Below are 56536 nucleotides of genomic sequence, written 5' to 3'. Positions count from 1 at the left end.
CGCTGGCGATCGTCGATATGGCAAGGACGGCGCCCCCAGGCTTCTTCGACGGCGCCGAAATCGTCTTCATTCCCGGGGCCGACGGCAAGCACGTTGCCGCTCTTGAGGCACTGAAGTCCGCGCAATTTCATGTCGCGCCAACCTTCGCCAGCCTGCTGCCCCGGCTGAAGCAGACGCTTGCCAACGCGCATATGGGCCTGCGCCTCTATCTCGCCGGCACCGAAGGGCTGATCGGCCAGGCCATGCAGGTGGCGCTCGAAGCCGGCATCGATCATACCTCCATGCAGACCGAGCATCGCGGCTCATTGGCGCGGCGCATGCAGTGCGTGCATTGCAAAGGCATCACCGAAAATGTGACGACGCAGCCGGCCACCTGCGCGCATTGCGGCCTGCTGCTTCTGGTGCGCGATCATTATTCGCGACGGCTGGCAGCATTCCAGGGCGTCTGCATAAATGCCGAGGATCGCTCGGAGATCCCTCCCATAGAGGAGGTCTTCCCATGAGCACCGGCACCACCAAGCTCGATGTCGTCGTCAGCGACGTCGTCCCGGTCAACGAACTGGTGACGCGCTTCCATTTCCGCCGCCGTGACGGTGAGCTTTTGCCGACCTTTTCCGGCGGCGCCCATGTCGTGGTCGAGATGCGCGATGGCGACCGCACAAGGCTCAATCCCTATTCGCTGATGGGATCGCCGCTCGACACCCGCGAATACACCATCTCGGTGCGCCGCGACGATGTCGGCCGCGGCGGCTCGTTGTTCATGCACCGGAGCGTCAAGCCTGGCCTGGAGATGGTGGTCAGCTACCCCGTCAATCTGTTCTCGCTCGACCTCAGGGCAAAGAAGCATCTGATGCTTGCCGGCGGCATCGGGATAACGCCGTTCATGGCGCAGACCGCGCAGCTCGCCGGGTCCGGCGGCAATTTCGAGCTGCACTACACCTGCCGCACCGCCTCGCTCGGCACCTATGCCGATGTGCTGCAGGAGCGCTATGGCCGTCGCGTCCGGCTCTATCACGACGACCGCGACGAGCGCATCGAACTCGACCGTCTCTTGTCCTCGCAGCCGCTCGGCACCCATCTCTATGTCTGCGGCCCGGCCGGCATGATCAACTGGGTGCGCGAGCGCGCTGCGGCTCTCGGCTGGCCGGCGGAGACCGTGCACTACGAGCATTTCGCGGCACCCCAGCCCGGCCTGCCGTTCGACGTCACACTTGCCGTCAGCGGCAACACCATCCGCGTCGGCGAGCAGCAGAGCCTGCTCGAAGCGATCGAGGCCGCCGGCGTCGATCCGCCCTATCTCTGCCGCGGCGGTGTCTGCGGCCAGTGCGAGACCAACGTCGTCTCGTATGACGGCAAGTTCATCCACAACGACCACTGGCTCAGCGAGGAAGACCATCGTTCCGGCTGCAAGATCATGCCGTGCGTGTCGCGCTTCGAAGGCAAGTCGCTGGTCCTGGAAAGATAGGAGGCCAGCTTGGGCATCACCTTTCGCAAGGAAACGTTTCGCGACGATTTCACCTTCAGGAACAGCCCGGAACACATCAGGCGGTTTCCGTTCCCGTTCCACGAAGACGCCTACATGTATGCGGTCAACATCGAGCCGCATGTGGTTGGCCCCAAGGGCAGCGTTCTGGAAAACCTGATCGACGTCGACGAGCACTATGTCGCCGAGATGCAGGACCGTGCACTGGTGCTGGCCGACGATCCGCTGCGCTGCCAGTCGCTGCCGCATATGACGCTGGCCGGCTGGGACCTGCTCGAACTTTTGATGGAGCAACAGGCACTTGGCTATCCCGAGCATTTCACCCTGACCCGCGACGGCGACCGCTGGCGCTGGATCAACCGGCCGCTCGGCATCGACGACACCTTCACCTTCGGCGACACCTCGACACTGCCTTACGGGCCGATGGAGTACATCACCCGCCAGAGCCAGGGTGATTTCTGCATTCTCGATCAGCGCGACGGCAATCTTTGGATGGACGCCGGCATGGTCACCACTCAGGCCGACTGGTCGCTCGATTTCGACATCGGCATGAATTTCTTCGAATGGCACGCGCCGGTGCCGCTGGCGCATGAGAAGGGGATTTTCGTCAGGGCGCTGAAGTTCCTCACCAACATCCAGCAGGGCAAGCCGGCGCGGCGTCTCAACTGGACGATGACCATCAACCCGCGCCTCGACACCAGTCCGGAGAATTACCACAAATGGGGCCCGGACCGCGCGACGGTGACGCCCGAAAATGTCGGCGACAAGGTGCATCTGCGCGTCGAACTGCAAAGCTTCTGGCGCCTGCCGCGCTCGAACGGCATCGTCTTCCCGATCCGCTGCTATCTGATCAAGATGGACGAACTGGTGACACAGCCGAAATGGGCAAGGCGACTGCACCGGGTGATCCGGGATTTGCCGGAAGAGCTGGCCACCTACAAGGGCCTGACGCGGTATCGGCCGACATTGGTGGAATGGCTGTCGAAGCTGGATGATGGCAGTGCGACGTCACCGGGGTTCGGGCCGGACTAAAGGCCCCCTCATCCGGCCGCTGCGCGGCCACCTTCTCCCCGAGCGGAGAAGAGATCGCCAGCGCCGACGCCAGACTCCTCTCCCCCCGGGGAGAGGTCGGATTGCCCCGAATTGCTCTTGCAATTCGGCCTTGGCAATCCGGGTGAGGGGGCTGCGGCGGTCCGACTACCCAGCGCTATTCTGCGGATAGCAAATAATCGACAAATACCGCATCGGCAGCTGCGTCAGTTGCTCCGGCCCGTGCGGCGCGTCGGCGTCGAAGAACAGGCTGTCGCCCGGCTTCATCGGATAGAGGTTGCTGCCGTGCCGGTACACCACCTCGCCCTCCAGCATATAGAGGAATTCCATGCCCTCATGCTGGAAGGTCGGGAACACATCCGAATCCTCGGTCAGCGTAATCAGATAGGGCTCGACGACGACGCCGCTGGTGTTGGAGCCGATATGGCCGAGCAGATTGTATTGATGGCCGGCGCGGGTGCCGCGGCGTTCGACATCTAGCCCTTCGCCGGCCTTGACGAAGACGGCGCTGCGCTCTTCCTCGAATCGGCGGAAGAAGGCGGTGACGGGAACGCCGAGCGCCCTCGACAGCGCCTGCAGTGTGGTCAGCGACGGCGAGGTGATGCCGTTCTCGATCTTCGACAGCATGCCCAGCGAAATATCGGTGGCGACGGCGAGATCGGCGACGGTGATGCCGAGCTTCTTGCGGAAGGCGCGCACCTCGCGCCCGATCGCCACCTCCAGCACTTTTTCGCGCGTGTCGCGAATGGCGTGCGGATTCTGCGTCAGCGGCGCGCGGATGGTTTTTCCGTCCACGGAGGCCTTTGCCGGTGGCTTTGCCCTTGTCGAAGCAGTCTTGGAATCGGAACTTGTCTTCGCCATCTCGCCTCCGAATCCCCATGATTATTTCACTCCAGGTGAACATATTCGGTGCCGATACAGAAACGCAACCGCGCAGCAAGCCCCTTAAGTCGAATGGTGTCCGAACAGGATTTACGCCGTCATCCGTTTCCGGAAATCCGCTGGGGCGAAACGCGGTTTCTCCACAAGGCCTGTTGACAGCATCCAAGAGGCAATTACTGTCCTGTGAGTGAAATTTGTTTCGTAAGAGCAATTCCAAAAATCGAATGACACCGGGAGGCCTGCCATGAAAACGCGCGTTGCCGTCATTGGAGCGGGGCCATCCGGTCTGGCCCAGCTCAGGGCCTTCAAGTCGGCTGCCGACAAGGGCGCCGAGATCCCCGAAATCGTCTGCTTCGAAAAGCAGTCGGACTGGGGCGGCCTGTGGAACTACACCTGGCGCACCGGCCTCGACGAGCATGGCGACCCCGTCCACGGCTCGATGTACCGCTACCTCTGGTCGAACGGACCGAAGGAATGCCTGGAATTCGCCGACTATACGTTCGAGGAGCATTTCGGCCGCCCGATCGGATCCTACCCGCCGCGCGCCGTTTTGTGGGATTACATCAAGGGTCGCGTCGAGAAATCAGGCCTGCGCAAATGGGTGCGCTTCAACAGCCCGGTGCGCATGGTCACCTTCTCGGACGAGAGCAGGAAATTCACTGTCACCGCGCATGACCGCACCAACGACGTCACCTACTCCGAAGAGTTCGACAATGTCGTCGTCGCTTCCGGGCATTTCTCGGTTCCCAACGTTCCCTATTTCGAAGGCTTTTCGACCTTCAACGGCCGTATCCTGCACAGCCATGATTTTCGCGACGCCATGGAGTTCAAGGGCAAGGACATACTGATCATCGGCCGCTCCTATTCTGCCGAGGACATCGGCTCGCAATGCTACAAATACGGCGCCAGATCGATCACCTCCAGCTACCGCTCCAAGCCGATGGGGTTCAAATGGCCGGAGAACTGGAAGGAAGTGCCGCTGCTGCAGAAGGTCGTCGGCAAGACGGCGCACTTCAAGGACGGCACCACAAAAGATGTCGACGCCATCATCCTGTGCACCGGCTATCTGCATTCCTTCCCGTTCCTCACGGAAGAGCTGAAGCTGAAGACCGCCAACCGCATGTGGCCGGACGGGCTCTATGAGGGCGTCGTGTGGGAGAAGAACCCGAAACTGTCCTATATCGGCATGCAGGACCAGTTCTACACTTTCAACATGTTCGACGCCCAGGCCTGGTTCGCCCGTGACGTCATCATGGGCCGCATCAAGCTGCCGTCGGGACAGGCGATGGCCGAGCACGGCGCCAAGTGGCGGGCACGCGAAGAGACGCTGGAAGACGCCGAGCAGATGATCTGGTTCCAGGGCGACTACACCAAGGAACTGATGGACCAGACCGACTATCCCGGCTTCGACGTCGAGGCGGTCAACCAGACCTTCATGGAATGGGAGCACCACAAGGCGGAAGACATTATGAGCTTTCGCGACCACGCCTACCGCTCGCTGATGACCGGCACCATGGCGCCATTGCACCATACGCCCTGGCTGCAGGCGCTGGACGACTCGATGGAAAGCTATCTCCAGGTGAAGGGCGTGGCGGCGGAATAGGTCGGCGTGATGCAAAACAATGCGCCGGCACCGGCCCAGTTTCAATTCAGAGGGTAGTCGGGAGCCGCATCGGTCTCCGTCACCTTGACCCACACCAATTCGCTATAATAGGCACCCTCCGGGCCGGTGCCGTACATAGACAGCCTGTCAGCCATCAGCAGATGTGTCATGTCGTTGAGTGCCCGGCCGGTCGGCTCCTCGGGCCAGGCGAAGACGCCGTCGGTTTTGGCGCCGAACCTCACATCGGTGCATCCGAAATCGATCTCGACCTTCCACGACAGCAACGGCCTGATATCGCTGAGCGGCGGGCGCGGCGGATCGGGCTGCTCGAAGTGATGGTCGACCGAGACTCTCGTCGGCACTGCCGGCGTGATGCCTTTGGCTTTGAAGGAGGCGATGGCGTCGTCGCCAAATCGTGCGAGCAGGCCAGCGTGCCATAACCGGTAGGTCGCGCGGAAAAAGCCGCTGACCCGGATAGATTTGCCATCGTTGTTGAAGACGTTCACAGCGGCGTAGAAACGGCGCAGTCGTGGCGCCAGCGCCCGCCAGTCGCATTCGGCCGGTGTCCCCGGCGTCGCGATGAAATCGTTAAGCAGATCGCTGCCGCGCACATTGGCGTTCAGCACCGTGCAATCCTCACCATGGATATGCCAGTGCCGCCGGAGCTCGGCTGCTGCGATGCCAGGCTTGCGCAGCTCTTCCACCGAGGCGCGAACCCGAGCAATCGCGTAGGACGTAGCCGCATCCAACGTCTCAAACCCCGAAACCACATGCTCGCCGGTTTTGGCCATGTCGAAGACGACGACAGTAAAAGGCGGTTTGCGCTGATCGGGCATTCGGCAGCAAGCTCAGGCTGGTCGAGGATGAAGCAGCTTTCCGCGCGAAAATGCGTCAAAGTCAAGAGCTGGAGCGCGGCCTGCCATTTCCAGAAGAGGCGAACTCCAGAAGAGGCGAAACCGTCTATCCGAGCCGTGCTTGAGCTTTCGCGGCTCAGGGGTCGAAGACCGACCGCGATGATGTCGATGGCAGGTTGTTGCCAGCCCGCGACAATGCCGCGACTTTGGACAGTGCGACCAACACTTCCTGGCCGAGATCGCGTGTGCCGGCCACGGGGCAGGTGATGATCATCACTTCAATCCAGCGGATAGTCGGGAGGCGCCTCCGTCTCGGTCACCTTGGCGGTTAGTATCTCGCAGTCGTTGGCCCAGTCGGGGCCATCGCCGCGCATGGCCATCATGTCGGCCATCAGCAGGAACTGCATGGTTCTGAGCGCCCAGTCGGTGGGCTCTTGCGGCCAGGCGAAGATTCCGGCGGCGTCGCCGCCGAACTTCACGTCATGGCAGACAAAACCGACCTCGACCTTCCAGGATCGCAGCGTCACGCCTGGCGGCGGGTAGGGCGGGTCGGGAAGCTCGAAGTAATTGGCGACCATGAGCTTCGTCGGCTCCGCCGGCTCGATCCCCTTGGCCTTGAAGGCGGCAATGGCGTCGTCGCCAAAGCGCTCGAGGAGGCCGTCTCGCGTCAGCCTGTAGGTCGAGCGAAAGAAGCCGCCCGCCCAGACGGATTCGTTGTTGCCGTTGGAGATCAGCAGCGAGGCGCGGAAGCGGCGCAGCCTTGGCGCGAGAACTTGCCAGTTGCATTCGGCCGGCATCGACGGCGTCGCAATGAAATCGTCGAGTAGATCGCTGCCGCGCCCTCCGGCGTTCAGCACCGAACAGTCTTCGCCATAGAGGTGCCAGAGCTGGCGAAGCTCAGCAGTGGCGATGCCGGGCTTGCGCAACTCCTCCACCGAGGCGCGAACCCGCGCAATGGCGTAGGACGTCGCCGCCTCCAGCGTCTCAAACCCCGAAACTACGTGCTCCCCGTCCGGCTCGCCGGTCTTGGCCATGTCGAAGACGAGTACGGCAAAAGGCGGTTCGCCGGGATTGGACATTCAACAATTATCCTAGTCTTGCCCGCGCCTTCGCCGTCCAGGCATTGAACAGCCGGTCTGCGACGATGCCGATGAAAGCGATGGCGAGACCCGCGACAATGCCGCGTCCGGAATCGGCCTTGGACAGCGCGATGAAGACTTCCTGGCCGAGGTCGCGTGTGCCGACCATGGCGCAGATGATGATCATCGCCAGCGCCATCAGGATCGTCTGGTTGACGCCCAGCATGATTTCGGGAAGCGCCAGCGGCAATTGCACGCGAAAGAAGGTCTGGCGCGGCGTGCAGCCGGAAACCTTCGCCGCCTCGATCAGCGCCGGCGGCACTTGCCGGATGCCGTGATTGGTGTAGCGGATCGCCGGCACCACGGCGAACGCGACCGTTGCGATCATGGCGGTGACGTCGCCGACCCGGAACAGCATCACCACGGGAATGATGAAGCAGAAGGACGGCAGCACCTGCAGCGTGTCGATGATGGGCGTGACGATCTTTTCGAAGCGGTCGCTGCGGGCGGCCGCGAGACCGATCGGAATGCCGATCAGGCAGGCGATGAAGGCCGAGATGCCGCAGAGATAGACTGTGGCCATAGTCTTTTCCCAAAGGCCGGTGACGGCGCAGAAGGCGGTCAGCGCCGCGACAAGGGCGGCCAAACGCAGGCCACTGAGCTGATAGCCGGCGAGGCCGAGCAGGGCCACCGCGCCGAGCCACGGAAAGCCTTCGCAGAAGGCGCGCAGCGGGTTCAGTACATTGAGGATGAGCGCCACGCGAAACGCTTCGATCACGTCGAAGAAGTTGATCGTCACCCAGCTCACCGCCGCCTTCCACAGTGGCGCGGTGGTGAAGGTGATCTCCTTCGGCACCGCTGCGAAGGCCGGTACGAACAGGCCGAGCAGCGTCGTCACGACCAGGATGGCGATGGCCAGCGACAGATTGGGATAGCGCCGCCAAACGCTCTGGTTCGCCTGCCGTTGAACGTGGCCTTTTGCCTGCTTATGCGCGATCGCCTGGCTCAGCCGGTCGAGCGCGATTGCGAGCGCCACAATGGCGAGCCCGGCTTCCATCGCTTCGCCGACCTTCAGCGCACGCAGCGCCAGCAGCACATCATAGCCGAGGCCGCCGGCGCCGATCATCGAGGCGATGATCACCATGTTCAGCGCCAGCATGATCACCTGGTTGACGCCGATCATCAGTGTCGGCCGCGCCGACGGCAGCTGCACGCGCCACAATTTCTGCCGCGCCGTGCAGCCGGCCATCTCTGAGAAATCGTCGATCTCGGAGGGCACCCGCGACAGACCCAGCATCGTTGCCCGCACCATGGGCGGCGTGGCGAAGATGGCGGTGGCGATCATCGCCGAGACCGGGCTGTTGCCGAACAGGAGCAGCATCGGGATGAGATAGGCGAAGGTCGGGATGGTCTGCATCAAATCGAGGGCAGGGGAGATGATCAGCCGCTCGGCCCATGGCTTGCGCCACGCCCAGATGCCGGCGAACAGGCCGGTGACGATGCAGAACGGCACCGCGATGGAAATCAGTGCCAGTGTCAGCATGGCGCTGGTCCACTGGCCGAACAGCGCGGTGTAGAGGAAGCAGCCGCCGACCAGCATGCCGAGTTTTCTACCGCCCACGGCGTGCCCGGCGATGAAGGCGGCTACGCAGACGCCGATCCAGGACAGGCGCGGCAGGACATAGGCATCGGCACCGTGACCAATCTTGAAATTCTTGGCCAGCAGGTCGAGCGCGAAATCGAGGGGAACGCCGAGCACCGCGGTGATCGAGCGGGTCAGCCAGGACAAGTTCGACTTGATCCAGCGCATCAGCGCACTGACCCAGTCGGCGACGGGAACGACCGCATCGGCCGGATAGTCGACCGCCCATGGCAGCCTCTCCTGCAGCAGGAATACCACCAGCACGGCGGCCAGCGCCAGCGCCCAGATCAGCAGCCAGCGCTGAACCGGTGGCCTCGTTTGGCTGGCGCTTGCAGTCACCGTCATGCGCCGGCTCTTTGCTTGTCGATGCCGGCCAGCAGTCCGATCACGGCTTGCGGCGTCACCTCGCCGATCGACTTGCCGCTGCCGTTGACCACCGCGAACGGTTTTCCCGAAGCGACGATGCTGGCCGAGAAGCTGGCGATCCTGGCGTCGGGCGAAACCGTGCCGCCATGCTCGGAGCCATCCAGGGCACGCATCAGGCTGCGCGCCGAAATCACCTTGGCGCGGTCGACATCCCGGGTGAATTCGGCGACATAGTCGGTCGCCGGATTGACCACCAGTTGCTCCGGTGTGCCGATCTGGATGACCTCGCCGTCCTTCATGATGGCGATGCGGTCGGCCAGCCTAATCGCCTCGTCGAAATCATGGGTGATGAAAACGATGGTCTTGTGCAGCATGGTCTGCAGCCGCATCAGCTCGTCCTGCATCTCGCGGCGGATCAATGGGTCAAGCGCCGAGAACGGCTCGTCGAGGAACCAGATCTCCGGCTTGGTCGCGAGGCTGCGGGCAATGCCGACGCGCTGCTGCTGGCCGCCGGAGAGTTCGCGCGGATAGAAATGCTCGCGGCCGCGTAAGCCCACGAGATCGATCACCTCCCGCGCTCTCGCTTCGCGCGTCGGCCGGTCTTGGCCCTGGATACTCAGCGGGAAGGCAATGTTCTCCAGCACGTTCAGATGCGGCAGCAGCGCGAAATTCTGGAACACCATGCCCATGCGATGGCGCCGCAGTTCGATCAGCGCCGAATCGGAAATCTTGAGCAGATCGTTGCCTTCGAATTCGACCTTGCCGTGGGTCGGCTCGACCAGCCGCGACATGCAGCGCACCAGCGTCGACTTGCCGGAGCCGGACAGCCCCATAATGATGAAAATCTCGCCCTGGCGGATTTCGAGATCGACGGCGCGCACCGCGCCGACCAGTCCGGCCGCGGCGATGTCGGCCATGCTGGCCTTGCCGTCACGCTCGCGGATGAAGCTGGCCGCGTTCGATCCGAACAGTTTCCAGACATTACGGCAGGCAAGCTTTATCGGCCGCACATCCTCCGGCGTGCCAGTTGCCTGCGGTTCAGTCGCTTCCGTCATCCAATGGTCCTTCTGGAAAATGGAGATAAGACCCGGCCGCTAGGGCCGGGTCTGGCTTCCAGTCAGGCGATCACTGCGCCCAGGCTTTCCAGTCTGCTTCGTGGGCGGCGATCCAGGCGGCGGCGACATCTTCGGGCGTCTTGCCGCCGAGGTCGATCTCGCCGCTCATCTTGTTGAGCTCATCGGTGTCGATCGTGTACGCCTTGGCCACCTTGTAGGCGACCGGCCATTTGTCCTTCATGCCGGACCAGGAGTATTTCCAGATTTCGCCATGCGGTTTGCCGCAATCATATTTGGCATCCGGGTTGGTGCCCCATTTCGGGTCGGTGTAGCACTCGGGCGTATACTCCGGGAATTCGACCCACTCGCCCTTGTACTTGGCCGGCGCCCAATGCGGCGAATAGATCCACAGCATGATCGGCGCCTTGCGCTGATAGGCCGAGTCCAACTCGGCGAACATCGCCGCGTCGGTGCCGGCATGGATGACGGTGAAGGGCAGCTTCAGCGCCTCGACGCGCTCGTCGTCAAAGCCTTCCCAGGTTACCGGGCCGCCGAGATAGCGGCCCTTCGGCGCCGTCTCCGCTGTCGAGAACGCCTCGGCGCATTTCGGGTCCTTCAGCGCTTCCCAATTGGGCAGGCCGGGGCATTTCTCCTTCATATATTCGGGAAACCACCATTCCTCCTTGGCCTTCGGCCCGAGCTTGCCGAGCCGCTCGGTCTGGCCGGTGGCGTCTGAAGCCTTCATCGCTTCGCCGGCCGTCGTGTCCCAGAACTCCAGGCCGACATCGAGGTCGCCATTGGTGAGGCCGGTGGTCAGGCTGGAGAGGTAGTCGGCTGTCGGATATTCGACGGTATAGCCGAGCTTTTCGAGGATACCGCCAAGGATCTTGGCGTTGAGGTTGACGCTGGTCCAGTCGAACAGCGCGATCTTGATCGGGTCGTTGGATTCAGGTGCTGCTGCGTGGACCGGTGATGTAAGCGCACTTGCGGCGGCAAGCGCCAAGGCTCCCATTGATAGGTTCGAAATCACACTGCGAAATGACATGCTTGTTCTCCTGTCAAACCATGTGGAAATTTCTTGATCGTTCCCTTCTTGCGTCTTTTCTTGATTGTGTTGGAAAGGCGGGTCGTTACGCAAGCTCGTTCGCACCAAGCCAGTGCCGCGGCCGCAACTTGCGCAGGCGAAATGGTTGCTCGACTTGGTGTTTATGTGATGCCGGGCGGGCCCGCGTCATGGCATCGGATGGATTGCTGCGTGAGCAATCGTCAACGGATCGATCGCCGCTCCAGCGGCGCTCTCAGACGTGCGAGCCATCAAGGTCCCATGGTCTCGGCCGGCAAGCCCCATCCCCGCCAGGCCGTTTCATGGGATGAAATTATATATACCAACGTTCATGCGGCGCAACGGCTGATGCCCTGTGCACTGCGGAATTTCAGACTGGCGATTGCCAACCGCCAGAGCTGACGTTCACGACATGATCAGGCCGCCATCGACATTGATGGTTTGGCCGGTGATGTAGGTGGCGTCGTCGCTGGCGAGAAAGCTGACCAGGCCGGACACGTCCTCGCCGCTGCCGGCGCGTCCCATCGGGATGTTCTTCACCCATTCGGCCATCAGCTCGCCGGGCTTGTAGTCACCCATCAGCTTGCCCCACGCTGCGTCATTATAGGCCCACATGTCGGTGTCGATGATGCCGGGGCAGATGGCGTTGACGGTGATCTTTTCCTTGGCCACTTCCTTGGCCAGGCTCTGGGTAATGCCGACGACGCCGAACTTCGACGCCGCATAGTGCGGCGTGTAGATGAAACCCTGCCGCGCCTGGCCCGATGCCGTGTTGATCAGCCGGCCGCCGTCGCCATGCTTGCGAATGCGCGCGATCGCTTCCTGGCAGCACAGGAACACGCCCTTGGTGTTGACGGCCATCACCTTGTCCCACTCGGCCTCGGTCATCGCCTCGATCCGGGCGATGGTGATGACGCCGGCATTCTGCACCGAAATGTCGACACGGCCGAATTCCTTCTCGGCGAGGTCGTAAAGCGCGGTGACCTCATACTTCCTGGTAACGTCCATGCGCATCGACGCGACCTTGGCGCCTGCCGCTTTCAGGCCGGCGGCGACGTCCTCGACGCGGGTATCGATGGCGCTGACCACGACCGCGGCACCTTCCTCGGCGAAGCGCTTCGCCATCGCCGCGCCGATGCCACCGCTCGCGCCCGTGATGACCGCAGTCTTGCCTTCAAAACGCTTCTGCATCTTTTCTCCTTACCAGCAGACAAAACCGCCATCGACGATCAGGTCGATGCCGGTGACGTAACTCGCGGCGCGGCTGGCCAGGAACACGGTCGGGCCGACCATCTCTTCCGGCGTCGCCATGCGCCCCATGGGCGTGTCGCGTTCGAAGATCTTGATCTGTTCGGCGACCTCCGGCCGCTTGTTCATCGGCGTCAGCGTGTAGCCTGGGCTCACCACATTGACGCGCAGGCCGCGATCGGCCCATTCCATGGCGAGGCTTTTCGACATGTGGATGACCGCCGCCTTCGACGAATTGTAATGCGCCTGGGTCAGGCCGCGATTGACGATCGAACCCGACATGGAGGCGATGTTGATGATCGAGCCCTTGCGCCGCGTCAGCATGGCGCGCGCTTCGGCCTGGCAGGACAGGAACACGCCGCTGACATTCACGTCGTAGATTTTCTGCCATTTCTCCAGCGACAGCGTCTCGGCGGCCTCGGCTCCTGCAATGCCGGCATTGTTGACGGCGATGGTCAGCGCGCCGAGCTCCTTTTCCGTGCGCTCGACTGCGGTCGCCAGGTCGGCCTCCGACGTCACCGTCCCGGTCAGCACCACCGCCTTGCGGCCAAGCACGGCGATCCTGTGCGCGGTCTCATCCAGCCCGCCTTTCGAGGCATGGCCGAAACAGGCTATGTCGGCGCCGGCTTCGGCGAGCCCGATGGCAATGGCCTGGCCAATGCCGCTGCCGGCGCCTGTTACCAGCGCTACGTCGCCGCTAAGATCGAATAGTTTCATGTTGTTCCCCCTCCTGAAATGAAGGGGCGCCAGTCTTTGCTGGCGCCCCGCGCGGTCCGGTCCTTGGGAGGATACCACCTGCTGCGCTTTGTTCCGACTCCTGTCCTCAGCTCGTGGCGAGTTCCATCACCGCGACATTGCTGGCCTCGCTGCGGCCGAGAATGCCGCGCTGGCGGCCGCGGCTCAGCACCAGCACGCGGTGCGACAGCCCCAGCACCTCCTCGAGGTCGGAGCTCACCACCACCACCGCCATGCCGGAACGGGCGAGGTCGGCGATGACGTCGTAGATCGCAGCGCGCGCACCGACATCGATACCGCGCGTCGGCTCATCGAGGATGAACACCTTCGGCGGGCGTGACACCCATTTGGCGATGATCACCTTCTGCTGGTTGCCGCCGGAAAGCTTGCTGACCGCCTGGCCAGGTTTGCCCTTGACCCCGAGCCTTGCGATGCCGGCTTCGGCGAATTTCTGCACCGCTTTCGGAAACACCCAGCCCTTCGGCGCGACATGGTCGAAATTGCCGAACGCCAAATTCTCGCCGATGGTCTGGTCGAGCACGACGCCTTGCGCCTTGCGGTCTTCCGGCACCAGCACGACGCCGGCCTTGATCGCTGCCGCCGGCCCGCTGAGATGCACCGATTTGCCGGCAACGCGCACCGAGCCCGACGAGATCGGATCGGCGCCGGCGATCGCCCGCACCAGTTCGGTGCGGCCGGCGCCGATCAACCCGGCAATGCCGAGGATCTCGCCTGCTTTGACCGAGAAGGAAACGTTGTTGAAGCTCTTCTCCGGCGAGGACAGGTTGTCGACCTCGAGCAGCGTCTCCTCGCGCGGCGGCGTCAAGTGTGGGAACATCCGCTCGACCGAGCGGCCGACCATCTGCTCCACTACTGTGCGCACGGGAATATCGGCGCGTTCGTGGCGGGCGACGATGCGTCCGTCGCGCATCACAACCACGCGGTCGGCAATCTGCGCGATCTCGTCGAGACGATGGCTGATGTAGATGAAGGACATGCCCTCCGCCTTGAGCTTGCGGATCTGCTGGAACAAAAGCTCCGTTTCCTCGCCGCCAAGCGCTGCGGTCGGTTCGTCGAAGATCAGCAATTCGGCATTGAGCGTCAACGCCTTGGCGATCTCGACCTGTTGCTGGGCGGCGATGCGCAGCGTGCCCACCTTGCGCTCGGGCGAGACGTCGAGGCCAAGCCGCTTCAACTGCGCCGAGGCCTTGGCGTTCATCGCTGCGCGGTCGATGCGGCCGCCGCGCATCGGCAGGCGCCCGACATAGACGTTCTCCGCCACCGACAGATCCGGCAGCAGCTTCAGTTCCTGATGGATCATGCCCACACCGGCATCGATGGCGGCGGCGGGCGAGGCGGGGGAATAGGGCTTCCCCCGCCAGATGATGGTGCCCGCGTCGGGCCGGGTCGAGCCGGCGATGATATTGGACACCGTCGACTTGCCGGCGCCGTTTTCGCCGAGCAGCGCCACAACCTCGCCCGGCCGCACCTCGAAGCTCGCATCGGCCAGGACCTGGACCGGTCCGTAGCTCTTGCAGAGGCCGTTGACGAAAAGCCCGTTGTGCGGGCTTTCGCTGTGGCGAGGATCAGGAGACATCGTGGCGCTCTCTCTAAGCGGTGCCGCAGGTTACGGGTGCTTGGCGATGAACTGCTCGACATTGTCCTTGGTGGTCAGCGTCGCATCCTGCAGCTGCTCGGCCGGAACGCTTTCGCCGGCCACCAGCTTGATCGCCGCATCAACGGCGAGCCGGCCCATGCCTTGCGTCTGCTGCGTCGCGGTGACGTCGAACACGCCGTCCTTCAGCGCCTTGAGTGCGGCCACGTCGCCATCGAAGCCGGCAACCCAGACCTTGTGGCCGGGATTGGCGACCTTGACCGCCTGTGCCGCGCCCAGCGCCAGCGCATCGGCCTGGCCGATGACGATGGAGACATCGGGATGCGACTGCAGCAGGTCCTGCGTCAGCTTGAAGCCTTCGTCCTGGTGCCAGCCTTCGCTCCACAATTCGCCGACCACCTTGATATCGGGATAGGCCTTGAGCGCTTCGCCGCAGCCCTTCGAGCGATCGACTTCCGGCGTGGTGCCCTTCTGGCCGTGGATGATGATCAGTTCGCCTTTGCCGCCGGCCTGCTTGGCGATGTAGTCGCACACCGCCTGCGCCGAGGCGACACTGTTGGTGGCGATGAAGGTGTCGCCGGGCGCGCCGTCGGCGTTGCGGTCGACATTGACGACCGGGATGCCGGCAGCCTTGGCGGTCTTGGTCGGCACGGTGGCGGCTGTGGCGCCGGCCGGAATGTAGATCAGCGCGTCGATGTTCTGCGTGATCAGATCCTGGACCTGGCTGACCTGGGTCGCTGAATCGCCCTTGGCGTCGACGGTGACGATCTCGATGCCCTTCTCCTTGCCGTAGGCTTCGACCGACTGCTTGATCTGGTTGAAGAAGTCGGCCTGCAAATTGGCCACGGCGAGGCCGAGTTTCTTGGCCTCCTTGGCCGAGGCCATGTCGGTCAGCCCGAGCAGCGGAATGATGGCGGCAGCGGCGAGCAGCAGTGAACGTTTGGTCAGCATGTTTTTCCTCCGTTGATAGTCAAACTGTCCCGCCAGCGCACCGCGCCCCTTGGAACATCCCAGTTTCGGATCGACCGATCCGTCTATCGCCCGGACGCTCCGGGCGAATTCTCAATTGTGCCCCGTTCTCTATCGCGCCCTGCGCCGCCAGGTATCGCTGGCGACCGCCAGCGCGATCACCACGCCGATCACCACCTGCTGGATGAAGGGCGAGACGCCGAGCAGATTGAGCCCGTTGCGCAGCACGCCGATGATGAGCACGCCGACCGCGGTGCCGCCGATCGAGCCGACGCCGCCCGACAGGCTGGCGCCGCCGATCACCACCGCCGCGATGGTGTCGAGCTCATAGCCGAGGCCGGAACTCGGCTGCACCGAATCCAGCCGCGCGGCAAGCACAATGCCGGCAAGACCCGCAAGCACGCCGCAGATGGCGTAGACCCAGTTGGTCAGCGACTTCACCGGAATGCCGGAGAGCCGCGCCACCTCGGCGCTGCCGCCGATGGCGTAAAGGCTGCGGCCGGTGGCGCGGTAGTTGAGGAAGATGGCGAAGACGATCGCCAGCACCATCATCACCCCGACGGTGACCGACAGGAAGCCGAAATGGCGGATGATCGACAGGCTGGTGAACCAGTCGGGAAAGCCGACGATCTGCGAACCGTCGGTGATCATGTTGGCAAGGCCGCGCGCCACCGACATCATCGCCAGCGTCGCGATGAACGGCGGCAGCCGGGTGACGGTCACCAGCAGGCCGGACACCAGTCCGCAAAGGCCGGCGACGACCAGTGCTGCAACGACGCCGGCGGCAAGGCCGAGATTGAGATAGTCGGGGTGGGCGACGAAGCCCATCACCATGGCGGCCAGCGCCAGCACCGAGCCGACCGAGAGATCGATGCCGCCGATCAGGATCACCAGCGTCATGCCGATTGCCATGATGCCGAGCACGGTGATCTGGTCGAGTACGTTGAGGATGTTGCGCATGGTGAGGAACGTGTCGGTGGTCAACGTCAGCGCCAGGCAAAGCAGCAGCAGCCCGATCAGCGGCCCCATGGTTCCGGCAAACAGCGCCGAAAGCTTCGCGGCCGTCGCACCTTGAGTGCCGGGCGCGGCTTTCAACTCGCCAGCCTTCGACTCGCTTGCATCATTACTCACGGCCACTTCGTCTCCTCCGTCAGCGAAACGGCGATGGCCTGCCGTCCGCTCTTGTTCACCAGGCACCTCCCTGTGAACAATTTATCTTTGATATGCAATTTTGTTCAGCTAAACTGTTCATTAGAAAATTGTCAAGAGCCGTTGCGCCATTCGGCGAAGGTTTGCGCCACCGGGCGGTTTGTCCTAGGGAAGGCCAGGGGGCGGCGCTTTGCGGAAAAGATTTCCGAAATCTGCCGCGGGAGGGCAAAAGATGGCGACCGTCGAAAATGAGAAGGCCTCGCGCTTCCCCGATGCCGAGCTGAAGGCCCGCGCTGCCTGGCATTACTATGTCGAGGGCCTGACGCAGGAGCGCATCTCCGAGATTCTTGGCGTCGGCCGCATCAAGGTGCACCGGATCCTGTCGGCTGCCCGCGAGGAAGGCATCGTGCAGTTCCGCATTCGCGACAGTGTCGTCGAATGTGTGCAACTCGAGGAGAGCCTGAAGCAGCGCTTTGGGCTAAGCCAGGCGGTCGTGGTGCCGTCGGCCGCCGACCGCAGCAACGCGCCGCTGATGATCGGCCACGCGGCTGCCGCCTATCTCGCCGACAACGTCAATGCCGGCGACGTCATTGCGCTGGGCTGGGGCCGGACGCTGAAATTCGCCATCAACGAATTGCCGAGGCGGCCGATTGCCAGGACGACGGTCGTCTCGATGCTCGGCGGCCTCACCCACGCGCAGCCGCTCAACCCGACCGAAAGCGCCTGGGAGTTCGCCGAAAAGATCGGCGCTGAATGTTTCCTGCTGCCGGTGCCGGTCTATGCCGACAAGCCGGAACAGCGCGATGCCTTCATGAGCCAGCGCAGCGTTCAGGATGTGGTCTTCCGCGCGCGCCGCGCCAACATCGCCGTGCTCAGCGTCGGCTCGTTTTCCAAGGACAGCCCGATCGCCAATTACGGCTTCATCAAACCGAGCGAACTCGAGGAATTGCAGGCGGCCGGCGCGGTCGGCGACCTCTTGTGCCATTTCATCGACGCCGAGGGCCACCCTGTCGACCATGAGGTCAACCGCCGCGTCTGCGCCTATCCGCTGCAGGATCTGTCCGATATTCCGAGCATCATCCTGGTGTCAGGCGGTCAGGAGAAGGTCGCCGTCATGCGCGCGGCGCTCGCCAACACCAGGATTACGGTGCTCATTACCGATGAAGATGCGGCCAAAGGCCTGCTCAACCGTTGAGCGCTGTCCGGCGTCGGTCAGAATTCGCAGGGCTCCGGACGACTGTCGTCCGACCAGTCGGCCAGTGCGATCGGCACGAATTTTCCCGCGACCGGTTTGCCGTCGTCCAGGTCCTTTGAGGCAACGCCTCTGCCGGTGAGAAAATTGATGTCGCAACCGCCCAGCGTCGTCTCGACCGAGCCGTCGGCTTTCTGCACATTCCAGTCCCAGTCGCGACTGTAGCCGGCGACAAGGAATTTACCGCCGCGCCAGACGATGGTCAGCGTTGTATCCCATGATTTGTTGGCGCCGCAGCCGAAGCACGAGGTGACGACAAGCGATCCCTTGCCCTTGCTTTCGAGCCCGAGAATACGGTCCTGCGTCAGCGCCTTTTTGACAAAGTCAGGCTTGCGCGAAGGATCGAGCTTTCCTTCGCCGGCAGCCAGATAGATCGAGAGATCCGCCAGCCCGCTGTCGGAATCCGCCGCGATCGCGGCCCGATCCATCCTGCCGTCATTGTCCATGTCGAGCGTGACCTCGAAGGGCGGCTCGTCCTGCGCACGCGCCGTCATCGGAGCTGCCGCAAGCGCGACAATCCAGGGCAGGGCGGCAAGGTGAAATACTGCTTTCATGAGCCCGATGAGTCTAGCATTGGCCGGGCAGGACGCAAAATCGGCAAGCTGGGCAGGTTGGGCATGGGAGCCTCACGCAGGCAAGCTGCGCTTGAACTCAGATCGCACCGAGCCGCGCGTGGATGTCGCGTGTCGCGTGATAGAGGTCGCGGTAGATCGCCTTGCGCGCCCGGTAAGCCGGCACCAGCGTCATATCCGGATCGACACGCCTGGCCGGCGCCGCCGCCATTGCCTTGGCGGCGTCTTCCGCCGAGGCGAACCAGCCGATCGCCGAAGCCGCCAGCATGGCCGCGCCAAGGGCCGCCGCCTCGTTGACCGGCGACACGAACAGCGGCCGCTCCAGCACGCTGGCCATGATCTTCATCAGCAGCGCCGAATTGGTGCCGCCGCCGGCGGCAATCATCTCTCCCGGCTTGCCGCCGCTTTCGGCCTCCATCGCCTCGCTGGCGATGGCCTGCTCCAAAGCGATGCCTTCCAGCGTGGCGCGGAAGAGATGCCTGGGCTCATGGTCGAGCGAAAGGCCAACAACGGCGCCGCGCGCCGCGCCATCCCAATAGGGGCTCATGACGCCGGCCCAATAGGGCATGACCAAAAGACCGTCGCCGCCGGCCGCAACATCGACCGCACCCTTCTCCAGTTCTGCCGCGGAAGACGCGCCGGTGGTGCGCACGATCCAGTCGACCAGTTGCATGCCCGAGCGCAGCACGGTTTCCAGCATGAAGCCCGAGCCGGTGGGCGAGACAAGCGTGCGAAACGCGTCCGATGTGGTGACCGTGCCGGAATAGCAGCCGCTGACGACGCCGGAGCCGAGCGAGAGATAGCTCTTGCCGGCACCATAGACGCCCATGCCGAGACCCATGGCCTGGCCATCGCCGGCGCCGGCGACAATTGGCGTGCCCGCTTTGAGGCCAGTCAGCTGGGCAATGCTTTCGGCAAGGCCGCCGCAGATTTCGCCTGGGCCGATCAGCGCCGGCAACTGCCGTGGCTGCAGCCCTGCAGCCGCGACAAGCTCAGGGTGCCATTCGCCTGTCGCGACATCGAGCAAGCCGAGCGGGTCGGCACTTGCCGTGCTGGTAACCAGCCGTGCGGTCAGCCGGTGAACGAAGAAGCCATGAACATCGACCAGGGCGGCGGCGTTGGCCAGCACCTGCGGCTGGTGTTCGGCCAGCCAGGCGATGGCATAGAGCGCCGGCGTCGGATCCGGCGGCTTGCCGCTCCAGTCGCGGATCGTCTCGCGGCCAAGCTCGGCCGACAGCCTGGCGACTTGAGGCCGGGCGCGCTCGTCAAGCCACAGGATCGCCGGGATGAGCGGCGTGCCGGCCTGATCGATCAGGGTGAAGGTCTCGCGCTGATGGGCTATGGCAATTGCCGCCACGCGCGCGGCGCCGACCTTGTCGGCAACCTGCTTCAGCGCACTGATGAGGGCTGCCCACCAATGTTCGGCATCCTGCTCGAAATGGCCGGGCTTCGGATTGGCCAGCGGATAGGCCTCGCGCGCCTGGAACAGCTCCGCGCCGTCGCGGGTGAAGGCGATTGCCTTCACCGCCGTCGTCGAGGCATCGATCCCGATAACGACATCGTCCATCACAGGGAGATCCCGAAGGTTCAGGCGGCGTTGGTCACAAACTGTCCGTCCGACTGGTCGAGACGGCGGCGGATCTGCGTTATCACCATCGAATCGTCGGGTACACAATTTTCATAGGTGAGGAAGTCGCCGGTCTTGACCGGCTTGACCACCTTGGCGCGTTCGGCAATCCCGAGCGGCAGCGCGCCCTTGGCGCGGGCGTCCTCCCAGGTCATGGCGAAGCCGCGATAGTCGTTCTCGCCGATCATGCCGAGCGATTGGCCCGCGCCGAGATCGCTTTTGGCCACCGCCACCGCTTCGGCGACCGGATGGTCGAGCGGCTCCATGTCGGCGCGTTTGTAGACCACGGCGCGAGCCGCCGACAGTGGCACTTCAAGGCTTGTCAGGTGATAGGGACGGTAGATCGTGAAATAGGGGCCCTTGCCGACCTTGAGGTCGACCATGCGCTCCAGCACGCGCGGATGCCTCGTTTCGATGATGCAGAACACGCCGGGCGCCACGCCCTTGCCGATGGAATAGTCGACCACGCCCTTGCGGTGCAGCACGCCGCCATCCTCGCGCGGGCAAAGCACGCTGGCCAGTTCCTCCAGCGTCGCCGTCGGGCCGTGCATGCCCGGCACGTCGGGCACCAGCCCGGTGGCGTTGGCGATAGCCACCATCTCGATCGCCGTCTTGGAACCGTCGACGAACTCGACCAGCATGCGCGCATTCATGTTGCGCTCGGCCGCTTCCTTCTCGTAGTCGGCGGGCATGGCGTCGATCTTGAGCGGGTTGTTTTTGCCCTTGCCGGCGGCGATGATGTTGAAGCCGAGGCTCTTGGCGAAGCCGATGATCTCCAGCGTGCAGGCGGGTTCGTCGCCGGCCGCACCGGTGTAGACCACGCCGGCCTTGCGCGCTTCCTCCTTGAGGAAGCGGCCGATCGTAATGTCCGCCTCGACATTGAGCATAACGATGTGCTTGCCGTTCTTCATCACTTCGAGCGCAAACAGCGTGCCGATGTTGGGATTGCCTGTCGCGTCGATGATGACATCAATGCGGCCGGCCGCGGCCAGCGCATGCAGATCTTCGGTGACAGCGATCTTGCCGGCCTCGATGGCGCGGTCGATGGCAGAGGCGTTCGCAGCCTGGACGATGCCGGAGCGGTCATAGCCGGCGAGCAGTGCGGCATCGATCGCCGCTTGCGGCCGCACCTCGGAAATGGCACCGATCCGCATGCCCGGCATCAGCGCCACCTGGACGACGATGTCGGTGCCCATCTGCCCGGCGCCGGCGAGTCCGATGGTGATAGGCCCTTGGGCTTCAGCGCGCTGCAGAAGTTCCGCTGCAAATTGCGGATGGGCCATATCGCTTCCTCCAGTCATGACGCGCCGCAGCGTCAAATCATCATTTTGAACATTCCTATTTCCATTTGAAAAATATTTCAACCCGCAAATCGGAGAATGGCTGCAGGGCCAAATCTCCCACGGAGGATTCGTGGGGTGACAGCTTCATGCTGGGCTTGATCTCAGCCGATCTCTAGGAAAGGCTTGCCGAGCAGGTCGGGCACGACATCGATGCCGAGGCCGGGCCCGTCGGGAATGCCCATGTGGCTGCCGGTGACCGGTGGGGCGTTGGAGGCCGTGCGCACCGTCACCCACTCATGGAAGGCGATGGCGTGCAGCCGGCGTTCTTCCGGCGTCGACAGCGACAGATGCGCCATCGCCGCCGTGTCGATCTCGGCGCCGCCCGTATCCTCGACGGTGATCATGAAACCGAGATCGACGGCGACGTCGCGGATTTGCCTTGTCCTGGTTACGCCGCCAAGCCGCGAGATCTTCAGCGTCAGCCCGTCGGCGGCGCCCAGGCGATGGATTTCCAGCATCGCCTCGAGCGAGATGACGCTCTCGTCCAGCACCATCGGCTTGTCGAGCATGCGGCGCACCGACATGTTCTCCTCGATCGTCGTGCAGGGCTGCTCGAACGTGTAGTCGATGCCGCGCGTTGCATCGGCGAACTGCCGCGCCTGGTAGGGTGTCCAGCCGGCATTGGCGTCGCAGAAAATCACCGTGCCTTTCGGCACGGCCGAAGCGACTGCGCTCACCCGCTCGATGTCTTCATGCACATTGCCGCCGACCTTGACCTGCAGCCGGCGGCAGCCCTGGGCGATGATCCTTTTGGCCAGTGCCGCCATCTGGTCGAGCGTGCCGTGGGTGACGACGCGGTAGGTCTCCGCCATGTCGCTCTCGCGGCCGCCAAGCATGGTCACCAGCGGCACGTCGGCGGCCCGGGCCGCCAGATCCCAGCAGGCCATGTCGAGTGCCGACTTGATGTAGGGATGCCCCTTGAACACCGTATCCATCAATCGGCCGATGCCGGCGAGGCCACGCGGGTCCTGGCCGATCAGGTGCGGCGCGATCTCGACCACGCCCGCGCGCGTTCCCGCCGGAAAGGCGGCCGAATAGAAATTGCCGAGCGGCGCCATCTCGCCCCAGCCGGTTACGCCGCTGTCGGAGGTGATGGCGACGATCACCGCATCGAAGCAGTCTGCAACCCGCCCCTTGGACATGCGGTAGGGCCCGTCCACGAAGGGCTGCACGACGCGATAGGCCTTGATGGTTTTGATCTGCACTTGTCTGTCCGTTGTCTCTAGGCGTTGAGGAGGGTCAGCCCTTCGATGTTCCGCTGATCGAGGCCACGCGCATAGGCAAGCAGCTCTTCGAAATCGAGGTCGATATGCTCGCGCGCATGGCGCTGGGCAGCGCGCATGTCGGCGCCCTTCAAGAGCCGCACATAGGTTTCGTGGAGATCTTCGGCCGGCACCGGCTCGTTGCGGGCCCGCTGGTGCAGGGCAAAGTACATCTGCAGCCGGCTGGTCAGCCGCTGCCAGGTTTCCAGCAGCACCGAATTGTCGGCCCATTCATAGATCAGCCCGTGCAATTGCAGCGCGGTCTCGATCTGGCGGGTGGTGTCGCGCGCGCGCGTCGCCTGCTTCACTGCCTCGTGCCGGCGGTCGAGTTCGTCGAAGAAGCGCTGGTCGCGCAGCTTCCATGTCCGCTCGATGGCGAATTCATCGAGCACCTTGTTCAGCGAGTAGGCGTCGTCAATGTCCTTGGCGGTGACATCGATGACGAAGGTGCCGGCATAGGGAATGCTGGTCAGGATGCCTTCCTGCACCAGCTCGCGCATAGCTTCGCGCAAAGGCGCGCGGCTGACCCGCATCTGCTCGGCGATCCTCAGCTCGCTCAGCTTTTGGCCGGGTTCCAGCTGGCCGATCAGGATCGCCCGCCGCAACAGCGCAACGATCTCGGCTCGGCGTGTCGTATCCGCGATCGGATTGAAGTCCAGCTTGGCCATTCCGTCACTCCAGTGAGAGCCGGAAACAGACAAGCAGATTGTCGACAATCCTACAATATATTCCGGATTCTTGTGCCTTGCGGTTACCCAAAAACGGCGTGCGGCGCTCCATAAAAAAACGGCGCCCTCGGCGTGGAAGCCGAAGGCGCCGCAGGACCGGGGCTGATGGGGGTTATCAGCTGGCCGGTTTCTCCTGGGGCAACGGCGAGATCGGCATTCCTGGTCCGATCTTCTGCAGATTGCCCGTTATCACCTGGTCGCCTTCGGCAACGCCGCTGAGGACCGCCACAAGGTCGCCGCTGGTCGCGCCAAGCGAGACGATGCGCTGGTCGACCGTGTTGCCCTTGCCGACGACATAGACATATTTGCCGAGCTGGCTCGAACCCAGCGCCACCTGCGGCACCATCAGCGCGTCGGGCAGCTGCTTGATGTGCAGCCGCACGCGGACATACTGGCCCGGCAGCAGCGAGAACTTCGCATTGCCGATGGTGGCGCGCGCCGTAATCGTGCCGGTCGAGTGGTCGACCGTGTTGTCGATGAAGGTGAGTTCGCCCTTCTGGCTGGCTTCGGTCTCGCCGGGCAGCAGCACCTCGACCTCGATCGGGCCGGCGGCGCGGGCCTGTTCGATTTCGGCCAGGTCCGTCTCGCTCGGATTGAAGGTGACGTAGATCGGGTCGAGCTGCACCAGCGTGTTCAGCACCGTGCCGGCGACGCTGACCAGCGTGCCGACCGAAGCCTGGTTGCGGCCGACGCGGCCGGCAAACGGAGCGTGGATTTCGGCGTAGCTCAAATTGAGCTCGGCCGTCCGCACCGCCGCCTGGTTGACGGCAAGCGACGCTTCGGCCTGGCGCAAGGTGCTCGTGCGCTGGTCGAACCCGTCCTTGGCGAGATAACCGCTCTTGGCGAGTTCGGAGCCGCGGCCGAGATTGGAGCGTGCATAGTCGAGGCTCGCCTGGTCGCGCTGCACTTCGGCCTTGGCCTGGTCGAGAGCCGCCTTGAAGTCGTCGGGCGAGATCTTGTAGAGCAGATCACCCTGGCGCACATCGGCGCCGTCCTCAGCCGTCTGCTCCTGCAGATAGCCGGGCACGCGGGCCTGCAAGGTGACGCTGCGGATCGCCTCGATGCGGGCGGCGTAGTCGAGATAGATCGGGATCGTCTTCTTGACCACGCTCGTCACCGGCACCGGCATGACGAATGCCGCAGGTGCTGCCGTCGCTGCCGCCGTGCCGGCATTGAGGCTGAGATTGCCCATGTCGAGGAAGTGGACGCTTGCCACCGAGATCGCTCCCAGGGCGACGGCCGTTCCCAAAGCTATTTTCCATTTACGCATTTTGGTCTCCAATTCTATTCGGCTGCTTCGGCCAGGCGCATCGGCGCTGGTTCGGCAGTCGGTTCATTATTGTCTTGGTCATGAGCAGCGTTGCGTTCGCTGCGCACGCGGCGTTCGCGCAGCTGTTCGATGACCGCGTAGAAGACCGGCACGAAGACCAGCGACAGGATGGTCGCCGCGACCATGCCGCCAAACACGGTGGTGCCGATCGACTGCCGGCTTGCCGCACCCGCACCCGTCGCAAACATCAGCGGCAGCACGCCGAGGATGAAGGCGAAGGCCGTCATCAGGATCGGCCGCAGCCTCAGCCGCGCGGCTTCCATCGCCGCGTCGACAATGCTCAAGCCTTCCTCGCGCCGCCGCCTTGCAAACTCGACGATCAGGATCGCGTTCTTGGCGGCGAGGCCGATCAGCATGACGAAGCCGATCTGCGAGTAGACGTCGATCTGCATGCCGCGCAGGAACAGGGCTGCGAAGGCGCCGAACAGGGCCAGTGGCACCGCCAGCAGCACCATGAACGGCATCGCCCAGCTCTCATACTGCATCGCCAGGATCAGGAAGACGAAGACGATGGCGAGGCCGAAGACGACCGACGCGATCGATCCTGCCTTGAGCTCCTGGAAGGTGATGCCGGTCCATTCGAAGCCGAAATCCCTGGGCAAAGCGGTGGCGGCGGCCCGTTCCATCGCGGCAACCGCCTGGCCCGACGAGAAGCCGGGGGCTGCGCCGCCATTGATCGTGGCCGAGGCGTTGTTGTTGTAGTGCGGCACGGTTTCCGGGCCGACGAACGGCACCAGTTTGCCCAGTGTGCTCAGCGGCACCATGCCGCCGGAGGCGTTGCGCACATAGAGCCGCGAAAGGTCGCCTGCGTCGGCACGTGCATCCTTGTCGGCCTGGATGGTCACCCGGAAGGTGCGGCCGAACAGGTTGAAGTCGTTGACGTAGAGCGAGCCGAGATAGATCTGCAGCGTGTTGAAGACGTCGGGCAGGTTGAGGCCGAGCAGTTTGGCCTTGCTGCGGTCGAGGTCGTAGTTGAACTGCGGCGTCGAGGTCGAGAACGGCGAGAACAGCTGCTGCGGGTTGATTTCCGGCTGCTTGCGCGCCTCGGCGATCACGGCTTGCGTCGCGTCGTTGAGGGCTGAACTGCCGCGCCCGGTGAGATCCTCGACGACGAATTCGAAGCCGCCCGTGGTGCCGATACCCGGGATCGAAGGCGGATCGAAGGACAGCGCGAAGGCTTCCGGAATCTGCATCAGCTTGCCGCGCACGTCGGCGACGAGCTTCGACGCGCTCTGGTCGGGGCCGCGCTCTTCCCACGGCTTCAGGATGGCGAACTCGACAGCCGAGTTCGACTGCGCCGCACTGGTCAGGAAGTTCAGGCCGCTGATCGAACCGACAATCTCGACTCCGGGCGTAGCTTGGAGGATGTCGCGCGCCTTCTGGGCCACCGCGTCGGTGCGCTCCAGCGAGGCGCCGTCAGGCAGCTGGATGACGACGAAGAAGTAACCCTGGTCCTCGACCGGAAGGAAGGTCGAGGGCAGCTTCTGCCAGACGAAGTAGGTGGCCACCAGGCCGGCCGCGAACAGACCGAGCATGATCCAGCGCAGCCGGATGAGGATACGCACGCCGTGCGCATAGGCATGCGACAGTCTCTCGAAGCCCGTGTTGAACCAGCGGAATGGGGCGAACTGCGTCTCGCCGCGATGGCGCAGGAAGGCGGCACTCAGCGCCGGGCTGAGCGTCAGCGAGTTGAAGGCGGATATGCCGACCGAAATCGCCACCGTCAGCGCGAACTGATTGTAGAGCTTGCCGGAGACGCCAGGAATGAAGGCGACGGGCACGAAGACGGCCATCAGCACCGCGGTGGTGGCGATGATCGGTCCGGTGACCTCGGCCATCGCGGCCTTGGTCGCCGCCAGCGGTTTGAGGCCCGCCTCCAATTGTCGCTCGACATTTTCGACCACCACGATGGCGTCGTCGACGACGAGGCCGATGGCCAGCACCATGCCGAGCAGGGAGAGCATGTTGAGCGAGAAGCCCATCATTTCCATGACGACCATCGTCGCCACCAGCGACACCGGAATGGCGATGGTCGGGATGATCGTCGTGCGCCAGCTCTGCAGGAAGATGAACACCACGGCCACGACCAGCACCAGCGCTTCGCCAAGCGTGATCAGCACGTCATGCATCGATGCCGACACGAAGCGCGTGGTGTCGTAGTGCATGGCGTAGCTGACGCCCTTGGGGAAACGGGCCGACAGTTCCTGCATCTTGTCCTTGACGTGCTGCTGCAGATCGAGCGCGTTGGAACCGGGCATCTGGTAGACGGCCAGCACCACCGTCGGGTCCTTGCCGAAGAAGGCCGACGACGAATATTGCAGCGCGCCGAGCTCGATGCGGGCGACGTCGCGCAGTCGCACCAGCGAGCCGGTGCCGGTGTTGGCGCGCACGACGATGTCGCCGAACTCCTTGGGGTCGCTCAGGCGGCCGACGGCGTTGACCTGCATCTCGAAGGCGGTGCCGGCGGGCGCCGGCGACTGGCCGATCTTGCCGGCCGCCACCTGGACGTTCTGTTCCGAGATGGCGTTCTGGACATCGACGGCGGTGATGCCAAGATTGGCGAGCTTGTCCGGGTCGAGCCAGACGCGCATCGAATAGCGGCGCTCGCCGAATATCTGGACGTCGCCGACGCCAGGCAGCCGCTTCAGCGGATCGACGACCTGCAGATAGGCGAGGTTGCTCAGCGCCACCGGATCGACCGAACTGTCGGGCGAGGTCAGGTTGACGATGAGGACGAAATTCGGGTTCTGCTTCTTGATCGTCACGCCGCCCTGGTTGACGATCGCCGGCAGCGACGAGGCCGCTTGCGAGACGCGGTTCTGGACGTCGACGGCCGCGGTGCTCAAGGAATAGCCGACATCGAAGGTGATGGTGATGGTCGAGGAGCCGTCATTGGAGCTCGACGACGACATGTAGGTCATACCTTCGACGCCGTTGATCTGCTGCTCCAGCGGCGTAGTCACCGTATCGGCGACCACTTGCGCGCTGGCGCCCGGATAATGGGCGCTGACCACGACCTGCGGCGGCGTGATGTCGGGAAACTGCGAAACCGGCAAAAGGAAATAACAAATCGTCCCGGCGAGCACCATGATGATGGCGATGGCCGAGGCGAAGATCGGACGATGGATGAAAAAGTTTACCACGACACGCAAACCTCTTTAGAAGAACCGGCCTCTTTAAAAGAATGGGCAGACCGGGACAGCCGCCTGCTGCGCACCGAACCCGGGTCCTGCAAAAAATACGAAGACGGCGCCGCGCCGCTGAGGCCCTGCTCATCGGCAACGGTCCTCAGCATCGCTTCGAAGGCGCGCGGGTTGACGCGGTCCGCTTTCATCACCAGCCGGATCATCGGATCCCGGATGGCTTCATCGATGGTCAAATCCTTGCGCTGCGACATTGGAGCGTCTCCATTCCAGCGGCCCGCATCGGACGATCGCGAACCGGTTTTCATCTCTTCACCGGCCGGAGCCGCATGACCTGCAATTTTCACCCTTTGTGATCTGGCAGGACCAGTTCACGGCCTTGTTATTGACGGAAGGCCACATAGGTGTTACCAGTAAGTAACATTCGGATAGTTACAGACCGGTAACACCCTAGTCAAGAGGTGAACCGAATTTTTAGGGAGACAAGGAGACTGCGATGGCAGACGGCATTACCGATCGCGTGCGCCCCCGGGACCGAATCCTGGAGACGGCGCAGGACATGTTTCACAAGCATGGCATCAAGGGCGTCGGTGTCGACGCCATCACGGAAGCCGCCGGCACCAACAAGATGACGCTCTACCGTCATTTTGAGTCGAAGGACGAACTGATCGTCCAATGCCTGCGCGCGTCGGCGGCTAAAGGCGCCGCGATGTGGGACCAATTCGAGGCTGAGCATCCCGGCGACAAGCTCGCCCAGTTGCATGCCTGGATTCGCATGGCCGCTGCTTGCCTGGCGGCTGACGGTCGCGGCTGCGACATGGCCAATGCCGCCGCCGAATTGACCGAGCCGGACCATCCCGCCAGGAGCGTGATCAAGGAGCTCAAGAGCGCTCAGCGCGATCGCCTCGTTGCGCTGTGCCGGGATGCGGGCATCGGTCAGGCCGAGCTTCTGGCCGATACGCTGTCGCTGCTGTTCGAAGGGGCGCGCGTCAGCGTGCAGACCATGGGCTGCCAGGGCCCCAGCACGCAGTTCGTGCGCATGGCTGAAGGCCTGATCAGCTCTTTCAGGGCGCGCTGAATTCCAGCTTTCGGAGTTGAGGAGTCCCCATCATCCGGCGGGGCTTTTGGCTATTCTCCGAACTTGCCCGTCAACTCTAATTTAGATTCATTTGAGAATGAAAAAAGCCCGCTGCCGGGAGGAGGTGGCAGCGGGCTCGATTTCGAACGAGATGCGGGAGGAGGTGCACCGCGCTCAGCGTCGGCATCGCATCTGGGAGGAGTAGATGGCCGACACCCAGATGAGTACGGGTTGCCCAATGATTCGGCAACAATGAAAGTTGCATGGCTGCTGTGCAGATTTGCGGCATCTACCCCGACTTGTCGTACAAATCGGAGAAACCGCCACGGCGCGACTTCACTGCACCGGCACGTTTTCCTTGAAGATCAGCCGTGGCTCGATGAACTTCTTCGTCAGGTAGGGCGCGGCGGACGCGATCGAGCCGAGCAGGCGGATCACAGATTGCTCCGCGATCAGCCGCGCATTCTGGTCGATGACGACATCGGCGAGGTCGTCGACGAGATAGCCGCGCGTTTCCTTGGTCAGGTCGTGGCAGATGAAGACCGGCTTCTTCTTTGGCTTGGCCTCGAGCAGCGCTCTCGCCACACCTGAGCGCCCGGCGCCGACGCAATAGATGCCGAGCAGTTCCGGCTCGTTGTGCAGCGCCTGCATCGTTGCGGTGTAGCTGCCCTCCGGTTCGTCATTGATCTCGACCGCACTCGAGACCGTGAGATTGGGGAATTCCTCTGTCAGCACCGACCGAAAGCCCATCTCGCGCTCCTCGTGCCCGCGATAGGAACGCGAGCCGACGACCATCGCCAGATGACCCTGGCGGCCATTGAGGAAGCGCCCCATCAACAGCGCCGCCGTGCGTCCGGCAACCCGGTTGTCGATGCCGACATAGGCCGAACGCGGGGCGGCTGGAACGTCGGAGACCAGCGTGACAAGGCGGATGCCTGCCTCGACCACATCGCGCAATATGTTGCGCGTTCGCGGATGATCGACGGCAATGACGCCGACGCCATTGGCCTTCAGCGACAGATTTTCAACCGCCGCCTGCAGCGCTGCCGGCGAGATGCCGCCGAGATTGTGGATCCGGCACGAGGCGACCAGCGGCAGGCGCCCCGCATAGTCCTCGATGTGCCCGGCGAGGTCGATCATGAAACCGTTGGCGCCGATCGGCAGGAAGAATTCAAGATGCGCCGGCCGCGACGGCAGCGTCACCTGATCGACCACCGGCAAATAGCCGAGCTGCTTGGCCGCCTCCATCACCCGTTGGCGGTTGGCGGCGCTCGCGCCGGCCCGGTTGTTCAGAACCCGGTCGACGGTCGCGGTCGACAGGCCGCAGCTCCTGGCTATGTCGGCAACGGTGGCTTTCATGGCTGTAGTCATAGAGCATGATCCCGAAAAGTGGGAACCGGTTTTCTCGGACAAACGGGAACCGTTTTGTCAAAAGGTCATGCTCTACAACGAGTTAGAGCGGATGCGTTTCCGTGCCAGACGGCGCGAAGACGGTTCAGCCGTGCGATGGCCCGCCTTCGATGATGGCGTCGCGGATCTCCTTGTCGGACATCCCGGTGATGATGCGTTCGACCTCGGCCACGCTGGTCTTCTTCGGGTCGATGTCGTCGGCCACCACCTTGCCCCGGCGCATGACGACGATGCGGTCAACCACCTGGAAGACATGGTGGATGTTGTGGGCGATGAAGATGCAGGAATGCCCGGAATCGCGCGCGTTGCGCACGAAGCTCAGCACGCCTTGCGTCTCGGCGACGCCGAGATTGTTGGTCGGCTCGTCGAGGATGATCAGGTCGCTGTCGAAGTGCATGGCGCGCGCGATGGCGACGGCCTGCCGCTCGCCGCCGGACAGGGAGCCGATCGGCGTCGTCGGCGGGATGTTCTTGGAGATGCCGACCTGTTTCAACAGGTCGCGGGCGACATTGTTCATCGCCTCCTGGTCCATGCGGTTCAAAAAGCGCGGCGGTTTGATCGGCTCGCGGCCGAGGAACAGGTTGCGCGCGATCGACAGCTGCGTCACCAGTGCCGAATCCTGGTAGATCGTCTCGATGCCGTGCGCGATGGCGTCGCTGGTGCTGCGCAGATTGACCTTCTTGCCGCGGATGAAAATGTCGCCGCTGGTCAGCGGCACCGCCCCCGACAACACCTTGATCAGCGTCGATTTGCCGGCGCCATTGTCGCCGAGCAGGCCGACGATCTCCCTTTCGTTGACATGAAAATTGGCGTCTTCGAGCGCCTGCACGCGCCCGTAGGACTTTTTGATGTTGGACATGCGGATGAGCGGTTCAGCCATGGTTCTAGGTCCCTGCCTGATGCCGGCGTTCCAGCCATGAGTGCAGCGCCATCATGCCGAGGATGATGGCGCCGATGAAGATGTTGTAGGCCAGCCCGGGCACGCCGATCAGCACGATGCCGTTGCGCATGACGCGCAGGATGAGGATGCCGAGCACCGTGCCGATGATGGTGCCGCGCCCCCCGGTCAGCGCCGTGCCGCCGATCACCACCATGGCGATGACTTCGAGCTCGTAGCCGGTGCCGCTGTTGGGGTTGGCGGCCGACGTGCGCAGCGACGAGATGACGCCGGCAAGCGAAGCCATCACCGACGACAGCACGAACAGGCCGATCTTGACGCCGCTGACGTTGACGCCGCGCGCCCTTGCGGCGCCTGGATTGCCGCCGGCTGCCTGGATCCAGTTGCCGGTCCGGCTTTGCGTCAGCACGTAGCCCAGTGCGATGGCCGCCGCGATGAACCAGAAGAGCGACATGTAGATGCGGAACGGGCCGATGAAGAAATCACCGACCAGCGCTTCGGCCAGCCAGCTGCCCTCGGCGCTCCACGTCCGCTGCGGAAAGCCGTCGGTGACGAACAGCGCGGTGCCGCGCACCACCAGCAGCATGCCGAGCGTCACCAGGAAGGATGGGATTTTCAGCTGCGTGACGAACCAGCCATTGACCAGGCCGATGAAGGCCGCGATCAGCAGCGCGGCGAGGAAGCCGACCTCCAGCGAGGTCAGGCCGCTGTTGAACAGCGTCCACATCAGCACCGGCGAAAAGCCGAACAGCGAGCCGACCGACAGATCGAATTCACCCGACGTCATCAACAGCGTCATCGCCAGCGCGATCAGCCCGAGCTCGACGGTGAAGGCCAGCGTGTTGGAGATGTTCTGCGGCGACAGGAAATCGTGGTTGATGCTCCAGAACACCGCGATTTCGACGATGAGCAGAACGAAGGGCCCGAATTCCGGCCTCGCGATCAGGCGTTGGATGAGCGAACGGTTTTCCACTGATAACCTGCGACAGGAAGGGGAAGGCTGAGCCCAGCGCGCAACGCGAAGGGCTCGGCGAAAGACAGTCGCGACCGCGGCTGCGGCCGCGACTGTTGAAGGTCTGGGTTATTTACCGGACAGGATGTCGTCGTAGACCTGCGCGGTGTCCTTTTCATAGAGCGCGCCGGTGATGACGTTGAAGCCCGGGGGAATGCCTGACGCCGCCATGTTGGCCAGCGACAGCGCGACATAGCTGGTCGCCTGCGGGTCCTGCCACTGGCCGGCATTGACGTAGCCGGTCAGCACTTCCTGGGTGGTGTCGAGCGAGTTGCCCCAGCCGACGACCGGGATTTCGCCCGGCTTGATGCCGGCCTGGTCGAACACCCGCTTGATCGAGCCGGTGACCAGATCGCCGAGGCCGATGATTGCCTTGACCTTGGCCTTGTTCGCGGTGAGATAGTCGACCATGCGGTTGATGGCTTCGGCCTGGTCGAGCGTCGCTTCGGTGATCTCATAGGTGATCCCCAGCGGTTCGAAGACGCTCTTGATGCCTTCCTCTTCCTGGACGCCGTAGGTGGCGCCGGGGATTTCGACCGGCATCCAGACGAAGTCGCCCTTCTTCACCAGACCCTTGTCGACCAGATATTGCGCCCAGTGCTTGCCGAAGGTGACGTTGTCGCCGCCGACATAGGCGTCGAAGCTTGCCTTGGGATCGGGCGTGTTGAAGTTGATGATCGGGATCTTGGCGGTGTTGGCTTCCTTGGCGATTTCGATCAGGCTGCCCGGATCGGGGCTGGTGGTGACGATGCCGTCGGCCTTGGCCGAGATCGCGGCGCGCACGGCCTCCTGCTGCGAGGCAACGTCGCCATTGTGGAACGAAGTGTTGACGGTGTTGCCGGTGTCCTTCGCCCATTGCTTGGCGCCGGCCAGGAAGTAGGTCCATACCGGGTCGGCCGGGCCGCCATGCGAAATCCAGTAGAACGTCTTGGCCTGTGCCGCCGCCGGAACGGCCAGCGCCACAATCAAGCCAAGCACGAGTAATCGTAGCCTCGTCAGCATTTGCTTTCCTCCCATGTTGAAAAACGACCTCCACGTCCGGCGATGATCCGGGCCATGCCCTTGATCCTCTCCTCCTGCCAGCGCCGACCCGGATGCGCAGAGCATCTTCTTTTGCGGCCGATGGCAAGCCTCTATCCGCCCAATGGATGGTGGCGCGATGCAACGCGCCATCATCGATCCCATCAGATCGCATCAGTTAGAGGGCAATTCCAGGAAAAGTGTGAAACGGTTTTCCGTCCGGAATTGCGTCAACCATGAGATAGAGATATTTCCCGGCAAGCAGGCGGGGCTTAAACTCAGGCGCGCGGATTTTCCTGGAAGCGCTCGGCCTGGCGGTTGGGCAGCACCTTGGCCAGCCGGTCGAGCGCGAGCGCCAGCACCATCACCGCGCCGATCACGAAGGGGCTCCATGCGGCGTCGATGCCGAACAGGGTCACGCCGCTCAAGATGACCTGGACGATCAGCATGCCGATCACCGCACCGAAGACGGTGCCGCGCCCGCCGGAAAGCGAGGTGCCGCCGATGATCGCCGCGGCAATCGCCATCAGCACGAAACCGCCGCCTTGGTCGACGTCGGTAACGGGAGAGCCAAGCCACAGCGCGCCCGCCAGCCCCGAGACGACGCCCATCAGCACCAGCGTCTGCAGCCGCACAGCACCTGTCGGGATGCCGGCATAGAGCGCCGCCTGCGGATTGCTGCCGACGGCCTGGATCCGGTAGCCGAAGCGGCTGCGGTGAAGCACGAGGTGCATCACCACCGCCATTGCGACGAAGACAAAGACAGCCGTCGGCACAAGGCCGAACAGCTTGCCGTGAACGATCTCAAAGAAGTCGCCGCCTGGGCTGGCCGGAGCTGTCGCTTGCATCTTGACGGCCACCGCCGCCAGGCCCCGGAACATTGCAAAGGTGCCCAGCGTAACGACGATGGCCGGCAGTCGCAGCGCCACCACCAGCAGGCCGTTGACGAGGCCGAGCCCGGCGCCGAGCAGCACGCCGGCAAGGGCGGCAAGCCACGGGTCGATGCCGGCGGCCAGAAGGAATGCGGTGAGAAGGGCCGCGAGATGGAATATCCAGCCGACGGAAAGGTCGATCTCGCGGAGTGCGAGCACGAACACCATGCCGATCGCCAGCATGCCGGGATACGCAGCGGTTTCCAGCAACGACAGCACATTGGCCTCGTCGAGGAAATCCGGCCGGGCAAAGCCTGTAATCGCCACAAGGACAACGAGCCCGATGAGCGGCCTGAGTTCGACGGGCAGGCGAAGGCTGCGCTTCGGGTGGGCAGCCGAACCGGCAAGCTGTAGCATGGGATCCAATCGTGTCATGCCATGGCTCCCACGAGTTTCTTTTTCGGCCGCTCCGCCTCCGGCATCTCGCCGGTGGTGGTCAGTTGCAGCACTGTCCTTCGCTTCATCTCGGCGCCGGACAGCTCGCCGGCGACCCGGCCGCGGTGGAAGACAAGGACGCGGTTGCTGAGGTTGGTCAGTTCGGACGGCTCGACCGAACGCAGCAAAACGATACAGCCATTGGCTGCCATCTGCCGGATCAGCGCATAGATCTTGCGCTTGGCAGCCGCCTCGATACCGCCAGCCGGATTGTCTAGGAGCAGCACTTGCGGCGCCGTCTCCAGCCATTTGGCGATTACGATCTTCTGCTGATCGCCGGCCAGCAGCGAATTCACCGGCGCGTCCGGCAGGCCCTTGATGCGCAGCGCATCGATCTGCCTTGCGGCGGCGGCGAGCGCGGCCTTGGGCGAGTAGCGGCGCGACCCCCAGTTGCGGGCGCCGGTAGCGATGTTGCCTATGTTGAAGGCCAGCGACCGGTCGGGCATCAGGCCGTTGCACAGGCGGTTGGCCGGCACCAGGCCGATGCCGCGCCGCGCCGCTTCGGTCGGATTTCCAGGCAAGCCGTAGCCGTCGGGGAGCCGCACCCTGCCGCTTTGCGCCTTGCGCAGGCCAAACAGCATCTCGAACAGGTGTTCAACGCCTGACCCCTCAAGCCCGGCCAAGCCGAGGATCTCGCCGGAGCGGGCGGTGAAGCTGACGCCGGAAATCCGGCCGCCGCTCAGACCCTCCACCGTGATCCGCGGCCTTATCGTGCTGGCATTGGCCGGCAGTGCAGGCGGGAACAGGCTGCCGCGCTGCTGGCCGATCATGGCGTCGATCACATCGGCTTCGCTCAACGCCGAGCGCTCACTTGTCAGCACGTCACGGCCGTTGCGCATCACGGTGACCTGGTCTGCGATCGCAAACACATCCTCCAGCCGGTGCGAGACATAGAGCACGCTCGTGCCCTTGGCCTTGAGGTCACTTAGTACGGTGAACAGGTGCTCGGTCTGGCGCCGGTCGAGCGCAGAATTCGGTTCATCGAGGATCAGCAGCCTCGGGCCTTCCAGAATTGCGCGGCCGAGTTCGACATATTGCCGTTCGCCCATGCCGAGTTGTCCCACAGGAGCGTGGACATCGACGTCGAGCTTGAGTTGCCGAAGCAAGGTGCGGCTGCGTGCCTCCATCTCGCGCCTGGAGACGAAGCCATTGCGCAACGGCTCGCGATTGACGAACAGATTGGCCAGCACCGAGCGGTCGGCAAACAGGCTGAGCCCCTGGTGGACGACGCCGAAGCTGTGCTTGCGTGCAGCGATCGGGCTGTCGACGGTGACCATCTGGTCGCCGACGCGGATGGTGCCGCTGTTGGGCCGGAGCACGCCGGCAAGCACCTTTACCAGCGTCGACTTTCCGGCGCCGCTTTCACCGACGACAGCATGGATGGTCCCCTGTCCGACAGACAGGTTCATATCCCTGAGCGCGACAACGCCGCCATAACGCATGGCGAGATTGCGCACCGATATCATCGGCAAACCGAGCATGCGATTCGGCCCCCACAGACCGCGCCCCGATCCTGGAGCGAATTTCCGATACAGTCACCCGGATTCCGCTAACAAACGGCTTACAGGGACCGGATGCGAACGTTTATCGGCTATCCGTTCGTCCCGCTGCTCCGAAATCAGATCAGGTCGGCCTTGGCGAGGTCCCGCATGAGATGGCTGGCGCCGTAGGTCCAGTGCGGGCAATCGGGCGACAGAAGCACGCGGTTCACCAGCGCGCCGAATTTCTCCGACGAGATGGTGACGATGTCGCCGATCTTGTGGGTGAATCCCTTGCCCTTCTCGCCGCGATCCTTCGACGGCACGAACATGGTGCCGAGATAAAGCGCCAAGCCGTCGGGATACTGGTGGTGCGGCCCCATGGCGGCCGCGACCAGCTCTTCGGGCGAACGGCTGATCTCGGCCATCGAGCTCGCGCCCTCCAGCGAAAACCCGTCCTCGCCCTCGACCTTCAGCCCCACCGTGGCGCGCTTGACATCGTCGATGGAAAAGCTTGCGTCGAACAACCGGATGAAGGGCCCAAGCGAGGCCGAGGCATTGTTGTCCTTGGCCTTGCCGAGCAGCAGCGCCGAGCGTCCCTCGACGTCGCGCAGATTGACGTCGTTGCCGATGGTCGCGCCGACGATCTTGCCGGTGCTGGCGGCGATCATGGCGATCTCCGGCTCGGGGTTGTTCCAGGTGGAGACAGGATGCAGCCCGACATCGGCGCCGAAGCCGACGGACGCCATCGGCTGGCATTTGGTGAAGATCTCGGCGTCGGGGCCGATGCCGACTTCCAGATATTGCGACCAGGCGCCGCGCTGGATGAGCTTGGCCTTGATCTCCATCGCCTCAGGCGAGCCGGGCTTCAGCTTCGACAGATCGTGGCCGATCAGCCCGGCAATGTCGGCGCGGATGGCGTCGGCCTTTTCCGCCGAGCCGCGCGCCTGCTCCTCGATGACGCGTTCGAGCAGGCTGACCACGAAGGTCACGCCCGACGCCTTCACCGCCTGCAGGTCGACAGGCGAGAGCAGATAGGGTTTTGCCGGATCGCGGGTGGCCTGAAAACTGTTGGCGGCGATCGCGTCGAGCGAGCCGATCGGTTCGCCCTTGGCAGAGCGCACGTGTCCGGCCGGATCGGCCATCTCGCAGATGTCGCGCACTGTGGGTGCGGTGGTCGAGGTGACGTCGAAAACGATGCCGTCGCGCACGGTGACCACCAGCGGATGCGAGGCATCGCTTGCCCTGGCTCGGCCGATGAAGAGCCCGTCGGCGGGAAGCTGCGTTGGGTTCGTCATGGCTTACGGTCCTTTGATGATCGAGATGGCAGCTGGGCCGCTGCACTTTCACCGGATTCACGCCAAAGGTCTATCCCGTGGCGCAGGCAATTGTCGGTTCTGACATGAGGCCCGCCCTTTCAAAAAAATGAAACTGGCACTAGAATTTTCATTTTCCGCATACTCCAGGTGAAGCCTTGCCCGCACCGTTTTCCGTTCCGATCTGGCAGAAGCCGCAGACCGCATCCGCCTTCCAGTTGCTCGTCACTGCGCCGGTCGACGTTGCCATCGTCGGCGGCGGCTTCATGGGCCTGTCGACCGCCTTGCACGCAGCCCGGCTCGGTCTCGGTGTACAGGTGCTGGAGGCTGGCGAGATCGGCCAGGGCGCCTCGGGCCTCAATGGCGGCCAGGTCATTCCCGGCCTGAAATATGATCCCGAATGGCTGCTCGAGCATTTCGGCCCCGAGCGTGGCCAAGCGCTGGTCGATTTCGCCGCCTCGGCGGCGGATACGGTGTTCGATCTCATCCGCGACGAAAAGCTGGCGGTGCCGCTCACCCGCAAGGGCTGGATCCAGGCCGCGCATACCGAAACCGCATTGAAAGCGGCGGCGAACAGGGATGGTCAATGGCGGGCGCGTGGCGCCGATGTCCGGCTTCTGAATGAAAGCGAGATCGCCGATATGACCGGCGCGCAAGGCTATCTCGGCGGCTGGCTCGACCGCCGCGCCGGCATCATCGATCCGCTCGCCTATACAGTGGAACTGGCGCGCATCGCCGCCGCCGCCGGCGCCAGCATTGCCGAGCGGCAGAAGGTGGTGAAACTCCGCAAGGAGGCCGGCCTTTGGCGTGTCTCAACCGAAAGCGGCGCCGAGGTGCGGGCGAAAGCGGTTGTCCTGGCGACGAACGCCTATACCGATGGACTGCTTCCGGGCCTCGCGGAAACGATCGTGCCGCTGCATTCCTTCCAGGTCGCGACCGCGCCGCTGTCATCCAACCTTGCGGCGACGATCCTGCCGGAAGGGCAGGCGGTGTCCGACTCCAGGCGCATTCTCGTCTACTACCGCAAAACAGCCGACGGCCATCTGGTGCTTGGCGGCCGCGGCCGCATGGCGCGGCCGAGGAGCGAGGCCGACTGGGCGCATCTGCAGCACGCGCTGGTGCGGCTCTATCCGGCGCTCTCCGATGTCGTCATCGAGAAGCGCTGGTTCGGCCGCGTGGCGATGACACCGGATCACCTGCCGCACATCCATGAGCCGGAAAAGGGCCTGCTCGCCGTGGTTGGTTGCCAGGGCAGGGGCGTCGGCCTGATGACCGCGCTGGGAAAACGCATGGCGGGCTACCTCGCGGGCGGCGATGTCAATCAATTGCCGTTCCCGCTGTCGCCGGTCCGGTCGATCCCGTTCCACGCCTTCCGCCAGGTCGGCGTCGCCGCGACCATCGCCTGGTACCGGATGCTCGACGCCTTCGAGCGCTGATTGGGTGCCGGTCGCCTAGGCCTCGTGGATTCAGCTTGACAGTTTCACAAATATGAAAAAAGCTAAGCCGATTTCATATCTCCGTTGAGCAGTCCGATGTCGAGCATCGTTGCAACAGAAGCGCCGGCAGGGTCGTCCCGAGGCTTCCGCTTCGCCATGTTGCTGCCGGGCGGGCTGGTCACCTTGTTCCTGATCCTGTTTGCCCTTGGCCTTGTGCTCTTCCTCTCACTTCGCGGCAATGACGGTTCGCTGCTCGGCGCCGGCTTCACGGCAGGCAACTTCAGCACCGTGGTCTCCGATCCGCTCTACTGGACGGTGACGCTGCGCTCGCTGGTGATCGCCGGCCTGGTGACGCTGGCGACCGTCGTCACCGCCTATCCCGTCGCCTACTATCTCGCCTTCCATGCCGGCCGCCGCCGCAGCCTGCTTTTGTTTCTGGTGACCCTGCCGTTCTGGACCAGCTATCTCCTGCGCGTCTTCGCCTGGAAGATCGTGCTCGCCTACAACGGCGTCTTGAACTCGGCGCTGATCGAAAGCGGCATCTGGTCGGAGCCGACGCTGGCCTTCCTCAACACGCCGGCGGCGGTGGTCGTCACGCTGGCGCATGCCTATGCGCCCTTCGCCATCCTGCCGATCTATGTGGCGCTGGACACCATCCCGAAATCACTGCTCGAAGCCGCCTCCGATCTCGGCGCCAGACCGTTCACGGCGTTTCGCCGCGTCGTCTTGCCCAATTCGATGCCGGGCGTTCTGGCGGCCGCCCTCGTCGTCTTTGTGCCGACGGTCGGCGACTATGTCACCCCGGCCATGGTCGGCGGTCCCGCCAGCACCATGATCGGCACATTGATCCAGTCGCAGTTCGGCAAGGCCAATGACTGGCCGTTCGGGGCGGCACTTTCAGTCTGCGTGATGCTGGTCATCCTCTGCGTGGTGCTGGTCGCACGCGGCGCCGACCGCAGATTCGGCAGCCGCACATGAGCGCCGCGCGGAGAGATGATGGCCGCGGCTGGCTCGGCGTCTATGTGCTTGCCTATCTCGTCTTCCTCTATCTGCCGGTGCTGTTGATCCCGCTGTTTTCCTTCAACAACTCCATCCAGGCCGCGTTTCCGCTGCAGGGCTTCACGCTCGAATGGTATGCCACGCTCTATGGCAATCCGGCGCTGTCCGGCGCGCTTTTGAACAGTCTCGTCATTGGCGTCGTGGCCGCCGCCGGCGCCACGCTCTGCGGCATCACCGTCTCCTATATGGACCTCTACGGTCGTTCGCCGCTCGCCGCCACCATCAGCGCCATCTCCAGGCTGCCGATCCTGATCCCCGGCGTCATCGTCGGCATATCGTTGCTGATCCTCGTCAATCTCATCGGCCTCGGCCCGTCGCGCATCGCCATCGTTCTCGGCCACATACTGGTGGCGCTGCCGACCACCGTGGTGATCATGCGCAGCCGGTTTGCCGCAATTCCGAAAACCATTCGCGAGGCCGCACTCGATCTCGGCGCTTCCGACTGGACGACCTTCCGGCGGGTGATGTTGCCGCTCTCGCTGCCGGCCATCGTCTCGGCCTTCATGCTGGCCTTTCTGATTTCCTTCGACGAGTTCATCGTCGTCTTCTTCCTCGCCGGCACCGAGCCGACGCTGCCGCTCTACATCTGGAGCCAACTGCGTTTTCCTCGCTCGCTGCCGACCGTGATGGCGCTGGGGACAGCTATCCTTGCTGTGTCAGTCATCATCGCCGGCATCGCCGAAATCCTGCGCCATCGCGGGCTGAGCACAGCCCGTCGGACGGCGCCCACCAGTCCAGCCTGAACCATAACAAAAGAGGAGAACCGAAATGGCATTCGACCCGAAATCAATTACTGGGCTGAAATCGATCACTGGCCCGAAATCGATCACTGCAAAGACAGCCCGCACCGGGCTTGCCGCGCTTGCAATCGTCCTGTCGTCGACTGTCGCCTTCGCCGCCGACAAGCTGCAATATTTCACTTGGTCCGGCTATGAACTGCCAGACTTCAACAAGAGCTTCCTGACGGCCCATCCCGATGGCGTCGAGGCCTCGATCTTCGGCGACGACGACGATGCCTTCACCAAGGTCAAGGCCGGCTTCCGCCCCGATATCGCCCATCCCTGCTACGACAAGGTGGCGCGCTGGAACAAGGAAGGCCTGCTGCAGCCGATCGATACCAAGCGCATCAAGAACTGGGATTCGATCTTCCCGGTGTTCAAGAACCTGCCCGACATCCAGGCCGGCGACGGCAAGGTCTGGATGGTGCCGTGGGATTGGGGCAACACCTCGATCCTCTACCGCACCGATCTGGTGAAGAACCCGGAAGCGAGCTGGAACCTTCTGTGGGACAAGCAATATGCCGGCCGCATGGCGACCATCGATGCCGTGCATGACACGCCGATCGTTGCAGCACTTCTGGCCGGCGTAAACCCCTTCGATATGACGCCGGAGCAGATGGACAAGGTGGCGGAAAAATTGCGCGAGCAGCGTCCGCTGCTCTCCAACTACACCACCGACATGACCTCGGTCGAACAGGCGCTGGCCAGCGGCCAGCTGGTCGCCGCCATGACCTGGAACGCGTCGGCAACCTCGCTGAAGAAGCAGGGCGTGCCGGTCGAGTTCATGAAGCCGAAGGAGGGCATGCTGACCTGGGCCTGCGGCTTCGTCATGCTCAAGGACGCCAAAAACGTCGACCTCGCCTATGACTTCATCAACAGCCGGCTCGACGCCGACTCGGGTAAGTACCTGATCCAGGCCTACGGCTATGGCAGCTCGCTGAGCACCGCCTTCGCCGGCGTGGCGAAGGACGAACTGGACAAGCTGCAATTGCCGGCGGACCCGGAGGTGATGCTGAAGACCACCATCTTCACCGGCCCGATGAAGCAGAACGACGATGTGGCGAAGATGTTCGAGAAAGTGAAGGCGGGCGGGTGAGGGATCCATCGCCGACGGTTGCGCTGCCCCTCACCTGCCTGCCGGCATCCTCTCCCCGTATAGTGACGGGGAGAGGGGCGCTGTCACCAGCGATTTCGCAAATCGCAAACGTTGCAGAAATGGCGCCGAGTTTGCGACCAGCCGCTTTCTCCCCGTCACTATACGGGGAGAAATGTCCGGCAGGACAATGAGGGCAGCGCCGACGGCAGGTAATTGTGACTAATCTCCTGAAGCCGCGGGTCTTGCCGCCGCGCCAAAGACTGCAACAAGGACCAACTGATGGACATGCTTGAAGCGAAACCAAAGGCCGACGCCGACATTCGCGTCGGCCGGCGCGTGCGGGCGCTGCGGCTGGAGCGCAATTTGTCGTTGGCCGAGCTGGCAGCAAAAGCCGGCGTCTCCATTGGTGCGCTGAGCCAGATCGAGCGCGGCCTGTCTTCGCTGCGCGTCAAGGTGATCTGGCCGCTTGCGGCCGCGCTCGACATCGAGCCTTTGGCGCTGATCACCGACGGCAACGAAGCCGCCAACGATCTCTATTGCGTGCGCGCCGACAAAAGGCGGCAGCTCCCGGTCAAGTCGGAAGGCATCGCCAAGGCGCTGCTGTCGCCGCCGGGCGCGGCGCTGACCGGCCTCTTGGTGACCGTGGAAGCCGATGGCGGCACGGCGGAAGCCTATGCGCATATCGGTCACGAGTTCGGCTATGTCCTGTCGGGCGAGGTCGAACTGGTGGTGGACTCGACAAAATACGTGCTGAAGAGCGGCGACTCCTTTGCCTTCAAGAGCACGCTTCTGCACGCCTTCCGCAATCCCGGCACCGAGCCTTGCCAGATCCTCTGGGTCAACACCACCAAGCCGTCCGAGGTTCGCGATGGCGCCTGATGCGCTGGTACGCCTGGACACGGTCTCGAAGGTTTTCCCCGGCGGCATTGTCGGGCTCGACGCCGTCGATCTCGACATTATCAGCGGCGAGTTCATCACCCTGCTCGGGCCCTCGGGCTGCGGCAAGACCACCAGCCTGCGCGTCATTGCCGGTTTCGAGAGCCCGTCGAGCGGCAAGGTGCTGCTCGATGGTCGCGACATCACCGCGCTCAGGCCGTTCGACCGTCCCGTCAACACCGTGTTCCAGGATTATGCGCTGTTCCCGCATATGAAGGTCGCCGAGAATGTCGGCTTCGGCCTGTCGCTGCGCAAACTGTCCGGCGCCGAGCAGGCAAAGCGCGTCCGCGAAGCCCTCGACATGGTCGGCCTCGCCGACAAGCTCGGCGCCCGCATTTCCGAACTGTCGGGTGGCCAGCGCCAGCGCGTCGCGCTCGCCCGCGCCATAGTCTGCGAGCCGCGCGTTCTGTTGCTCGATGAACCGCTGTCGGCGCTCGATGCGCATCTGCGCGAACAGATGCAGGTCGAACTGAAGCGGCTGCAGTCGCGGCTCGGCACCACCTTCGTCATGGTCACCCACGACCAGACCGAAGCGCTGTCGATCTCCGACCGCATCGTCGTCATGAACAAGGGCCGCATCGAGCAGATCGCGCCGCCGGCTACGCTTTACGACCGGCCGGCGACGAAATTCGTCGCAAGCTTCATCGGCACCATGAACCTCTTGCAATCGCGCTTCATCGGCCGCGACGGCGACCGCCTGCGCTTCGCCGCTGGCGGGCTTTCGCTGGAAGCAACATCTGAAACCGGCGACACACCCGGCGAAGGCACTGAGCGCACCATCGGCGTTCGCCCCGAGGACTTGCTGGCCACCACCGATGCCGCCGCCGGCACCGCGCCGGCGCGCGTCAACTCCATCGTCTTCCACGGCCGCACGCTGCGGCTGCATGCTGAGCTGGGGCAGGGATTGCCGCTGGTGATCGATGCGCCGCGCCAGGCCGAGGGCTTTCAATTCAGCGTCGGCGACGTGGCGCATATCAGCCTGCGCCGTGGTGCCAACTGCCCTATGCTGCCAAGCTGATCCAACCCAATCCCTTCATCGACGGTTGGATTTAACCTGCTGTGAAGATCGCCAAGGTGGAATTAAGTGTGAATTGACTCGCAAAGGAACATATTCCTACTTTGCGGGATGCCCGAACTAAGCACCCGACCGCGCCGAAATGTGCAAACCCTCTGCTTGGCGCATGAAGTCGGGCAGCTAATTCGTGTTCGATGTCGGAACTGCAACATCACTCGACACTATCTGCCTGGCGATCTCGCAAAGCTGGTTGGTGATATCCCCTTTTGGGATGTGGAGCGGCACATGCGGTGCGAGCGCTGCAAAGGTCGTGAGCTCGATGCAGGCATCATTCTGCCAAGCGCTGCTGAACGCCTTAAAATTCGCGTCAGACGTCTTGTCGAAATCCGCATGGTTCGCCGGGTAATCTGGCGAGACGACGATTGAGGAGAGCCGATTTCGGGCTAAAACAGAGACCCTTGGGCCGGGGCCTGTGGTGGGAACTTGATCTGTGTGGCTGGCTTCTCAACGATCACCAACGCGTCGTTGGGCGCCGTCCGCTGCAAATGCCGTGCTTTCGACCATGGCGCCGTCAGCCAAGCCTCGGTTTCCTCCGGCGTGGTGAGGATCACGGGCATAGCCTTCTCATGGATCGGCGCAATGAGAGCATTAGGCTTGGTGGTCATGAAGGCGTATAGCTCGAAGTCGCCGGGACCGTCCTTGACCTTTCGCACGCCCTGCCAAGACGTCCAGAAACCAGCGAAGAAGAACAACGGCCGGCTCTCGCCACGGGCAAACCAGTAATTTCGCTGGATTCCTGTTTCCGGGTCTTTATCGTTCGCCGCAGGGCTGGGCTCGGCAAAGCTGGTCACCGGCACGACACATCTGTGCTCGACCCCCACATATTGCTGCCAGTGCGAATATTGCGGATTGCGAACGTTGGTGGTGCCGTAGTCGGCCTTACCTTTCATGCGCTCGGGCGGCGTTGGCAAACCCCAAAGCAGTTTCGCCAGTTCACGCTCCCCATCCGCCCTGTTGCGAACGACAAGCCCAGGTTGATTGGGATAGACATCAAGCGAAGGTTCGAGGTTGCCGCTGATATCGTGCAATGTGCGGGTCCATTGGCGGACCGCCTCTTGCGTCGTCGTGATGTTGTAGAGGTTGCACATGCACCCAGCATTGCGGAATTGGCTTTTGTCTGCAACCGAAGTCGCTGTCCGACGCCGCCGCAATCGTCGTCACACAGCCGCGCTATATCCATCGTCCTGACACACCGTGTCAGCTGTCGTGCGGGTAAAGGTGGCGGGCCGGCAAGCGCTTCCCTACTTCAAACCAGTCTGAACAGGAGGAACACACATGACCATCGCGGATGTTGCCAAGGATTTCACCGAAATGCTCCAGCAGGGGGATCACCTGGGTGCTGGTGAAAAGTACAATGCCGATGATATCGTCAGCCTCGAAGCCATGGAGGGGCCGATGGCCATCGCCCGTGGCAAGGAGGCTCTCAGGCAAAAGGGCGAATGGTGGCAAGCGAACCACGAAGTCCATGGCGGCTCTGTCGAAGGCCCCTATGTCAACGGCGACCAGTTCGCGGTGCGCTTCAAGTTCGACATAACGCCCCAGGCCACCGGCGAACGGGTCACCATGGACGAGGTTGGCCTGTACACGGTCAAGAACGGCAAGATCACCGAAGAGCGCTTCTACTACTGAGCCCGGGTGCCGTCGGGTTCCGGCGCGCGCTTCGCTGCACGACCCAAAAACCAGGCGGCCGGGACAAAGTCCTGGCCGCAGTGGGAAAAGCTCAAATGGTCTTCACATACTGCGCCAGCTGATCGGCCACCGTGCCCCAGCCGTCGAAGAACCCCATCTCTTCATGATTGTTGCGGGTAGCCTCGTCGCGATGGATGGCCGTTGCCGTGTAGCGCGTGCCCTTGTCATCCGACTGAAGCGAAATGACTGCGGTGATGAAGGGCTCGCCCGAGGGCCGATAGCCCGGCAGCAGCGCATCGGTCCACACCAGCCGCTCGTTCGGCACGATCTCGAGATAGCAGCAATGGCGGTCGTTGACCTCCTTGCCGTCGGGCGATTGCATGCGCGTCCGGAACAGTCCGCCCGGACGAAGGTCGATCTCGCAATCGGTGATCAGCCAGGGCTTGGGCGTGAACCATTGCTTGACATGCTCCGGCACCGTCATCGCGCTCCACAAGAGTTCGCGCGGCGCGTCGAGCTTGCGCTCCAGCACAAGGTCCAGTCTGGGGTCGGGCTTGAAGGGATAGCTCACTTTTCTTGCTCCTTGAGGCTCATCACATAGGCGTCGAATTGATCGAGTCGGCGCTCCCACAGCGTGCGCTGTTCGGCCAGCCAGTTTTCGGCGAGCTGCAGCGGTTCGGGCGCCAGCTGATAGGTCCTGGTGCGGCCGATTTTTTCCGATCGCACCAGACCGCAGCCTTCCAGCACTTTCAGATGCTCGATGAAGGAAGGCAGCGCCATCTCGAAAGGCTGCGCCAACTCGCTGACCGAGGCCGGACTGCGGTTCAACCGCTCGACCACGCGCCGCCGCGTCGGGTCAGCCAGCGCGCGGAAGATGCCGTCGATCGGCGGGAGACTTGTAGTTGGGGCGAGGAGGCTTGGCATGGGCGATCCTGAGGTCTGTCGACGCGGTGCAGGCAGATACTTAGGAAATTTCCTTAGTATTGGCAACCTCTAAAAAAGCGCCGCTAGCGATTGGGAAGCTGGCAAAGCGGGGAGGGCGGTTTTAGGCTGTCTGAGGATTCGACTGTCAGTCAAGGGAAGCGCGTTTTGACGATCACCATGTACGGCATCACCACCTGCGACACGATCCGCAAGGCGCGCACCTGGCTGGAGGGCCATGCTGTGCCCTACCGCTTTCACGACTACCGGGCCGAGGGGATAGAGGCGGGCAGACTGGACGGGTGGGTCGGCAAGGTTGGCTGGGAAAAGCTGCTCAACAAGGGCAGCACCACATTTCGCGAACTGCCGGACAAGGACAAGCAAGGGCTCGACGAGAAGAAGGCCAGGAAGCTGATGCTGGCCAACCCGACGATGATCAAGCGCCCGGTGCTCGAGGTCGGGGATGAGATTTTGGTGGGGTTCAAGCCGGAGGCTTATGAAGGGGTGGTGAAGTAGCGTAGCCTTGCCTCGTCAGCCTATGGCGTAGCAAGGAGCGAAGCGACGCAGCGCAGACCCGAGGATGACGAACGCGTGGAGGGCGATCGCTAATTGTGAAGGCTTTCGCTTGCGGCGTATGCAGCGGTTCGCTGTCTCTCAACCCGTCCCGCGCAAATATCCCGCCAACGCCACCGCATTGTTATGCGCCTCGTCATGCGCGCCATAAAGCAGCGTCACCTTGGCCTTGCCGAGCAAGCCACGCAGTTTCGCCACCGCTTCTCTATTCCCATCCAGTTCGACCGAATACCGCACCTGAAACTCCGCCCATCGCGCCGGCTCATGTCCGAACCACCTCCGCAATTCATCGCTCGGCGCGATCTCCTTCAGCCACAGCGTCAGCGCGGCATCCTCCTTGCTGACGCCGCGCGGCCAGATGCGATCGACCAGCACCCGCTGCCCGTCATCGGGCGCGGGTGCTTCGTAAATTCGCTTGACCGTCAGGTCGAAGGCCATCCGCCCCCTTTACGCCCACTCGCCCTTGCGCATCACCGGCACGCGGCGGCCATCCTTATGCACGCCGTCTATGTCGATCTTGTCCGAGCCGATCATCCAGTCGATGTGGATAAAACTCTTGTTGCCGCCGCGCTGGGCGATTTCGTCCTGGCTGAGCGAGGCGCCGTCGACGAAGCATTTTGAATAGCACTGCCCGAGCGCGATGTGGCAGGCGGCGTTCTCGTCGAACAGCGTGTTGAAGAACAGCAGGCCGCTGGCCGAGATCGGCGAGGAATGCGGCACCAGCGCCACCTCGCCGAGCCGGCGCGAACCCTCGTCGGTGTCGAGCACTCTCTTCAGCACGTCCTCGCCCTTCGAAGCCTTGGCCTCGACGATCCTGCCCTCTTCGAAACGCACCGAGATATCGTCGATCAGCGTGCCCTGGTAGGACAGCGGCTTGGTCGAGGATACACGGCCGGAGACGCGCCGTGCATGCGGCGTGGTGAAGACCTCCTCGGTCGGGATGTTCGGATTGCAGGTGACGCCGTTCTTGGCAGTCGAGGCGCCGCCCATCCATTCATGGCCATCGGCCAGCCCGACGGTGAGGTCGGTGCCCGGGCCGCTGAAATGCAGATCATGGAAATTGTGCTCGTTCAGCCACTTTGTGCGGCCGCGCAGCGCTGCATTGTGCGCCGTCCAGTTTGCGATCGGGTCTTCCACATCGACCCGTGATGCCGAAAAGATCGCATCGGCGAGCTTCACCACGGCGACATCGTCGGCATCGCCGGGGAAGACCTGTTTTGCCCAGGCGAGATCCGGGTAGGCGACGATGTTCCAGTTGATGTCGAAGCCGGTGATCTTTTCCAGCGCCGGCTGGTAGGCCATCGAGTTCGCCTTGTTGGCGCGCGCCACTTTCGCCGGGTCCTGCGCCGACAACAGCGACGGGTCCTCGCCGCGCACGGCAAGCCGCGCCGCATTGTTGGAAAAGGCCTTCGCCATGCCTTCATACATCCAGCCGGCGGCGCGGTCGAAGCCGGCATCCGCGCCGTAGCGGAAGCGCGCCAGCGTGATCTCGTCATCGTTGAAGATCGGCGTCACCAGGCCGGCGCCCGCTTTATAAGCGTGCTCAACGATGCGCCTGGTCAGCGGCAGTGCGGCGATCGACGAGGTCAGCACCAGATCCTGCCCCGGCTGCAATTGCAGCCCGACCTTGATGGCGACTTCCGCCAGCCTGTCGAGCTTCACCGGGTCGATCGTTGCGGAAACGCCGCGCGAATGTGTGGTCATGATCCTGCCTGCCTTGGTCCGGGAGTGAGAGTTCCAACATAGGCCGGCGCGGCTGTCCTTTCCAGCACCGTCGCGACGGACAGCCCTAGGCAGCGCTTTCCAGCGCGCTAAACTGCGCCACGGTCGCCGCGATTTCCTCGCGGATCCAGATCTTGAAATCGCGCACCTTGCGGCTTTCGGTCTTGGTCGCCGAGGTCACCAGCCAGTAGCCGAGGCCGCTCTGCGCCCGCACGCCGAAAGGCGCGACGAGGCGGCCGTCGGCCAGCGCATCGGCGGCCAGCAATTGCCAGCCGAGCATGACGCCATGGCCGGCGATCGCCGATTCCAGGCACAGCATCGGGTCGGTGAAGCGCGCGCCCTTGCGGAAGCTGACCGGCTCGGCCCCGGCAGCCTTGAACCAGCTCTCCCAGTTGATCATCGCCCGTTCGTCGGTGATGGCGCAGGTCTGCGCCAGGTCTTCGATCGACTTCAGTTTCTTGGCGATCACCGGCGCGCAGACCGGAAAGACTTCCTGCGCCAACAAAAGTTCCGCCCGGCCGCCCGGCCATTTGCCGTCGCCAAGCCGGATGGCGATGTCGATGTCGGAGCGCTCGAGATCGGCCAGCCGCACCGAGGCGTCGATGCGCAGCAGCACGTTGGGATGGCGGTCGAAATGCCGCGACAATCGCGGCAGCAGCCATTTCGAAGCGAAGGCCGGCGCCACCGAAACCACCAGCGTGCACTGGCTTGCCTCGTCCGCCAGCGCCACCGCTTGCGCCAGCTCGCGAAAACCGGCGCCAAGCCGGGCGGAAAAAACCGTGCCGAACTCGGTCAGCACCAGCCCGCTCGCCGTTCGTTCGAACAGCGCCTGTCCAAGCTGCTTTTCGGTGCGGTTGATCTGCTGGCTGACGGCGCTGACGGAGACGTTGAGCTCGCCGGCAGCGGCCGCCAGCGAGCCGAGGCGGGCGACGGTTTCGACGGCGCGCAGGCCGTTGAGATGGACGCGGTTCAGCATAGCCATTCCAGTTTTTCTAAACCGGCGCGGCCGAAATCTCAATTGAAAGACGGCGAGACAGGGCAGATTCTAGCGAAGACAACCAGACCGAGGAGGCGAGGATGGTGACGATCGTATCATTGCTCAAAGTCTTTGCCGCCGGCTACACGCGGCGGCGCCATGACGGGGATGTCCTCAATTGGGTGACCGATCCGCTGTCGCATCCCGTGCTCGACACCATGTCGGAGCGCGAACTCGGCGACATGCCGTTTCGCCTGACGGCGCGCCGCACCGCCTACGAGACCGGCGCAATCGGCTGTGGTTGAGATTCTTAGACATTAGTCGCGAGCCACTGGCCCAACACAAAGCGGATTGTTTCGGCGGCCGCCAAATCTATTGTGCGCTGCAATGAACGCTGCGCCATCACCCTTGCGTCTAGCCGTAGCCGGCATGATCGCCATGGCCGTTGCCATGGGCATTGGCCGCTTCGTCTACACCCCGATCCTGCCCGGCATGATGGAGGAACTGCATCTGTCGCCGGCCGATGCCGGCTGGATCGCTTCGGCCAACTATCTCGGCTACCTCGCCGGCGCGCTTGCGGCGGCCGGCGGCTGGGCGCATGGGCGCGAGCGGCTGCTGATGTTTGGCGGCCTTGCCGCAAGTGCTGCGCTCGCCGGCCTGATGGGGCTGAGCGAGACGATGACCGCCTTTGTCGTCATCCGCTTCCTTGCCGGCCTGGCCAGTGCCTTCGTCATGGTGTTCATGGCCTCGATCGTCTTTGGTCATTTGGCAGCCGCCAACAGAAGCGACCTGCAGGCGCTGCATTTCGGCGGCGTCGGTCTCGGCATCGCGGCATCCTCGGCGCTGATGGCGGTTCTGGTCACCGAACATGCCGGCTGGGCGTCGGGCTGGCTGTGGTCGGCGGCGATTTCCGCCGGCGGCCTTACGCTTGTCGCCTGGCTTGCCGGCGGCACCGCGCCCGCTACCGGCCTGGCCGGGCGCGAACCGGCGCTGCCCAAGGACCGGTCGCTGATAAAAGTTATCGTTGCCTACGGCCTGTTCGGCTTCGGCTACGTGGTGACGGCGACGTTCCTCGTTGCCATCGTGCGCCAGGGCGGCGACGGCCGCGTCTTCGAGGCGACCGTCTGGATGGTCACCGGCCTTGCCGGCTTCCCCTCGGTGTGGCTGTGGCAGAAGGTAGCGGCACGGATCGGGCTTTATGCCGCCTATGCCTTGGGCTGCCTGGTCGAAGTGGTCGGCGTCACCGCCAGCGTCGCCATGGGCGGCGCCGCCGGCCCGTTGCTCGCGGGCGTCCTGCTCGGCGGCACCTTCATCGCCGTTACAGCACTCGGCCTGCAGACCGCCAGGCAGCTCGTGCCGCAGGCGCCGCGCCGGATCTTCGCCATGATGACCGCCGCCTTCGGCATCGGCCAGATCGTCGGCCCTGTCGTCGCCGGCCTGCTGGCGCAAGCCTCGGGCAACTTCTTCCTCGCCTCGATCGTCGCTGCTGGCGTATTGCTGGTATCTGCTGGGATCACCTGGTCGGCCGCGCCAAAATCGCCATGATTGTGGTCTTGCTCGATGCCGGGCATCGGGTACGGGCATTTGCTTTCCACCTAATGTGTGACTTTATGCCCGCCGAACCCCGCTGATTTGCGCACCGACCGAGGATTTCACCACAGTGTTCGTATCCTTCTTCCCGCAGCCGAAGCTGTTTTTCATCTCGGCCGTCGTCTGGACTGCGGTTCTCGTGGCAGCCTGGTTCCTCGGTGCTGACCAGCTTGGCGCGTTTCTCGGCTTGCCTCCGGCTCTTGCCGACGCGCCGCCCATCATAGGCGTCTCGGTGTTCTGGTCGCCTCCGTTCCTCTGGTTCTACATCTACTATGCGCTTGGCGTTTTGATATTCTATGGCTTCTGGCACTGGTATTCTCCGCACCCGTGGGACCAATGGTCTATCCTCGGCAGTTCGCTGCTCCTGTTCACGACCTACTTTCAGGTGCAGGTAAGCGTGGCGATCAACGCATGGTATGGACCATTTTGGGACCTCATTCAGGGCATCGTTAGCAAAACGGTCAAGGCAACCGAGGCTGATCTTTACGCTCAAATAATCACTTTCCTCGGTATCGCTCTTGTCGCGGTTACCGTGTTCGTTTTGACAAACTTCTTCGTCAGCCACTGGGTGTTTCGCTGGCGCACTGCGATGAACAACTACTACATGTCCTATTGGCCGAAGCTGCGCCATATTGAGGGCGCTGCACAGCGTGTGCAGGAAGACACGATGCGGTTTTCCAAGATAATGGAAGACCTTGGCACTAGCTTCGTTGATTCCATCATGACGCTTATCGCTTTCATGCCGATCCTGCTCAGTTATTCTAAGCATGTCACAGAGTTGCCATTGATCGGTCATGTTCCTCAGCCGCTGGTTTTGGCTGCGATCTTCTGGGCAGTCTTCGGTACAGTCATCATTGCGACCGCAGGCATCAAGCTTCCTGGCTTGCAGTTTCGTAACCAGCGCGTCGAGGCAGCATATCGCAAGGAACTCGTCTACGGTGAGGACGATCCGGCCCGGGCGCAGCCGCAGACCGTCGCGGAGCTGTTTGCGAGTGTGCGGCAAAACTACTTTCGCCTGTATTTCCACTATGTGTATTTCAACGTGGTCCGCTATCTTTATCTTCAGACCAACAACGTCTTCTCCTACTTCCTGATGGTGCCTTCCATGATCGCTGGAACGCTGACGCTGGGTCTCATCAACCAGGTCAGTTCAGCCTTCAGTCAGGTAACCAACTCATTCCAGTATCTCGTCAATTCTTGGTCGACGATTGTCGAGCTTCTGTCAGTTCACAAGCGCCTTCGCGCCTTCGAGGCGACGATTCGCGGCGAGCCGCTGCCCGACATTGACCGCCACTTCATGGAGCGTCAGGAACAGGCAAAGGAACCCGACCCGGCTTGATCCTATTTGCACAGACGGTTGGCGGCTCAGCCGTCCACCGCCGCCTGCCTCTCGCTACCACGCTGCCTCTGCACATAATCGCGAAAGCTGATGCATTCGACGTCGGCTTTCACGCACGTCTCGTCGGCAAAGCGCTCCAGCGCGTTCCAGTAGGCGCCGTCATTCATCAGCGTGAAATGGAAGCTCAGCACCAGCGGGATGCGCTTGCCCTGATATTGCTTGTCGAAGGCGGCGCGGAACGCCTGGTAGGTCCGATCGCTGAACTCGGCTGCCTGGCTCGGCCGCTCGAAACCGCCGGAATGCCTGACATAGAGATTGTAGTCCATGGCGATCACCGGCCTTGAACTCGGGCCTTCCGGGATCTGTGGCAGCGAAAAGCGGGTCAAGCCGCCGCCGGTCGGCGGCTCGACCGGGCCGTTCGAGACGCCGCTGGCGTCATAGTGGTAGCCGGCTTCAGGCAGGGCCTCGTAGAGCCCTTTGCTGGTCGACAGATAGGGCGCGCGAAAGCCGACCACGGCATGGGCAATAGCGCGCCAGCCTGCGGGCTCGGGCGCAATGCCGTTGATCGTATAGGCGTTCTCCAGAATGCGCCCGAACGAGGCGAATTCCTTCAGCCAGTCGGCCTTGCTCCAGTCCTTGCCGTCGAAATGGCCGCAGCCATGGCTGGCAATGTCATGGCCCTCCGCAGCGGCAAGCCCGATCTGGTCGAGTCGGTCCGCGACTTCCTGCTTCGAGACGGCAAAGCCGATGTTGGATTTGCCCGCGGACCTGGCCGGCGCGGTGTATTCGGCGCGTGTCTGCTGCGACAGCAGGAACACGCAGGAAAGGAAGTAGGTAAAATGCGCGCCGGTGCGCTTGGCTAGCGCCCGGCTGCGCTGCCATTGCGATATCTCACGGGCGCTGTCGAACGAGATGATGACGATCTGCTTCGGCTTTGCCGGGGATGGCGCCGCCGGCGGGTCGGCGAAAGCCGCACCAGCCATGGCAAACACGGCTGAGGAAAACGCAACAACGCGGGACAAACGTGGCATCGGCAATCTGGGCTTGATCGGAGGCAGTCCAAGCCGGCTATCGGCAAAATGTGGCGTGGGTGCGATCAAAGTCGGCAGCTATGCGCCCGGCGATTAGCCGATTTTCCTGCCCAGCCCCTTCCATGCCCGCGAAATTTCGCTAAAACGCGGGCTCAAGAAGCGCCCCTGTTGGGGCAGCAATGGTTTTGATTGATGTCCGACGACAGTTTTATCCGCGAAGTCAACGACGAGATGCGCCGCGAAAAGGCGCAGGCGCTGTGGGATCGTTTCGGTCCGGCGCTGCTTGGCCTTGCTATCCTGGTGGTGCTCGGCACCGCTGCCTTCGTCGGCTACCGCTATTGGGATGAGACCCGCGCCAACCGCTCGGGCGATGCCTTCTCGCAGGCGCTGAAGCTTGCCAATGACGGCAAGAGCGACGAGGCGCTGACAGCGCTCGAACAGCTGGAAAAGGATGGCTACGGCGCCTATCCACTGCTCGCCCGTATGCGCGCCGCAACCGTCAAGGCCGACAAGGGCGACTTTGCCGCCGCCGTTACGGATTTCGATGGCGTCGCCGCCGACACCGCCATTCCGCAGGGCATTCGCGACATGGCGCGCCTGCGGGCAGCCCTGCTGCTCGTCGACCACGGCTCCGTCGCCGATGTCTCCAGCCGCGTCGAGGCGCTGACCGCCGACAACAACACGCTGCGCCACACGGCGCGCGAAGCGCTCGGCCTTGCCGCCTGGAAGGAAGGCAAGACCCAGGATGCGCTGAAGCTGTTCGACCAGATCGCCGCCGATGACGGCGCCCCGCGCAATGCGCGCCAGCGGGCGACGCTGATGTCCGAACTGATCCGCGGCTCGGGCGCGTCATGATACGCATCGCCCAAAATGCGCTGCGGTTTTGGGCGATGGATGACGGATTGTAGGGCCGGATGAGCTTCAAAGTCGCCATTATCGGCCGTCCCAACGTCGGCAAATCGACGCTTTTCAACCGGCTGGTGGGACGGAAGCTGGCGCTTGTCGACGACACGCCGGGCGTCACCCGCGACCGTCGCGTCCACGCGGCAAAACTCTACGATTTGCATTTCGATGTCATCGACACCGCCGGCTTCGAGGACGCCGCCGCTTCGACGCTGCCCGGCCGCATGCGCGCGCAGACCGAGATCGCCATCCGCGAGGCCGACCTGATCTTCTTCACCATCGACGCCAAGTCCGGCCTGCTGCCCGACGACCGCACCTTTGCCGAGATCGTGCGCAAGTCCGGCAAGCCGGTCGTGCTGGTCGCCAACAAGGCCGAGGCCAAGGGCGCCCAGGGCGGCATGCTGGAAGCCTGGGAACTGGGCTTGGGCGAGCCGATCCCAGTCTCGGCCGAGCATGGCCAGGGCATGCCCGATCTGCGCGACGCGGTGATCGAGGCGCTGGGCAAAGACCGCGCCTTCGGCGAGGAAGAAGACGAGGCCGAGGACATCGCCGCCAGCGAGGTGCTGATCGGCGAGGACATCACCGATCCCGACGCCGAACCCCCCTATGACGACACCAAGCCGATGCGCATTGCCGTCGTCGGCCGGCCCAATGCCGGCAAGTCGACGCTGATCAACGCGCTGATCGGCGAGGAGCGGCTGTTGACCGGCCCGGAAGCCGGCATCACCCGCGATTCCATCTCGGTCGACTGGGACTGGCATGGCCGCCGGATGAAACTGTTCGACACCGCCGGCATGCGCCGCAAGGCCAGGATCCATGAAAAGCTGGAAGTGATGTCGGTGCAGGACGGCCTGCGCGCCATCCGCTTTGCCGAGATCGTCATCATCGTGCTCGACGCCACCATCCCGTTCGAGAAGCAGGATCTGCAGATCGCCGACCTGATCATCCGCGAGGGCAGGGCGCCGGTCATTGCCTTCAACAAATGGGACCTGATCGACAATCCGCAGGAACTGCTGGCCGAGTTGCGCGAAAAGACCACACGGCTTTTGCCGCAGGTGCGCGGCATCCAGGCGGTGACCGTTTCGGCCGAGACCGGGCGCAGCCTCGACAAGCTGATGGATGCCGTCATCAAGACGCACAAGGTGTGGAACAGCCGCGTTTCCACCGGCAAGCTCAACCGTTGGCTGGAAAGCATTCTGGCGCATCACCCGCCACCCGCCGTCGCCGGCCGCCGGCTCAAGGTAAAATACGTCACCCAGGCCAAGACCCGGCCGCCGGGTTTCGTCGTCCAGTGCTCGCGGCCCGACGCGATGCCGCAATCCTATGTCCGCTACCTCTCCAACAGCCTGCGCGAAGCCTTCGACATGCCCGGCGTGCCGATTAGGATAGCGCTGCGGACTTCGGACAACCCGTTCGCGGGGAGAGCGAACAAGCGCAAGTGAGCGCAAATAAGCTTCAGGCTGGCGGGACAGCACCCCCCTCTGCCCTGCCGGGCATCTCCCCCGCAAGGGGGGAGATCAGTCGTTTCGTCCTTGGAGCCTCTCTTGCCGTGTTGAAAATTGGCGAAAGCATTCGCGAGATCCAATCTCCCCCCTTGAGGGCATAGGCGCTAAGATAGCTTTGTCATGGACTGAAACTTGCGCTTTCGTGGTGGTTCGCGCCAGCGATATCGCAAGGCATGGAGATTTTGACGCAGGGCCGCCAAGGAAGGTTGAGTAAAGATGGTCGCGATCAGAGAGGCGACGATCTGGCGGGTTGCGCGCCACAGCAGCGGGCGCCCGTCGCTCAAGGGGGAGAGACACCCAACTCCTGCGAGAGGGGTTCGGTCACAAGCGCGATGAG

General features: G+C 63.4%; 53 protein-coding genes (1 of these 53 cut by a window edge). 19 read left to right on the top strand and 34 right to left on the bottom strand.

Annotated elements, in window-relative coordinates; translation table 11 throughout:
- The 3 genes in view from NKI10_RS26870 to NKI10_RS26860 are tightly spaced (at most 9 nt apart) and all read left to right on the top strand, a layout consistent with a single transcriptional unit that may run on beyond the window.
- Nucleotides 1–503, top strand: partial view of a dimethylamine monooxygenase subunit DmmA family protein gene (locus NKI10_RS26870; protein WP_023668542.1) — the 3' portion only. It extends 94 nt beyond the left edge of the window; the window shows 503 of its 597 coding nt (coding positions 95–597); its start codon lies off the left edge, out of view; the stop codon is at nucleotides 501–503.
- On the top strand, nucleotides 500–1465 hold the full coding sequence (locus NKI10_RS26865; protein WP_352862318.1) for a PDR/VanB family oxidoreductase: 966 nt from the start codon (nucleotides 500–502) through the stop codon (nucleotides 1463–1465). The genes NKI10_RS26870 and NKI10_RS26865 overlap by 4 nt, the downstream gene beginning before the upstream one ends.
- Before the next feature lie 9 nt (nucleotides 1466–1474).
- Complete coding sequence (locus tag NKI10_RS26860; protein WP_023687065.1) at nucleotides 1475–2515, top strand: heme-dependent oxidative N-demethylase family protein; 1041 nt, start codon at nucleotides 1475–1477, stop codon at nucleotides 2513–2515.
- Nucleotides 2516–2680: 165 nt separating this feature from the next.
- Here the strand turns inward: NKI10_RS26860 and NKI10_RS26855 are convergent, their stop codons facing one another.
- Complete coding sequence (locus NKI10_RS26855) at nucleotides 2681–3394, bottom strand: helix-turn-helix domain-containing protein (RefSeq protein ID WP_352862317.1); 714 nt, start codon at nucleotides 3392–3394, stop codon at nucleotides 2681–2683.
- 265 nt (nucleotides 3395–3659) lie between these two features.
- Between NKI10_RS26855 and NKI10_RS26850 the strand changes: the two genes are divergently transcribed.
- A complete protein-coding gene (locus tag NKI10_RS26850; protein ID WP_023709929.1) occupies nucleotides 3660–5018 on the top strand; it encodes a trimethylamine monooxygenase in 1359 nt (452 codons plus the stop codon).
- A 41-nt stretch (nucleotides 5019–5059) separates the two neighbouring features.
- Here the strand turns inward: NKI10_RS26850 and NKI10_RS26845 are convergent, their stop codons facing one another.
- The 11 genes from NKI10_RS26845 to NKI10_RS26795 all read right to left on the bottom strand — a co-directional run bounded on the left by NKI10_RS26845 (nucleotide 5060) and on the right by NKI10_RS26795 (nucleotide 16739).
- Nucleotides 5060–5854 (bottom strand): hypothetical protein, encoded by a 795-nt coding sequence (locus NKI10_RS26845; protein ID WP_023738437.1) that lies wholly within the window; start codon nucleotides 5852–5854, stop codon nucleotides 5060–5062.
- 154 nt (nucleotides 5855–6008) lie between these two features.
- On the bottom strand, nucleotides 6009–6146 hold the full coding sequence (locus NKI10_RS26840; protein WP_023726364.1) for a hypothetical protein: 138 nt from the start codon (nucleotides 6144–6146) through the stop codon (nucleotides 6009–6011).
- Nucleotides 6147–6150: 4 nt separating this feature from the next.
- On the bottom strand, nucleotides 6151–6951 hold the full coding sequence (locus NKI10_RS26835; protein WP_023738438.1) for a hypothetical protein: 801 nt from the start codon (nucleotides 6949–6951) through the stop codon (nucleotides 6151–6153).
- Nucleotides 6952–6958: 7 nt separating this feature from the next.
- Entirely contained in the window at nucleotides 6959–8938 is a 1980-nt protein-coding gene (locus tag NKI10_RS26830; RefSeq protein WP_023735615.1) for an ABC transporter permease, read from the bottom strand.
- Nucleotides 8935–10014: a quaternary amine ABC transporter ATP-binding protein gene (locus NKI10_RS26825; protein ID WP_023668534.1), complete on the bottom strand. Its 1080-nt coding sequence runs from the start codon at nucleotides 10012–10014 to the stop codon at nucleotides 8935–8937. Before NKI10_RS26825 ends, NKI10_RS26830 begins: the two co-directional genes overlap by 4 nt.
- Nucleotides 10015–10084: 70 nt before the next feature.
- On the bottom strand, nucleotides 10085–11059 hold the full coding sequence (locus tag NKI10_RS26820; RefSeq protein ID WP_023709181.1) for an ABC transporter substrate-binding protein: 975 nt from the start codon (nucleotides 11057–11059) through the stop codon (nucleotides 10085–10087).
- 423 nt (nucleotides 11060–11482) lie between these two features.
- The gene (locus tag NKI10_RS26815) at nucleotides 11483–12268 is read right to left on the bottom strand and encodes an SDR family oxidoreductase (RefSeq protein WP_023668532.1); all 786 of its coding nucleotides are present in this window, start codon (nucleotides 12266–12268) and stop codon (nucleotides 11483–11485) included.
- A 9-nt stretch (nucleotides 12269–12277) separates the two neighbouring features.
- Nucleotides 12278–13042 carry an SDR family oxidoreductase gene (locus NKI10_RS26810; protein WP_023701501.1) on the bottom strand — a complete coding sequence of 255 codons (765 nt, stop codon included), beginning with the start codon at nucleotides 13040–13042 and terminating at the stop codon, nucleotides 12278–12280.
- Between the two features lie 106 nt (nucleotides 13043–13148).
- The gene (locus NKI10_RS26805) at nucleotides 13149–14657 is read right to left on the bottom strand and encodes a sugar ABC transporter ATP-binding protein (protein WP_023668530.1); all 1509 of its coding nucleotides are present in this window, start codon (nucleotides 14655–14657) and stop codon (nucleotides 13149–13151) included.
- Nucleotides 14658–14687: 30 nt separating this feature from the next.
- On the bottom strand, nucleotides 14688–15626 hold the full coding sequence (locus NKI10_RS26800; protein WP_023684414.1) for a sugar ABC transporter substrate-binding protein: 939 nt from the start codon (nucleotides 15624–15626) through the stop codon (nucleotides 14688–14690).
- A 129-nt stretch (nucleotides 15627–15755) separates the two neighbouring features.
- A complete protein-coding gene (locus tag NKI10_RS26795; protein WP_050587056.1) occupies nucleotides 15756–16739 on the bottom strand; it encodes an ABC transporter permease in 984 nt (327 codons plus the stop codon).
- Nucleotides 16740–17025: 286 nt separating this feature from the next.
- Between NKI10_RS26795 and NKI10_RS26790 the strand changes: the two genes are divergently transcribed.
- Complete coding sequence (locus NKI10_RS26790) at nucleotides 17026–17988, top strand: sugar-binding transcriptional regulator (protein ID WP_023745534.1); 963 nt, start codon at nucleotides 17026–17028, stop codon at nucleotides 17986–17988.
- Nucleotides 17989–18005: 17 nt separating this feature from the next.
- Here the strand turns inward: NKI10_RS26790 and NKI10_RS26785 are convergent, their stop codons facing one another.
- The 8 genes from NKI10_RS26785 to NKI10_RS26750 form a co-directional block, all read right to left on the bottom strand.
- A complete protein-coding gene (locus NKI10_RS26785) occupies nucleotides 18006–18599 on the bottom strand; it encodes a hypothetical protein (protein ID WP_023745533.1) in 594 nt (197 codons plus the stop codon).
- A gap of 97 nt (nucleotides 18600–18696) precedes the next feature.
- Nucleotides 18697–20184, bottom strand: coding sequence for a xylulokinase (locus tag NKI10_RS26780; RefSeq protein WP_023804345.1), 1488 nt, complete (start codon nucleotides 20182–20184; stop codon nucleotides 18697–18699).
- 20 nt (nucleotides 20185–20204) lie between these two features.
- Nucleotides 20205–21527 (bottom strand): NAD(P)H-dependent oxidoreductase, encoded by a 1323-nt coding sequence (locus NKI10_RS26775; RefSeq protein WP_023804344.1) that lies wholly within the window; start codon nucleotides 21525–21527, stop codon nucleotides 20205–20207.
- A gap of 161 nt (nucleotides 21528–21688) precedes the next feature.
- The gene (locus NKI10_RS26770) at nucleotides 21689–22792 is read right to left on the bottom strand and encodes a mandelate racemase/muconate lactonizing enzyme family protein (RefSeq protein ID WP_023696609.1); all 1104 of its coding nucleotides are present in this window, start codon (nucleotides 22790–22792) and stop codon (nucleotides 21689–21691) included.
- Nucleotides 22793–22809: 17 nt separating this feature from the next.
- Nucleotides 22810–23517 (bottom strand): GntR family transcriptional regulator, encoded by a 708-nt coding sequence (locus NKI10_RS26765; protein ID WP_023704855.1) that lies wholly within the window; start codon nucleotides 23515–23517, stop codon nucleotides 22810–22812.
- Nucleotides 23518–23692: 175 nt separating this feature from the next.
- Nucleotides 23693–24847 carry an efflux RND transporter periplasmic adaptor subunit gene (locus NKI10_RS26760; RefSeq protein WP_023687079.1) on the bottom strand — a complete coding sequence of 385 codons (1155 nt, stop codon included), beginning with the start codon at nucleotides 24845–24847 and terminating at the stop codon, nucleotides 23693–23695.
- 14 nt (nucleotides 24848–24861) lie between these two features.
- On the bottom strand, nucleotides 24862–28050 hold the full coding sequence (locus tag NKI10_RS26755) for an efflux RND transporter permease subunit (protein WP_352862316.1): 3189 nt from the start codon (nucleotides 28048–28050) through the stop codon (nucleotides 24862–24864).
- On the bottom strand, nucleotides 28044–28304 hold the full coding sequence (locus NKI10_RS26750) for a hypothetical protein (protein WP_023668519.1): 261 nt from the start codon (nucleotides 28302–28304) through the stop codon (nucleotides 28044–28046). The genes NKI10_RS26755 and NKI10_RS26750 overlap by 7 nt, the downstream gene beginning before the upstream one ends.
- Before the next feature lie 242 nt (nucleotides 28305–28546).
- On the opposite strand from NKI10_RS26750, the gene NKI10_RS26745 reads away from it, so the two are divergent.
- On the top strand, nucleotides 28547–29128 hold the full coding sequence (locus tag NKI10_RS26745) for a TetR/AcrR family transcriptional regulator (protein ID WP_023668517.1): 582 nt from the start codon (nucleotides 28547–28549) through the stop codon (nucleotides 29126–29128).
- A gap of 336 nt (nucleotides 29129–29464) precedes the next feature.
- Here NKI10_RS26745 and NKI10_RS26740 read toward each other — a convergent pair whose 3' ends face one another.
- From NKI10_RS26740 to NKI10_RS26710, 7 genes are all read right to left on the bottom strand, one after another.
- Nucleotides 29465–30487, bottom strand: a complete 1023-nt coding sequence (locus NKI10_RS26740) for a LacI family DNA-binding transcriptional regulator (protein WP_023668516.1) — start codon at nucleotides 30485–30487, stop codon at nucleotides 29465–29467.
- 136 nt (nucleotides 30488–30623) lie between these two features.
- Entirely contained in the window at nucleotides 30624–31418 is a 795-nt protein-coding gene (locus NKI10_RS26735; RefSeq protein WP_023668515.1) for an ATP-binding cassette domain-containing protein, read from the bottom strand.
- Nucleotides 31419–31422: 4 nt separating this feature from the next.
- Nucleotides 31423–32409, bottom strand: coding sequence for an ABC transporter permease (locus tag NKI10_RS26730; RefSeq protein WP_023668514.1), 987 nt, complete (start codon nucleotides 32407–32409; stop codon nucleotides 31423–31425).
- Nucleotides 32410–32517: 108 nt separating this feature from the next.
- Nucleotides 32518–33450 (bottom strand): substrate-binding domain-containing protein, encoded by a 933-nt coding sequence (locus NKI10_RS26725; protein WP_023687083.1) that lies wholly within the window; start codon nucleotides 33448–33450, stop codon nucleotides 32518–32520.
- Between the two features lie 296 nt (nucleotides 33451–33746).
- Nucleotides 33747–34775 (bottom strand): ABC transporter permease, encoded by a 1029-nt coding sequence (locus NKI10_RS26720; RefSeq protein ID WP_198022180.1) that lies wholly within the window; start codon nucleotides 34773–34775, stop codon nucleotides 33747–33749.
- Nucleotides 34772–36316 (bottom strand): sugar ABC transporter ATP-binding protein, encoded by a 1545-nt coding sequence (locus NKI10_RS26715; protein ID WP_352862315.1) that lies wholly within the window; start codon nucleotides 36314–36316, stop codon nucleotides 34772–34774. The genes NKI10_RS26720 and NKI10_RS26715 overlap by 4 nt, the downstream gene beginning before the upstream one ends.
- Before the next feature lie 137 nt (nucleotides 36317–36453).
- On the bottom strand, nucleotides 36454–37611 hold the full coding sequence (locus NKI10_RS26710; protein ID WP_023747936.1) for a fumarylacetoacetate hydrolase family protein: 1158 nt from the start codon (nucleotides 37609–37611) through the stop codon (nucleotides 36454–36456).
- Between the two features lie 176 nt (nucleotides 37612–37787).
- Here NKI10_RS26710 and NKI10_RS26705 point away from each other — a divergent pair, with 176 nt between their 5' ends.
- From NKI10_RS26705 to NKI10_RS26680, 6 genes are all read left to right on the top strand, one after another.
- Nucleotides 37788–39065, top strand: coding sequence for an NAD(P)/FAD-dependent oxidoreductase (locus NKI10_RS26705; protein ID WP_352862314.1), 1278 nt, complete (start codon nucleotides 37788–37790; stop codon nucleotides 39063–39065).
- A 96-nt stretch (nucleotides 39066–39161) separates the two neighbouring features.
- Complete coding sequence (locus NKI10_RS26700; protein ID WP_352862313.1) at nucleotides 39162–40043, top strand: ABC transporter permease; 882 nt, start codon at nucleotides 39162–39164, stop codon at nucleotides 40041–40043.
- On the top strand, nucleotides 40040–40867 hold the full coding sequence (locus NKI10_RS26695) for an ABC transporter permease (RefSeq protein WP_023709184.1): 828 nt from the start codon (nucleotides 40040–40042) through the stop codon (nucleotides 40865–40867). Before NKI10_RS26700 ends, NKI10_RS26695 begins: the two co-directional genes overlap by 4 nt.
- 25 nt (nucleotides 40868–40892) lie before the next feature.
- A complete protein-coding gene (locus NKI10_RS26690; protein ID WP_023668506.1) occupies nucleotides 40893–41999 on the top strand; it encodes an ABC transporter substrate-binding protein in 1107 nt (368 codons plus the stop codon).
- A 279-nt stretch (nucleotides 42000–42278) separates the two neighbouring features.
- Nucleotides 42279–42878: a helix-turn-helix domain-containing protein gene (locus NKI10_RS26685; RefSeq protein WP_023668505.1), complete on the top strand. Its 600-nt coding sequence runs from the start codon at nucleotides 42279–42281 to the stop codon at nucleotides 42876–42878.
- The gene (locus NKI10_RS26680) at nucleotides 42868–43953 is read left to right on the top strand and encodes an ABC transporter ATP-binding protein (protein WP_352862312.1); all 1086 of its coding nucleotides are present in this window, start codon (nucleotides 42868–42870) and stop codon (nucleotides 43951–43953) included. Before NKI10_RS26685 ends, NKI10_RS26680 begins: the two co-directional genes overlap by 11 nt.
- Nucleotides 43954–44393: 440 nt before the next feature.
- On the opposite strand, the gene NKI10_RS26675 is transcribed toward NKI10_RS26680, so the two are convergent.
- Entirely contained in the window at nucleotides 44394–45098 is a 705-nt protein-coding gene (locus tag NKI10_RS26675; protein ID WP_023668503.1) for an SOS response-associated peptidase, read from the bottom strand.
- Nucleotides 45099–45285: 187 nt separating this feature from the next.
- On the opposite strand from NKI10_RS26675, the gene NKI10_RS26670 reads away from it, so the two are divergent.
- A complete protein-coding gene (locus NKI10_RS26670; RefSeq protein ID WP_023754069.1) occupies nucleotides 45286–45639 on the top strand; it encodes a nuclear transport factor 2 family protein in 354 nt (117 codons plus the stop codon).
- 91 nt (nucleotides 45640–45730) lie between these two features.
- On the opposite strand, the gene NKI10_RS26665 is transcribed toward NKI10_RS26670, so the two are convergent.
- Together NKI10_RS26665 and NKI10_RS26660 are read right to left on the bottom strand one after the other, a co-directional pair.
- Nucleotides 45731–46210 carry an SRPBCC family protein gene (locus NKI10_RS26665; protein WP_023668501.1) on the bottom strand — a complete coding sequence of 160 codons (480 nt, stop codon included), beginning with the start codon at nucleotides 46208–46210 and terminating at the stop codon, nucleotides 45731–45733.
- Nucleotides 46207–46563: an ArsR/SmtB family transcription factor gene (locus NKI10_RS26660; RefSeq protein ID WP_023668500.1), complete on the bottom strand. Its 357-nt coding sequence runs from the start codon at nucleotides 46561–46563 to the stop codon at nucleotides 46207–46209. The genes NKI10_RS26665 and NKI10_RS26660 overlap by 4 nt, the downstream gene beginning before the upstream one ends.
- A gap of 165 nt (nucleotides 46564–46728) precedes the next feature.
- Between NKI10_RS26660 and NKI10_RS26655 the strand changes: the two genes are divergently transcribed.
- A complete protein-coding gene (locus NKI10_RS26655) occupies nucleotides 46729–47076 on the top strand; it encodes an ArsC family reductase (RefSeq protein ID WP_023709906.1) in 348 nt (115 codons plus the stop codon).
- Between the two features lie 138 nt (nucleotides 47077–47214).
- Here NKI10_RS26655 and NKI10_RS26650 read toward each other — a convergent pair whose 3' ends face one another.
- The 3 genes from NKI10_RS26650 to NKI10_RS26640 form a co-directional block, all read right to left on the bottom strand.
- The gene (locus NKI10_RS26650) at nucleotides 47215–47571 is read right to left on the bottom strand and encodes a DUF488 domain-containing protein (RefSeq protein ID WP_023668498.1); all 357 of its coding nucleotides are present in this window, start codon (nucleotides 47569–47571) and stop codon (nucleotides 47215–47217) included.
- Between the two features lie 9 nt (nucleotides 47572–47580).
- On the bottom strand, nucleotides 47581–48837 hold the full coding sequence (locus tag NKI10_RS26645) for an aminopeptidase (RefSeq protein WP_352862311.1): 1257 nt from the start codon (nucleotides 48835–48837) through the stop codon (nucleotides 47581–47583).
- Between the two features lie 85 nt (nucleotides 48838–48922).
- The gene (locus NKI10_RS26640; RefSeq protein WP_023687096.1) at nucleotides 48923–49837 is read right to left on the bottom strand and encodes a LysR substrate-binding domain-containing protein; all 915 of its coding nucleotides are present in this window, start codon (nucleotides 49835–49837) and stop codon (nucleotides 48923–48925) included.
- Between the two features lie 95 nt (nucleotides 49838–49932).
- Between NKI10_RS26640 and NKI10_RS26635 the strand changes: the two genes are divergently transcribed.
- The 3 genes from NKI10_RS26635 (at nucleotide 49933) to sbmA (ending at nucleotide 52760) form a co-directional block, all read left to right on the top strand.
- On the top strand, nucleotides 49933–50136 hold the full coding sequence (locus NKI10_RS26635; protein WP_023692120.1) for a hypothetical protein: 204 nt from the start codon (nucleotides 49933–49935) through the stop codon (nucleotides 50134–50136).
- A gap of 82 nt (nucleotides 50137–50218) precedes the next feature.
- On the top strand, nucleotides 50219–51376 hold the full coding sequence (locus NKI10_RS26630) for a YbfB/YjiJ family MFS transporter (RefSeq protein ID WP_352862310.1): 1158 nt from the start codon (nucleotides 50219–50221) through the stop codon (nucleotides 51374–51376).
- 115 nt (nucleotides 51377–51491) lie between these two features.
- Nucleotides 51492–52760: a peptide antibiotic transporter SbmA gene (gene sbmA / locus NKI10_RS26625; RefSeq protein ID WP_023687099.1), complete on the top strand. Its 1269-nt coding sequence runs from the start codon at nucleotides 51492–51494 to the stop codon at nucleotides 52758–52760.
- 26 nt (nucleotides 52761–52786) lie between these two features.
- Here the strand turns inward: sbmA and NKI10_RS26620 are convergent, their stop codons facing one another.
- A complete protein-coding gene (locus NKI10_RS26620) occupies nucleotides 52787–53791 on the bottom strand; it encodes a polysaccharide deacetylase family protein (RefSeq protein ID WP_352862309.1) in 1005 nt (334 codons plus the stop codon).
- Nucleotides 53792–53983: 192 nt separating this feature from the next.
- Between NKI10_RS26620 and NKI10_RS26615 the strand changes: the two genes are divergently transcribed.
- Together NKI10_RS26615 and der are read left to right on the top strand one after the other, a co-directional pair.
- Nucleotides 53984–54646, top strand: a complete 663-nt coding sequence (locus NKI10_RS26615) for a tetratricopeptide repeat protein (protein ID WP_023692117.1) — start codon at nucleotides 53984–53986, stop codon at nucleotides 54644–54646.
- A gap of 59 nt (nucleotides 54647–54705) precedes the next feature.
- The gene (gene der, locus NKI10_RS26610; protein ID WP_352862308.1) at nucleotides 54706–56136 is read left to right on the top strand and encodes a ribosome biogenesis GTPase Der; all 1431 of its coding nucleotides are present in this window, start codon (nucleotides 54706–54708) and stop codon (nucleotides 56134–56136) included.
- Nucleotides 56137–56536 lie beyond the last annotated feature (400 nt).

Source organism: Mesorhizobium sp. M0802 (genome assembly GCF_040320115.1).
In the GTDB taxonomy this organism is placed as follows: domain Bacteria; phylum Pseudomonadota; class Alphaproteobacteria; order Rhizobiales; family Rhizobiaceae; genus Mesorhizobium.
Note: the sequence above shows the minus strand (reverse complement) of the source record. Positions and strands in the feature narration are given on the sequence as shown.

Coding starts and splice junctions, on each gene's coding strand:
- NKI10_RS26645 (WP_352862311.1), bottom strand. CDS start 48,837: ATGACCACACATTCGCGCGGCGTTTCCGCAACGATCGACCCGGTGAAG.
- NKI10_RS26785 (WP_023745533.1), bottom strand. CDS start 18,599: ATGAAAGCAGTATTTCACCTTGCCGCCCTGCCCTGGATTGTCGCGCTT.
- NKI10_RS26765 (WP_023704855.1), bottom strand. CDS start 23,517: ATGGCCAAGCTGGACTTCAATCCGATCGCGGATACGACACGCCGAGCC.
- NKI10_RS26825 (WP_023668534.1), bottom strand. CDS start 10,014: ATGACGGAAGCGACTGAACCGCAGGCAACTGGCACGCCGGAGGATGTG.
- NKI10_RS26650 (WP_023668498.1), bottom strand. CDS start 47,571: ATGGCCTTCGACCTGACGGTCAAGCGAATTTACGAAGCACCCGCGCCC.
- NKI10_RS26700 (WP_352862313.1), top strand. CDS start 39,162: ATGTCGAGCATCGTTGCAACAGAAGCGCCGGCAGGGTCGTCCCGAGGC.
- NKI10_RS26855 (WP_352862317.1), bottom strand. CDS start 3,394: ATGGCGAAGACAAGTTCCGATTCCAAGACTGCTTCGACAAGGGCAAAG.
- NKI10_RS26750 (WP_023668519.1), bottom strand. CDS start 28,304: ATGTCGCAGCGCAAGGATTTGACCATCGATGAAGCCATCCGGGATCCG.
- NKI10_RS26675 (WP_023668503.1), bottom strand. CDS start 45,098: ATGTGCAACCTCTACAACATCACGACGACGCAAGAGGCGGTCCGCCAA.
- NKI10_RS26745 (WP_023668517.1), top strand. CDS start 28,547: ATGGCAGACGGCATTACCGATCGCGTGCGCCCCCGGGACCGAATCCTG.
- NKI10_RS26835 (WP_023738438.1), bottom strand. CDS start 6,951: ATGTCCAATCCCGGCGAACCGCCTTTTGCCGTACTCGTCTTCGACATG.
- NKI10_RS26740 (WP_023668516.1), bottom strand. CDS start 30,487: ATGAAAGCCACCGTTGCCGACATAGCCAGGAGCTGCGGCCTGTCGACC.
- NKI10_RS26830 (WP_023735615.1), bottom strand. CDS start 8,938: ATGACGGTGACTGCAAGCGCCAGCCAAACGAGGCCACCGGTTCAGCGC.
- NKI10_RS26670 (WP_023754069.1), top strand. CDS start 45,286: ATGACCATCGCGGATGTTGCCAAGGATTTCACCGAAATGCTCCAGCAG.
- NKI10_RS26630 (WP_352862310.1), top strand. CDS start 50,219: ATGAACGCTGCGCCATCACCCTTGCGTCTAGCCGTAGCCGGCATGATC.
- NKI10_RS26800 (WP_023684414.1), bottom strand. CDS start 15,626: ATGCTGACCAAACGTTCACTGCTGCTCGCCGCTGCCGCCATCATTCCG.
- NKI10_RS26840 (WP_023726364.1), bottom strand. CDS start 6,146: ATGATCATCACCTGCCCCGTGGCCGGCACACGCGATCTCGGCCAGGAA.
- NKI10_RS26845 (WP_023738437.1), bottom strand. CDS start 5,854: ATGCCCGATCAGCGCAAACCGCCTTTTACTGTCGTCGTCTTCGACATG.
- der (WP_352862308.1), top strand. CDS start 54,706: ATGAGCTTCAAAGTCGCCATTATCGGCCGTCCCAACGTCGGCAAATCG.
- NKI10_RS26695 (WP_023709184.1), top strand. CDS start 40,040: ATGAGCGCCGCGCGGAGAGATGATGGCCGCGGCTGGCTCGGCGTCTAT.
- NKI10_RS26660 (WP_023668500.1), bottom strand. CDS start 46,563: ATGCCAAGCCTCCTCGCCCCAACTACAAGTCTCCCGCCGATCGACGGC.
- NKI10_RS26620 (WP_352862309.1), bottom strand. CDS start 53,791: ATGCCACGTTTGTCCCGCGTTGTTGCGTTTTCCTCAGCCGTGTTTGCC.
- NKI10_RS26735 (WP_023668515.1), bottom strand. CDS start 31,418: ATGGCTGAACCGCTCATCCGCATGTCCAACATCAAAAAGTCCTACGGG.
- NKI10_RS26615 (WP_023692117.1), top strand. CDS start 53,984: ATGTCCGACGACAGTTTTATCCGCGAAGTCAACGACGAGATGCGCCGC.
- NKI10_RS26775 (WP_023804344.1), bottom strand. CDS start 21,527: ATGGCCCATCCGCAATTTGCAGCGGAACTTCTGCAGCGCGCTGAAGCC.
- NKI10_RS26865 (WP_352862318.1), top strand. CDS start 500: ATGAGCACCGGCACCACCAAGCTCGATGTCGTCGTCAGCGACGTCGTC.
- NKI10_RS26685 (WP_023668505.1), top strand. CDS start 42,279: ATGGACATGCTTGAAGCGAAACCAAAGGCCGACGCCGACATTCGCGTC.
- NKI10_RS26720 (WP_198022180.1), bottom strand. CDS start 34,775: ATGACACGATTGGATCCCATGCTACAGCTTGCCGGTTCGGCTGCCCAC.
- NKI10_RS26815 (WP_023668532.1), bottom strand. CDS start 12,268: ATGCAGAAGCGTTTTGAAGGCAAGACTGCGGTCATCACGGGCGCGAGC.
- NKI10_RS26725 (WP_023687083.1), bottom strand. CDS start 33,450: ATGCTGACGAGGCTACGATTACTCGTGCTTGGCTTGATTGTGGCGCTG.
- NKI10_RS26680 (WP_352862312.1), top strand. CDS start 42,868: ATGGCGCCTGATGCGCTGGTACGCCTGGACACGGTCTCGAAGGTTTTC.
- NKI10_RS26850 (WP_023709929.1), top strand. CDS start 3,660: ATGAAAACGCGCGTTGCCGTCATTGGAGCGGGGCCATCCGGTCTGGCC.
- NKI10_RS26640 (WP_023687096.1), bottom strand. CDS start 49,837: ATGGCTATGCTGAACCGCGTCCATCTCAACGGCCTGCGCGCCGTCGAA.
- NKI10_RS26810 (WP_023701501.1), bottom strand. CDS start 13,042: ATGAAACTATTCGATCTTAGCGGCGACGTAGCGCTGGTAACAGGCGCC.
- NKI10_RS26760 (WP_023687079.1), bottom strand. CDS start 24,847: ATGCGTAAATGGAAAATAGCTTTGGGAACGGCCGTCGCCCTGGGAGCG.
- NKI10_RS26780 (WP_023804345.1), bottom strand. CDS start 20,184: ATGGACGATGTCGTTATCGGGATCGATGCCTCGACGACGGCGGTGAAG.
- NKI10_RS26690 (WP_023668506.1), top strand. CDS start 40,893: ATGGCATTCGACCCGAAATCAATTACTGGGCTGAAATCGATCACTGGC.
- NKI10_RS26715 (WP_352862315.1), bottom strand. CDS start 36,316: ATGCTCGGTTTGCCGATGATATCGGTGCGCAATCTCGCCATGCGTTAT.
- NKI10_RS26820 (WP_023709181.1), bottom strand. CDS start 11,059: ATGTCATTTCGCAGTGTGATTTCGAACCTATCAATGGGAGCCTTGGCG.
- NKI10_RS26710 (WP_023747936.1), bottom strand. CDS start 37,611: ATGACGAACCCAACGCAGCTTCCCGCCGACGGGCTCTTCATCGGCCGA.
- NKI10_RS26805 (WP_023668530.1), bottom strand. CDS start 14,657: ATGTCTCCTGATCCTCGCCACAGCGAAAGCCCGCACAACGGGCTTTTC.
- NKI10_RS26790 (WP_023745534.1), top strand. CDS start 17,026: ATGGCGACCGTCGAAAATGAGAAGGCCTCGCGCTTCCCCGATGCCGAG.
- NKI10_RS26635 (WP_023692120.1), top strand. CDS start 49,933: ATGGTGACGATCGTATCATTGCTCAAAGTCTTTGCCGCCGGCTACACG.